Here is a 57,671-nt window from a genome sequence, read left to right as displayed (position 1 = left end):
TGGCCGCACAGGCCAGCACCACACGCAGACCGAAGGCCAGCCAGCCGGGCTCGGGGCGATAACTGCCCAGTTTCTTCAGTCCCCAGAACAGCCAGCCCGCGTTGACCAGCGCGCCCATGCCGATGGAAAGCGCCAGGCCCGCGACACCGATCCAGGGCACGAAGACAAGGTTGAACCCCTGTGTCAGCACCAGCACGGCGACGGCGATCTTGGCCGGCGTGCCGGTGTCCTGACGGGCAAAGAAACCGGGCGCCAACACCTTCACCGCAATCAGGCCCAGCAGGCCAACACCCCAACCCATGACCGACTGCGCCGTGTGGGCCACGTCGGTCGCCGTGAAGGCACCGCGGTGGTAGAGCACGGCCGTCAGCGGCTCGGCAAAGACCATGAGCGCCACGGCGCAGGGCAAGGCAAGTAGCATCACCATGCGCAGGCCCCAGTCGAGCAGGCGGCTGTAGCGCACGCTCTCGCCAGAAGCCTGCGCGGCGGACAGCTGCGGGGTCAGCACCGCGCTGAGCGCCACGCCGAGCAGGCCGATGGGAAATTCCATCAGGCGGTCGGCATAGTTCAGCCAGGAGGTTGCGCCCTCGCCGAGGCGGCTGGAGATCTGCGTGTTGATCATCAGCGACAGCTGGGACACGCCCACGCCCAACAGCGCCGGCCCCATGCCCATGATGACGCGACCGACGCCCGGGTTGGCACGTGCTTCCTGGAAACCTCGCCAGCTCAAACGCATGCGTGGCGTCACGCCAATGGCCCGCAACGCCGGCCACTGCGCCAGCAACTGCAGCACGCCGCCGAGCATGACGCCGAAGGCCATCGCATAGATGCCCGGATAGCCCGCGCGCTCCAGTGGCCCGGCCAAGGCCCAGCCGACGGCGACAACGCTGAGGTTGAGCAGCACCGGCGTCGCCGCCGGCACCACGAAGCGCCGCCAAGTGTTCAGGATGCCTGCCGACAAGGCCACCAGCGACATGCAGCCGATATAAGGGAACATGAAGCGCGTCATGGCGACGGACGCATCGAATGCCGGCCCGGGCAGCCCGCCGCCGAGCAGCCAGACCAACAGGGGCGCTGCGACGACACCGATCACGGAGGTCGCCATCAGCGCCCACAGCAGCACGGTCGCAACGGCATCGATGAGGCGCTTCGTTGCCACTTCGCCCTCGGTGGCCCGTGTCGCCGCCAGCAGCGGCACGAAGGCCTGCGAAAAAGCGCCCTCGGCAAACAGGCGTCGGAGCAGGTTCGGGATCCGGAACGCGACGAGAAACGCATCGGTCATCGCGGTGGCGCCGAAAAGGCCCGCCACCATGGTTTCGCGGACAAGGCCGGTGATGCGCGAGGTCAGGGTCAGCAGGGAAATGGTCGACGCAGCACGCAGCAGATTCATGGCGGCGGATTATCTGTGTCGCGAATGGCGCCTCTTGCGATACTCCGCCCTGACACTTGGCTTTAACCCTGATTTCGAGCTATACTCGTCGTCTTTGCACCAACTGGGTATAGATACAGCATGGCTACCAGCTCCAAAGCCAAGAAGAAGACGGTTCGCCTGGCATCGGGTCTCAAGCGCGTCCGCCAGGACGCCAAGCTCAACGCCGCGAATACTGCGCTTCGCTCCAAATACCGTACGGTCGTCAAGAACGTGCAAAAGGCTGTGACCGCGGGCGACAAGTCCAAGGCCGCCGACCTGTTCAAGGCTGCCCAAGCCGTCATCGACTCTGTCGCCGACAAGGGCATCTTCCACAAGAACAAGGCTGCTCGTCACAAGAGCCGCCTGTCCGCCAAGATCAAGGCGCTCGCCGCCTAAGAAACAATCCAGCTCTGGTGCAAGCAAAGAGGCCCGCGCAAGCGGGCCTCTTTGCATCTGCGGCCCGCACCTGCGGGCTGCTTGCATTTCAATGCCACTCGCCTGGCACGACGCCCTGGATGCTGCGGTCGCGCAGCCACTCGGCGACGGCGCGGGCCACCCACTGCGGATCATCCAGCGGCAGATCATGGCCGGCCTTGGTGTGCAGGCGCAGCGGCGCTCCCCACGCCCGGCTGATGGCTTGCGAGCAGCGCCAGTCGACGAGCCCATCGGCTTTACTGCACAACAGCAGCATGGGCGCTGCCGGGCGGGTGCGGCTGGCGCGATAGCGCATGCTGGCCAGCAACTGGCGGGCCGTGTTGCGAACGCCGAGCGGGTGCTGGCGCTGCAACTCCACCCAGCGGTCGATGATGGCCTGAGTCGGCGTCAACCGCGTCGTCAGGCTGAGCACCCTCTCCTCCCGCATGCGGGCGCTGAAGCGGCTCAGCGACAGCAACAGCAGGCCGAGATAGTTCATGGGCCGCGGCTTGCGAAATAACTCGCTGAAAGGCCGTAGGCTGGGATTGATCAGCACACCGGCCTCGACCTCGTTGGGGTAGCGACTCGCCCATTCGCTCAGCACCGCCCCCCCCAGCGACATGCCGACCAGCGACACCGGCCCGCTGACGCCGTGCCGTTGCAACTGTTCCCGGCAAGCATCAACGATGGCCGACACCTGGGTAGGGCTGACCTGGCGGCGCAGCGCGCCCGTGCCGGGCAGATCCAGCAGCAGCAAGCGGGAAGCCGGCTGGAGCGCACGCAATTCGCGCAGCAAGTGTTCGGGAAACACACCCCAGTGCCCGCTCGCACGCGACAGGCCGCGCAACAGCACCCAGACAGGCGTGGGCGTGCGCTCCGCCGGCGCGGCGGAAAGCGGGTCTGAAGCCGCAGTGGCGGCGCTGTCGTTGATCGGCATGTTTCCAAACATTGCCGGCGAGGATAACGGCGCCCCGCACAGGTGCACCCTGGGACTCTCGCTAGGAGAGACGAAATCAAGCGCCCTATTTGCCGCCTGGGCCTTCGGGCAGCAGGCAAGCGTCGGCAACTTGGAGGTTGTTGTCGCGCGCGAAGTTCATGACGAAGTCCCAGGCCATGGGCTCGAGGCGCTTGAGCTCCTCGTTGACGATGACGCACTTCACGCCGTTGATGACGGTGGGCACGCACAACGGTGAATAGCCGATGTAGGCACCGATGCCGCCACGTGCGCCGCCGGGGCGAAAGCAGGACATTGCCCCCGCCAGCCGCTCGGCCCAGTCGCTCGGTCGGAAGGTTTTGCCATCCAGGGTCACACCTTGGATGAAGACTTCGCGCGGCGGGGGAGCAACGGTCATGGACAGAGGGACTTCGCTGTACAGCGGGGCACCGCTGCCAAAGACCGCTATTGTGCCTCGACACCAAGCCGTCTGTTGCGGCGCAGCAATTGCCTCGGCATCAACCTTAGAATCAAAAGTCCCTTTTTTCTCGACTCATCAGGAGACCCGATGAACGCTGTCCCTCCCTCGTCCGAGCCCCATGTCATGCCGACCTATGGCCGCCTGCCCGTTGCGCTTTCGCACGGCCAGGGCTGCTGGGTCTGGGACACGGAAGGCCGACGACTGCTGGATGGACTGGGGGGTATCGCGGTCAACACGCTGGGCCACAACCACCCGCGCCTGGTGGCGGCACTGCAGGATCAGATCTCCAAGCTGATCCATACCAGCAACTACTACCGCGTGCCTTTGCAGGAGCAACTCGCCGCCAAGCTCTGCGAGCTTTCGGGCCTGGCCAATGTCTTCTTCTGCAATAGCGGACTCGAGGCCAACGAGGCGGCTTTGAAGATCGCCCGCAAGTTTGGCCATGACCGCGGCAACAGCTCGCCCGAGGTGCTGGTCTTCGAGGGCGCCTTCCATGGCCGCTCGATCGCCACGTTGTCTGCCACCGCCAATCCCAAGATCCAGGCCGGCTTCGGGCCACTGGTGCCGGGCTTCGTGCGCGTGCCGCTGAACGACATGCCCGCCCTTGAGGCCGCCCTGGCCGCTCACCCCAACATCACGGCCATCTTCCTGGAGACCATCCAGGGCGAAGGTGGCATCAATCCCGCCCGCATCGAGTTCCTGCAGGCCCTGCGTCGCATCTGCGACGAACGCGACCTGCTGCTGATGCTGGACGAAGTGCAATGCGGCGTGGGCCGCACCGGCAAGTGGTTCGCCCATCAGTGGGCGGGCATCAAGCCGGATGTCATGCCGCTGGCCAAGGGCCTGGGCTCGGGCGTGCCCATTGGCGCCGTCGTCTGCAGCCCGCGCGCCGCCGACGTGCTGAAGGCGGGCAACCACGGCACGACCTTTGGCGGCAACCCGTTGGCCATGCGCGCCGGCGTCGAGACGTTGAAGATCATGGAAGAGGACGGCCTGCTGGCAAATGCCGAGGCCGTTGGCGCCACGCTGCGCGGTGCGCTGCGCGATGGGCTGGCCGGCGCGGCAGGCTTCGTCGAGATCCGCGGCCAGGGCCTGATGCTGGGCATCGAGCTCGACCGGCCGGCCGGCGCGCTGCTGGGTCAAGCCTTGGATGCCGGCCTGCTGATCAGCGTCACGGCCGACCGCGTGGTGCGTCTGCTGCCGCCGCTGATCCTGACGCACGACGAAGCGCGCGAGATCGCGGCCCGCCTCGTGCCGCTGATCAAGGTGCTGCTTGCGCAGCCCAAGCCATGAAGCCGGGGGATGCACTGATGCGTCACTATCTGCAGTTCAAAGACCTGCGCGCCGAGGAATACGCCCACCTGTTCGACCGCGCCGGCATCATCAAGCGTCGCTTCAAGAACTACGAGAAATACCAGCCCCTGCAGGACCGCACGCTGGCCATGATCTTCGAGAAGGCCAGCACGCGCACGCGCGTCAGCTTCGAAGCGGGCATGTACCAGATGGGCGGCTCCGTCGTGCACCTGACGACGGGCGACAGCCAGCTCGGCCGGGCCGAGCCCGTGGAAGACTCGGCGCGCGTCATCAGCCGCATGGTCGACATCGTCATGATCCGCACCTACGAGCAGAGCAAGCTCGAGGCGTTTGCGGCGCACTCACGCGTGCCGGTCATCAACGGCCTGACCAACGAGTACCACCCCTGCCAGATCCTGGCCGACCTGTTCACCTTCATCGAGGCCCGCGGCATGGACCGGCGTGGCGCCATCGACATGGACTGCCTGAAGGGCCGCGTCGTGGCCTGGGTAGGCGATGGCAACAACATGGCCAACACCTGGCTGCAGGCGGCCGAGATCCTCGGCTTCAAGGTCCACGTCAGCACGCCCAGTGGCTATGGCGTCGACCCTGCTGTGGCCGGTATCAAGGACGCGAGCTGCTACCGCGTGTTCAACGACCCGCGCGAGGCTTGCGACGGCGCCGACCTGGTGACGACCGACGTCTGGACCAGCATGGGCTATGAGGCCGAGAACGAGGCACGCAAGGCAGCGTTCGCGGACTGGTGCGTGGACCGCGCCATGATGGCCCGCGCCAAGCCCGATGCGCTCTTCATGCACTGCCTGCCGGCGCATCGCGGCGAGGAGGTGGCTGCGGACGTCATCGACGGACCGCAGTCGGTCGTGTGGGATGAAGCGGAAAACAGAATGCACGTGCAGAAGGCACTCATGGAGTACCTTCTGCTCGGGCGGATTGGCTGACAGCCAAGACGTCACCGCCGGAAGGCGGTGCATTTTGTTTGGGCTTGGCTAACTTTGCGCAGCAAAGTTAAGCGCCGACTGGCGCGGCCAAGACCAGAATCGCATGCACGTGCAAAAGGCACTCATGGAGTACCTGCTCCTCGGCCGCATTGGCTGATCTGCCTTCTCAACAAGGAACCCGGCTTGCTCAGCCGGCTTTTTTGCTCGAGGAAGCTCAGCCGCGACGGCGACGGGCCAGCAGCAGGGCCGCACCGCCGAGCATCAGCGCGATGCTGCTGGGTTCCGGCACGGCCGAGATGTTGTCCAGGGCGGCAACGCCGTTCGCGCCGCTCAGGTCAAAGGACTGGGCGACGCCGCTGAATGCGAAGACCTTCTGGCTCCAGACCGAATAGTCGGTCGTGTTGGCCGCCACCGTGAATGTGCCCAGCAGCGTGCCGCTGCCGTTCAGGCCGGAATAGGCCTTGACCTCGAAGTCCGCCGTCGCCGAGGTGTAGAAGCTCAAGCCGCCCGCGAGCCCGCCAGACACATTCATGTAGGCGGCAGTGTTGACGATACCGTCCAGCTGCACGAACGCCACGCCCAGCGGCGACGGGGCACCCGAGAAGTAGGTGAAGTCGGCGTCGTTGGACAGCCCCAGCACATTGGTGAAGGTCACTCCGTCGGCTGCATAGGTGTTGGCCACCTCGTCGCCGTAAGTCCAGTTCTTTTCAAAGTCCACGGACAGCGGTGCGGCCGCGAAAGCCGGCGAGGCCAGGCCAAGGGCCAGGGCGAGAGTGGCGAGCTTCATTGAAAACTCCAGAGCTTGAAGGTTGGGGCGGCAAAAGGAAGAACGCCGCTGCGTTTGAATCGGGCCGGAGTGTGGTGGCCAAAGACGACAGGCGCGTGACGCCCCAGAGTCATGGGCTCCGTCACAGCGTCGTCACCAGCGCCTGCGATGGTTGCCGCCCATGTCAGCCTCCCCCCTACCCCGCCGCCACCTGCTGCTCGCTGCCAGCGCTGCCTACCTGGGCCTGGCCCGCCCGGCACGGGCCTGCGAGTTCTTCAGCAGCCATCTGCGCATCTGGCACCCCTGGACTCGCACCGCCCGCGTCGACGCCGACACGGCTGTGCTGTGCATGCGCTTCGATGAGGTGCAGCGCGCGGATCGCTTGATCGGCGTCGAAACCCCGGTGGCGGCTGGAGCACGCCTGGCCGGGCGCGCCGCACCCGCCAAGGCGCAGAGCTTGTCCCTGCCGATCCAGCCCGGCCAAACGCTGGAGCTGACGGAGAACGGCCTGCACATCGAGCTGCTCGATCTGCAACAGCCGCTGCAGATCGGCCGCAGCTATCCCTTGCGTCTCATCTTCGAGCTCGCCGAGCCCGTCAACGCCACGCTCACCGTCGACTTCGCCGGCCTGCGCTGAACGCGTCTCAGCGGCGTCGCGATGCCGTCACGCCAGGGTCACGGCCGCTTCCTAGCATCCGCCCCGTTCCACGCCTCCCCTATTCCCTTCCGGAGCCGCTTCCATGCCCCACTATTTCACCAAGAGCCAGATCGCCTTGGCCGCCGTGGCTGCCCTCAGCAGCATCGTCGTCATCGCGCCGACCGTCGCCACCGCCGCAGGCAAGACGCCGGGCAAATACGTCTCCGGTGACTTCCACAACCACACCACCTGCTCGGACGGCTCGATCTCGATGCAGAAGCTGGTGAAGAAGGTCACCGACAAGTCCGAGACGCCTTGGGGCCTGGACTGGTTCGTGCAGGCCGGCCACGGCGGCAATGGCAACCGCAATTGCACATTGGTCGAGGATGCTTCGCTGGCCACGCCGGCCTACCCCTATGTCGCCGGCAAGGGCCCGACGACGACCTGGGCCAACAGCATCGGCGCGGCCAACCTCAAGGGCAACGGCGGCGGCGTCGGCGGCACGGGCAACATGTGGCGCTGGCAGTCGCTGCAGGAGTACCAGTACCCCGTCATCGAGTACCTCGCGGCCCAGAAGAACCTGCCGCTGTTCCTCGGGCTGGAGTCCGTCGTCGCCGGCCATGAGCACAGCTCGATGTCGGTGATCACTGGCCAGATGCCGGCCTCCGTCGACGCCGTCACGCTGCCCACCGCCCCCGGCTATTCGCCGCTTGGCAACGCCAACGCACTGGCCCAGTGGTCCTACTGCTTCGACCGCAACGATACCGACACCAGCCGCGGCAACGTGACCGGCTCGACCACGGGCAACAACTGGAATTGCGCCAACCCGAACAGCGCCGACTCCACCTCGGCTGCCTTGGGCTGGAGCGCCACTGGCCAGAAGCTCATTCCGGCCACCGGCGCCGGCGTCGGTACGCGCGGCCACCTGAAAACCGTCGAAGCCATGAAGTGGATGGCGAACTTCCACGGCAATGCCAGCTACTACGTGCCCGCCCACCTGGAGCGCGCCGGCCCGTTCAACCCGAACGGCAACAACGGCTTCAACATCGAGCACCTGCGCAACTTCAACAACGCCGCGCCCAACGTCGCCTTCGGCTTTGAATCGCAGCCCGGCCATGGCGCTGCCGACAACCGCGGCGAGTACCAGGTCAAGCGCAACAACATCGGCGGCGTGCTGACCGACTCCGTCGGCGGCACGACCTACGGCGGCACTGGCGTTTATGCCGGCCAGGTCGGCGGCGTCTGGGACGCCCTGCTCGGCGAAGGCCGCAACTGGTGGTTCTTCGCCAGCTCCGACTGGCACAACCGCGGCCAGTTCGGCCCGGATGACCGCCGCTCGTCGCAAGACTTCTACCCTGGCGAATACCAGCGCACGCACGTGCTGGTCCGCAACGGTGCCGACAAGCTGCGCCCGCAGACCATCGTCGACGGCCTGCGCACCGGCAACGCCTGGGCGGCCTCTGGCCAGTTGATCGACCGCCTGGCGTTCGTGGCCTGCGCTTCATACCCAGGCATCGGCGCCCGCACCAACGCCTCGGTCGAGGCGATTGCCGTCGCCGCGGCGACCAACGCCACCGACATCGACAAGGCTGGCTGCGCCACCATGGGCGAGAAACTCGCGGTCCGCCCCGGTGCGGAGATCGTCGTGGCCGTCGTGCTGCGCGACCCGGACGGCGCGAATTTCGCTCCCTACTCGTTCCCGAACCCGTCGCTGCTGCAGGTCGGCATCAACCAGCCGATCAACAAGCCCGTGTTGGACCATGTCGATGTCATCCGCGGCCTCGTGACCGGCTACAAGACGCCCGGCTCGGCCGACTACGCCGGCGAATGGCCGCGCAACACCGACTGGCTGCGCGCCGATGGCAGCACCGCCGGCCTGTCGGCCGTGCCGGCCGCCGCCAAGAACACGTCGGCCGCCATCCTGAAGACCTTCAGCGGCAACGGCGGCTCGGCCTGGACGCAAGTGCCGTCGGGCGTGGACAACAGCGTCTTCCTGAAGATGAGCTTGCGCATCCCGGCGGTGCAAGCCTCGCAGTACGTGCGCCTGCGCGGCAGCAACATGCCGGCGGCCGTGCCCTTCGAGACGGACGCCAACGGCAACCCGCTGGCCGACGTCTTCACGAACGCCAACGACACGACGATGCTGCGCATCCCCTGCACGACGGTGGCCACCAACCTGCCGGCCGCCGGGGCGACCTGGACCCAGGCCAACGGCACCATCAACGGCTGCCCGGCTCACCTGGCCACGGCCACCGGCGCGGGCAACCCGATCGCTGGCCAGAAGGCCGTGTCCTACGACGTGGCGGCCTGGGCCGACCTCTGGTTCTACAGCAACCCGATCTACGTCGAGGTGGCCAACTCGGTGGCCGTCGCCGGCGTCAAGTAAAGCAGACGGGAGCCCCGCTCCCGACGACACCCGCCAGGGCGCCGCAGCGATGCGGCGCCCTTTCTTTCGTCGCGCGTGAGCGCCCCCAGCGGCCACGCTTGTCGTCAATTTGTCTTGCAGCGTCGATAGCATCCGCCGCCTGTGCCCCGCCTTCAGAGACCGATGTCCACTCAGCTTTCCTTGACCCCCACCGCCGAGGCGCCACCCCGTCCCTCCGGCCTGCCGAGCTGGACCCGCGAACCGCTGTTGCACTTCCTTCTGCTGGGCGCCGCATTGTTCGGCGTGGACCGCCTGCTCAACCGCGACACCGCGGGGTCCAACGAGATCGTCATCAGCGCCGAAGTCGACCGCGAGGCCCGCGAGCTGTTCAAGGCCAAGCGCGGCCATGAGCCCAACGCCGAAGAGACCGCCGCGCTGCGCCAGGTCTGGCTGGACAACGAGGTGCTCTACCGCGAAGGCCTGGCGCTGCAGCTCGACAAAGGCGACACCGCGATTCGTGAACGCGTCATCTTCAAGGCGCTCAGCGTGGTCGACGGCGGCACCCAGCTGCCGCCGGTGAAGGAGGCCGTGCTGCGCGACTGGTTCGAGAAGCACCGCGCGCGCTACGACGAGCCGGCGCGGTTCGACTTCCAAGAGGCCGTGCTGGGCGGTGAATCGAACGAAGCGGACGTGCGCGCTTTCGTCGACGTGCTGAACAACGGTGTGCCCGGCGACACCAAGGCCGGGTTGCGCGTCTTCAAGGGCCGGCCGCACAGCAACCTGCTGCAGAGCTACGGCGAGGACTTCGCGAAGGCACTGGAAGGCGCCACCGTGGGCCAGTGGCTGGCGCTCCAATCGCGTGAGGGCTGGCATGCCGTGCGGCTGGACGCAACCAGCGGCGCCAGGCCGGCCAGCTTCGAGGCGTTGCGCGGCGTGATGCTGCAGGACTGGACCGACGCGACGCTGGCCGCCCAACGCAGCGCCGCAGTGGCCGCCCTGGCCAGGAAGTACACCGTCAAGGTGGAGGCGCCCGCCCCATGAAGCGTGGGTGGAACTGGCTGTGCACCTTGCTGTGGCTCGCCGTTGCGGCCACCGCCCTGCCTGCCTCAGCGCATGAAATGAGCATGGCCGAGTTGCAGTTGCGCGAAACGCAGCGCGGTGAATTCGTCTGGCAGTGGTCGGCGGGCGAGAAGCGTCCTGTCGGTCAGGACCTGACGCCGGTATGGCCGCAAGGGTGCACGGCCCAGGTCAATGCGCTGCGCTGCGGCGACCAGGGCCTGGCCGGCACGATGTCGGTCAAGGGCGTCGGTGAACGCTACTCCGCGGCCGTCGTCAAGGTCGTCTGGATGAACGGTGACACCCGCGTCTACACGCTGACCAAGGCCCAGCCTACGGTGCAGCTCTATGGCGCCGCCAGCGACCCACGCGGCATGGGCGAGATCGCCAGCGCCTACACGCTGCTTGGCGTCGAGCACATCCTCGGCGGCATCGACCACCTGCTCTTCGTCATCGGCCTGCTGTTCCTCGTCGGCTTCCGTCGCCGCCTCGTCTGGACCATCACCGCCTTCACGGCCGCGCACAGCCTGACGCTGGCGAGCAGCGCCCTGGGACTGCTGACGCTGCGCTCGGCACCGGTGGAGGCCAGCATCGCGCTATCCATCGTGCTCGTTGCGGGCGAAGCCCTGCACAAGCGCCAAAGTGATAAGGAAACCCTCGCACGTCGCTGGCCGGCCCTCGTCGCCTTCCTGTTCGGCCTGGTTCACGGCCTGGGGTTTGCCGGCGCATTGAAGGAAATCGGCCTGCCCGACAACCATCTGCTCGTTGCGCTGCTGACCTTCAACGTCGGCGTCGAACTGGGGCAGTTGATGACGGTGGGGGCGTGCTGGTGCCTGTGGCGCTTCACCAGCCGCTGGCCGGCTGCGCAGCGGCTGCGCCCTGTGCTGCTCTACATGATCGGTGCCGTTGCGGCCTATTGGTCCTGGCTGCGGGTGGCGGCGGTGCTGGCATGACGGATGAGGTGATCGGCCTCTTCCCCGTGCCGCTGCAGCGCTCAGGCGGCGTGCTGCCGCCACCGCTGGTGAACGCGCTGGTCGACCACTTCAGCACCCAGGCCCTGCAAGCCAACAACAGCTCCGGCGCGCTGTCGCACACCCGCATGCTGCAGCCCTCGGACAGCCCCCTGCTCGTGCAGGCAGCCGCACTCATCACGCCCAAGATCGCGGAGTTCGGCCGCCACCTCTTCGGCGAGACCCTGGGCTGGGCTATCAAGGAGATGTGGGTCAACGTGCTCGACACCGGCGGCCGCCAGGCCATGCACAACCATGCCAACAGCTTTGCCTCCGGCGTGGTCTACCTGACCGAGACCGACGACTCGGCGCGCACCGTCTTCATAAAGTCGCCCGGCGGGCATGACTTCGCGATCAAAAACGACCATGCCGGCGTCGTGATCGGCCCGTATAACGCCGAGAAGTGGGTCAGCCCAGCGCCAGCGCCGGGCGACCTGATCCTCTTCCCCAGCTACCTGATGCACGCCGTGCCGCCGAATGCCGGCGGGCGCCGCATCAGCCTGGCCCTCAACGCGATCCCGACGCGGCTGGAAAGCTGGGGCTATACCTTGAGCTTCAACAGTTGAGGGCGCTCGCACTGCTGCTGATGGCCGCGTCCGGCTTTGCCGGGCTGGGCTACCAGATCGTCTGGACGCAGCAACTCGGCCTCGTGCTGGGTCACGAATCGGCCGCCGTGCTCGCGGTAGTGGCGGCCTTCTTCGGGGGGGTGTCGCTGGGCTCGTTGCTGCTGGGCCAACGCATCGACGCGAGCCCACGACCGCAGCGCTGGTATGCCGCCTGCGAGGCGCTGATCGGCTTCTGGGGCGCTGTGCTGATGGCCGCCATGCCCGCGGCCAGCGACGCGGCGCTCGCGCTGATCGGCCCCGACGCCGCGCCGCTGTGGCAGTGGGGCATTGCCTTTGCAGCGAGCTTCATGCTGCTGCTGCCGGCCACCGCCGCGATGGGCGCCACGCTGCCGGCCATGGCCCGCATCGGTACCGCTGGCGTTGCGCCGCTGTATGCCGCGAACACACTCGGCGCTGTCGCCGGCGTGTTGGCCACGGCCTTTTGGCTGATTCCGAATTGGGGTCTGACCCGCAGCGCGGGGCTTTGCGTCGCCCTCAACCTGGGCTGCGCATTGCTGGCCGGCGTTTCACTGCAATCCCGCCCCACACCGGCGCTTGGCGCGTCGACATCGAGCCGGCCCCTCGTCCTGCTGGCACTGACCGGCCTGCTCGGCATCGCCTACGAAGTGCTGGCCGTGCGCGTGCTCAGCCAGGTGGCCGAGGACACCGTCTACACCTTCGCGCTGCTGCTGGCCGTCTATCTCGCTGGCAGCGCGCTGGGCGCCGCGGCGCATGCACGCTGGCCAGCGCTGCGCGACACGCCGCGCTTGCTGCAAGCCCTGGCGCTGAGCATCCTGCTCGGCATGGCCGCGCTGTGGGGCGCCGAGGCGATCAAGTCATGGTTGCAGCCTGAGACGCTGGCCGCAGCATTGGCCACCGAGGCCCTGCTCGCCGTCGCCGTGTTCGCGCTGCCGACGCTGCTGATGGGCGCCCTGTTCTGCCAGCTCAGCGCCGACGCGTCCGCGGCCGGCATCGCGTTCAGCCGCGCACTCGGCGTCAACACGCTGGGCGCCACGCTGGCCGCGCCGCTGTTCGGCGTGTTCATCGCGCCGGCCCTCGGCCCCAAACACGCCTTGCTCCTCGTCGCAGCGGGCTATCTGCTGCTCCTGCCGGCCTGGCGCAGCTTCGGCTGGTCGCTACCTGCCGCAGCCACCGCAGCGCTCGCGGTTCTGGCACCGCCGCTGGCCTTCGTCGACCAGCCCGACGGCGGCCGCATCCTCAGCTATCGCGAAGGCGCTATGGCCGCCGTCAGCGTCGTCGAGGACGCCACGGGCGTGGCGCGGCTTCGCATCAACAACCGCCAGCAGGAAGGCAGCAGCGCGACGCTGCATGTCGATGGCCGCCAGGCGCTGCTGCCGCTGCTGCTGCATCCCGCGCCGCAGCGCGCCCTCTTCCTCGGCCTGGGCTCGGGCATCACGGCTGGCGTGGCCGCGCAGCTGCCTGGCGTGCAGGTGGAGGCCGTCGAGCTGCTGCCCGAAGTCATTGAAGCCTCCGCGCTGTTCCGCCCTGCGCTCGGCGAAGGCCCCAGCCCGCGCCTGCATGCCGCCGACGCGCGCCGCTTCGTGCGCACTACCGCGCAGCACTATGACGTCATCGTCTCCGACAACTTCCATCCCGCCCGCAGTGGCTCGGGCGCTCTCTACACGGTCGAGCATTTCCGCGCCGTGCGCGAGCGGCTGGCTCAGCGAGGCTTGTTCTGCCAATGGCTGCCGCTCCACCAGCTCGATCTGGACACGCTGCGCAGCATCACGGCGGCCTTCCTGCAGGCCTTTCCCGACGGCGCGGCCATACTCGCCAGCAACAGCCTGGACACGCCCACACTGGGCCTTGTCGGGCGAACCGGCGGTACCCGCTTTGCGCCGAGGGTGGCGCCGGCGCTGGCGGGTCGTTTCGGCCTTGGCGACAGCTTCGCCGTGCTCGGCAGCTTCATCGCCGATGCCCCCGCGCTGCTCCGCTTTGCCGGCAATGCGCCGCTGAATACCGACGACCATCCCTGGGTGGCCTACCGCGCACCCCGCGTCACCTATGCGCCCGACGCCGCACCGCGCGACCGCCTGCTGGCGCTGCTGGGCCAGGTGAGCGTCGACATGGGCGCCCTGCTCGCCCAACCAGATGCTGCAGGGGCCGCGCGCCTCTCGGCCTACACGCAGGCTCGCCGCGACTATCTGGACCTGGGCCGCCGCACCATACCCAGCGCAGACCCTGCCGTCATGCTGGCTCGCATCGGCCCGCCCCTGCTGGCCGTGCTGCGCCAAAGCCCCGACTTCCAGCCCGCTGCCGAGCCGCTGCGCCGGATCGCTCAAGCCCTGGCCCCGCGCGACGCGGCGGCAGCACAGCGCCTGCTCGCATCCCTGGCCGATATCCGCCCCGATCTCGCCGCCCCCTGACCCGGTGTTGGGCCGGCGTCAGCGCTTCGTGGCAAGCTGCGGCCCATGCGTTGGGCTTTCATCACAGATATTCATGCCAATAAACAGGCCCTGCAAGCCGTCCTGGCGGACGCCCGGGCCCAGGGCGCCACGCGCTATGCGCTGCTGGGCGACTTCGTCGGCTACGGCGCCGACCCGGCCTGGGTGGTCGAACAGGTCATGGCCCTGGTCACCGACGGCGCCATCGCCGTGCAGGGCAACCACGATGAAGCCGTGGTCCATGGCGGCACGCCGGGCATGCACCCCGATGCCCGCGCGGTCATCGACTGGACACGCGCCCAGCTGAACGAAGACCAGCTCCGCTTCCTGGCGCGGCTGCCGTTGCGGGCTCACGGCGAGCCCGGCCATTGCCTGTTCGTGCATGCCAATGCCTTCGATCCCAATGGCTGGGAATACGTGCAAGGCCGCGCCGAGGCCGTGAAGAGCCTGCACGCCAGCGCGGCGCGCATCCAGGTCTGCGGCCACATGCACGAGCCCATGCTCTTCCATCTCTCCGGCACCGGCAAGGCGGGCGACTTCCGGCCCGTGGCCGGCGTGCCCATGCCGCTGCCGGCGCATCGCCAGTGGCTGGTCATTCCCGGCTCCTGCGGGCAGCCGCGCGACGGCAATCCGGCGGCCTGCTATGCGCTGCTTGACCCCGGTAAATCCGATCTGGACGATGCCCGCATCACCTTCCAGCGCGTGGCCTACGACGTTGACGCGGCCGTCGCGGCCCTGCGCGCAACCGACCTGCCGCCGCTGATCGCCGAGCGCCTGGCCGGCCGCCTCACCCGCGGAGAGTGATGACCACCAACCCACCCTTGCCACCCGCCCCACCCGCGCCACTCGAACCGGGCCAGGTGCTGGACGGCTTCCGGCTGGAGGCTCGCCTGCACCAGGGCGGCATGGCCAACCTGTGGCGGGTCAGCCGCGTAGAGGGCGGTGACAGCAGCGCCGATGACGACATCGAACTGCTGATGAAGGTGCCGCGCATCAAGGGCGGCGAGGACCCGGCCACCATCGTCGGCTTCGAGGTCGAGCAGATGCTGATGCCCCAGCTCAGCGGCCCGCATGTGCCGCGCTTCGTCGCCCGCGGTGACTGGACGCGCCAGGCCTTCATCGTCATGGAGCGCATTCCGGGCGACACGTTGCGCCCGCGGCTGGACGATGCACCGCTGCCGCCCGAGGAAGTGGCCGACATCGGCGCCCGCGTCGCCACGGCCCTGGCCGCGCTGCACCGCCAGCATGTCGTGCACCTGGACATCAAGCCGAGCAACATCATGTTCCGGCCCGACGGCACGGCCGTGCTGGTCGACTTCGGCCTGAGCCGCCACGAGCTGCTGCCCGACCTGCTCGAAGAGGAGTTCACGCTGCCGATGGGCACGGGGCCCTATATGAGCCCCGAGCAGGTGCAGTTCGTGCGCAACGACCCTCGCAGCGACCTGTTCGCCCTGGGCGTCATGCTCTATCACCTGGCCACGGGCGAGCGCCCTTTCGGCCAGCCGGACTCGGTGCGCGGCCTGCGCCGGCGCCTCTTCGTCGAACCCGTCCCGCCGCGCGTCATCCGCCCCGAGCTGCCGCCCTGGCTGCAGGAAATCATCCTGCATTGCCTGGAGGTCAAGCCCGAGCGCCGCTACCAGAGCGCCGCCCAGCTCGCGCTGGACCTGCGCGAACCCGCCGGCGTGGCGTTGACCGCGCGCGCTGAGAAGCTGCAAGTCAGCGGCAGCATGAGCCGGCTCAGGCGCTGGTTCCTCGCGCTGGGCGCCGAACCCGCGCCCGCGGCGCCGGCCGGCCAGCAACTGGCGCGCAGCCCCATCGTCATGGCGGCGGTGGATGTGGACAACGCGACGCCCGAACTGCTGGCCCAGCTCTGCGAAACGGTGCGCCGCATCGTGCAGACCGAAGCCGGCGCGCGGCTGGCCTGCGTCAGCGTGATGCGCGTGAACCGCATCGGCATCGACGAGCTGACTGACCAGCACGGCCAGAGCCTGCACGTGAAGCAGCTTATCGCGCTCAAACACTGGGCGCGGCCCATCAGCAAGGCGCTGTCGCTGGCGGACGGGCGGCTGACCTTTCACGTGCTGGAAGCCCCCGACGCAGCCGGTGCCATCATCGACTTCGCCCACCGCAACGGCGTGGACCACATCGTCATGGGCGCGCGCGGCGCGTCGGCATTGAGGCGCTACCTGGGCAGCGTGTCGGGCCAGGTCGTGGCCGAGTCGGACTGCACGGTCACCGTCGTCCGCGAGCCGGCAGGCGGCTGAAACAGCGCGTTTCGCTGCCTCTTGAAACCTCGCAAGCCGCTCCTAATTCGGCGCTGATGCCCGCCCGTCCGGGCATCTCGACTTGAAAGGAGGCTTGCATGTACTCGTCACTCTGGACTTTTCCTTCCAGCTTCTTCTCCGACTTCGACCGCCTGCAGCGCGAGTTCGATGAGCACTTCAGCGGCCTGAGCGCGCCGTCCAGCATCCGCTCGGTGGCGCCCGGCGCCTTCCCCGCCATCAACGTGGGCAACACGCCGACCAGCGTGGAGGTCTATGCCTTCGCGCCGGGGCTGGATGCCTCGAAGCTTGACGTGACCGTCGACCGCGGCGTGCTGAGCATCTCCGGCGAACGCGCCGCCCCGGCGCGGGACGGCGGCGCCCGCAGCTACAGCCGCGAACGCTTCAGCGGCAACTTCCGCCGCGCCGTCAACCTGCCGGATGACGCCGACGCGTCGCAGGTCAAGGCCAGCTACCGCGACGGCGTGTTGCGCGTCAGCGTGGCCCGCCTGGCCGAAGCCCAGCCGCGGCGTATCGCCATCCAGTGAACCGAGCCAAGGAGACCCACATGAACACCAACGCTGTTCAAACCGACACCGGCCGTGACCGCTCACCCGCCCGCCAGGGCGCTGACAACGAACCGACGCGGGCGATGGTGCCGCGCGTGGACGTCAGCGAGGACGACACGGGCATCACGCTGCTAGCCGACCTGCCCGGCGTGACTCGCGATCAGCTCGAGCTGCGCGTGGAAGCCGACACGCTGCACATCGAAGGCGCCGTGGACGCGGCGACCCCGGGCGGCTTGGAGGCGGTCTATGCCGAGGTCCGCCTGCCGCGCTACCGCCGCTCCTTCACGCTCAGCCGCGAGCTTGACGCCTCGCACATCGAGGCCCAGCTCAAGGATGGCGTGCTGAAGCTGCGCATTCCCAAGCAGGCGCATGCGCAGCCGCGACGCATCGAGGTGTCGGCCGCCTGAGGCCGTTGCACCGCGGCGCTTCAATGACCTGTGAGGTCATCGACGCGCCGCGGGCCGGGCATCAGACTTCCTGGCATCAACACACCAGGAGCCCACGATGCCCGCCTTTGATGTCCTGCCCCTCGCCGTCGCGCTGCTGATCGGCATTCCCGCCTTTGGCTCCTGCCTGGGCATCGGCCTGGCCAGCATGAAACTGCTGGAAGGCATGGCGCGCCAGCCCGAGCTGGCACCCGAGCTGCAGACCAAGTACTTCCTGGCGGTGGGCGTGACCGACGGCGCCTTCATCATCGCCACCGGCATCGGCCTGTGGTTCGCGACGGCGAATCCCTTCGCCCACTGAGCCTCGGTTCAGCCGCCGAAATAAGGGTCGCCCGCGGGGCGCTTCTTGCGCGCCGGAGCAATCTGCGTGGTGATCGTCACCGCGCCCCCGCTGGCAGCGATCTTGACGTCCGTCGGCGCACCTTCGACGAGCTGGTCGGGGTGCCAGATGCGCACCCGCGCCGGGCCTTCCGGCAGGCCTTGCAGCACGGCCTTGCCGTCCTCGCCGCCGAGCTTGGCCCAGGGCGTGTCGGCCACGTAGATGTGGCCGCGCATGGAGCCGTGGATGTGGCAGCCCAGCAGATAGGCGCCGGGCTGGCTCAACACCTTGCTGTCAGCGGCCGGTGGCTTGGTGCCAACGCGGCCGGCGAGTCGGAACTGGGTGTTTTGGCCCGGGTCAACGTAGACGCCACCGGCCCCCATCAAGCCGAGGATGACGTGGTGGTCCCAGCTGTCCAGGTTGCTGAAGCTGACCTTGGCGCCCAGGCCAACGACGCTGACCGTGGGCACGAAGCGCAGCTTTTCCTGCACGATGGTCGCCTCCATCACCGTGGTCGGCCGCTGGCCCTGTACCGCACTGTCGACCAGCACGACGGCGTCGGCCAGTGGCTTGCCGTTGCGATCCATCACCGTGACGGTCAGATCCGCGGCCTGGGCTGCGGCGGCGGCCAGCAGCAGGAGGGTGCCAAGGAATGCGCGCATGGTGGGCTGGGATGAGCTGGGGTCGATCCAGTGTCTCACCGGTGCCTACACTGGCTGGATGAGTGACAACCCCTGTTTGAGCTGCGGCGCCTGCTGCGCGAGCTTTCGGGTCGACTTCGACCGCAGCGAACTGGAGAGCGAAGGCGGCCGCGTGCCCGACGGCCTGGCGGTGGAGCTGGCGGGGCGCCTGGTGCGCATGCGCGGCACCGACCATGCCCAGCCGCGCTGCGCAGCGCTCAGCGGCAAGGTGGGCGTGAAGGCCAGCTGCGGCATCCATGAATGGCGGCCTTCGCCCTGCCGCGAGTTCGGCGAGCGCGCGCCCATGGGGATTGGCGACGAGGCCTGCGCCCGGGCCCGGGCCCGGCACGGGCTCCTTCCGATCTGACCCGGTACGGGCCGCCGCAGATCTAGGATCCCGCCGGCCCTCGGATCGGTATGCGCTGCTGGCGCTGCTGCTCGCGGATCTCGTTCAGCCAGGCCAGCTTGGCACCATACATCTCGCGGTCCTTCACCGTCGCACTGTTCTCCAGCGCCTTGGCGATCTCGCCGCGCGCACCCGACACATCGCCCATGCCGTAGTTGGCCAGGCCCAGCCAGAAATGGAACTCCGGCACATAGGCAGCTCGCGCCAATTCCTTGCGGAACAGCTGGCGGGCGGCCGCGTATTCGCCCGCCCGCATGGCCGCCAGGCCCTCGTCGAAGAACTTGTAGGGCGCAATGGGCTGGATCTGGGCGAGCTGGTTGGAATAGACCAGAGCCTCCTCCCGGCGACCGGTGTCACTGAGCACCAAGACCAGGTTGGACATCGCCTGCGTGTTGAGCGGCTCGCGGTCCAGCACCAGGCGCAGCGTCGCCTCGGCACGGTCCAGCAGCCCCTTGCGGCGGTAAAGCACGGCCAGCGTGTTATAGGCCGACAACCAACGCGCATCGGTGCGGATGGCCTCGCGCGCCCACCAGTAGGCGTCGTCGACCTTGCCCACCGTCAGCGCCTCCGCGGCCCGGTTGTTCAGGAACATCGCCAGGATGGTGGACTCGTCGACGACCCGGCCGCGATGGCCGCGCACCTGGTCGGGCGGCAGGAAGTCGATGGTCAGCAACTCCGGGTCACCGAAGACGGCTGCGCGGCCGACGGCCAGCGGCCGGGCCAGGCTGATGTTGACGTGGCCGGCGACGAAGAAGATGTTGTTGGAGCGGGTCCAGCTCTCTTCCAGGAAGACGCTGTTGAAGCGCACCGGCAGGTTCAGGTGGCGCGCGAAGGCCGCCGTCATCAGCACCAGCGACATGCAGTTGCCACGCTTGGCCTCGAAGGCCTCGGCTGCCGTGCGGGTGGTCTCGGCGTCGTAGTCCAGCTGCAGCCGGCCCTTGGTGTAGAGGGCGTCGATGAGGCCATCGCGCAGACCTTTGTTGCGGATCTCGCTGGCCATCTCTTTCTCGGCGAAGCGCTTCATCGCCGGGCTCAGCGCCAGCGCCTCCTGCGCATCGACGTGGACGCTGGGCGGCTTGAACGCGGAATCGATGAAGACATCGGTGCGCGGCGGTGGCCTGGTTTCGATGGCGCAGCCGCTCAGCCCGGCCGCCGTGGCGATCAGGGCCAGGGCGGCGCTCAAGGTACGGATCTTGTTCATGGCAGTTCCCTGCTCTCGCTGCAGTCTCCTGGTTGAAGCTTAGTCCTGCGCTGCCCGCATGTCGTGAGTCATCCGCACGATTTCCTCTGCCGTCACATCTTTCGTTCCCCTCCAGACTCAAGACGCCATAGCTGAAATAAAACTACCAATCCATCCAATAAGACTGACTAGCTACATGGCAAATCACGCTTGAATACTGGGACCTCGTGAATTTCTCCTCGGGATTTCACCATCTTTCTTATGTAGTTTTACTTCACTAGCATCCGTGCACTTCAAAGGAGTGCACGACATGAAGGCATGGGCAGGCTGGGCGCGGCAAGCGCGACAGGCAATCACGGGATTGGCCATCGGCGCGCTGGCGCTGCTCGGAGGATGCGGTGGCGGCAGTGCCGAACCGCAGGCCGCCATGAGCAGCGTCAGCAGCGCAGCGGCCGATAGCAACGGCGTTGAACTGCTGGCCGGCGTGCCCGCCGCCCAACAGGCGCCGCGCGCCAGGATTGCTGCCGTGGCCACACCCGGCGCGCCGGCCACCTCACTGCGCGTGCACTACCGCCGCTCGAGCGACGACTACGCTGGCTGGCAGATCCACACCTGGAACGCGGCCCAGAGCCCGAACTGGAACGGCGGCTGGAATGCCGCCGGCAGCGATGACTTCGGCGTCTACTACGACGTGCCGTTGGCATCCGGCAGCGGCACGGTCGGCTTCCTGCTGCACAACGGCGACAACAAGGACAACGGCGGCGCCGACCAGAGCTACGCCCTGCAGTCCGGCGCCAACGAAATCTGGCGCCTGCAAGGCGACGGCACCAGCTACGCGAGCAACCCGCTGCTGCTGCCGGTGCCCGACATCAAGACCCTGCGCGTGCACTACAAGCGCTTCGACAGCGGCTACGCCGCCTGGGGCCTGCACCTGTGGAACGGTAGCGGCCTGAACGCGCCTGCGCTGCCAGCCGGCGTCAACATCGAGAACTGGGGTCAGCCCGTGCCTTTGAACGCCATGCCCGGCTACGCGGCAAGCGACGGCGAAGTCGTTTTCGACATCCCCGTGCTCAACCCCCAGGGCGACGTGAACCGCAAGGCCCTGGAATTCATCATCCACGGCATGCCGCCCAACGAGAATGACAAGGACGGCCGCAACGACAACATCCACGTCGAATATGCCGCGCTGAACATCCAGAACCAGGTCGGCCAGATCTGGCTGGTGGAACGCGACGCCACCGTCTACACCGCCCCGCCCGACCTGCGCTCGGTCTCCAGCACCGACGCCCGCGCCGTGTGGCTGAACAAGAGCCTGGTGAAGTGGCCGCGCATCGCCACCAGCAGCCCGGTGCGCCTGTACTACTCAGCCACCGGCCAGATCAGCGTCGGCCTTGACGAACCTGTGCAAGGCGCCGACGGCTACATCACCCTCGACACCTTCACCGGCAGCGTGCCGGCCGCCGATGCGCTGCGCTTCAAGTACGTGGCCAGCGGCACCGTCTTCAGCGTGCGCGCCGCCGACATCGCTCGCCTGCCCTCGCTGCATCAGCAGCAGCTCGTGCTCGTGCAGGAAGACGCCAACGGCAAGGTGCAGAACGCCACCACCGCGCAGATCGCCGGCGCGCTGGACGACCTCTACGCCGCAGCCAACGACGTGCCCGACCTGGGTGCCGTGGCCAGCAACGGCAGCACCAGCTTCAAGCTGTGGGCGCCGACCGCGCAGAACGTGTCGCTGGTGCTGACGACGTCCCTGGGCAACTCGGGCCTGACCCGCACGACGACCGAGCCGATGGCCCGCGACGCCGCCACCGGCGTGTGGAGCCTGACCAAGCAAGGCCACCTGCAGGGTGCCACCTACCGCTACCAGGTGCAGGTCTTCGTCAAGGGCACGGGCCTGGTGAAGAACCTCGTCACCGACCCCTACTCGCTCGGTCTGACCCTGGGCAGCCAGCAAAGCGTCGTCATGGACCTGCAGGCCCAGGCGACCAAGCCCAACGGCTGGGACCAGAGCGCGCCGCCCAACACGGTGAGCGCGCCATCGGACCTCAGCATCTACGAGCTGCATGTCCGCGACTTCTCGATCAACGACGCCACCGTGCCCGCTGCCAAGCGCGGCAAATACCTGGCCTTCACCGAAAGCCAGTCCAACGGCATGAAGCACCTGGCAGCGCTGGCTTCCGCCGGCCTGACCGACGTACACCTGCTGCCGGTGTTCGACATCGCCAGCGTCAACGAGAAGGGCTGCGTGACGCCCTCCCCCAGCGGCGCGCCCGACAGCGACTCGCAGCAGGCCACCGTGGCCGCCACGGCCGGCACCGACTGCTTCAACTGGGGCTACGACCCGCTGCAGTTCAGCACGCCCGAGGGCAGCTATGCCAGCAATGCCAACGACCCGGTCGCCCGCGTCGTCGAGTTCCGTCGCATGGTGCAGGCCCTGAACGCGGCCGGCCTGCGCGTGGGCATGGACGTGGTGTTCAACCACACCACCTCGTCGGGCCAGAACGCCAACTCCGTGCTCGACAAGGTCGTGCCCGGCTACTACTACCGTCTCAACGCGACCGGCGGCATCGAGCGCTCGACCTGCTGCGAGAACACCGCGGCCGAGAACCTGATGATGGCCAAGCTGATGATCGACTCGGCCGTCACCTGGACGCGCGACTACCACGTCAGCTCGCTGCGCTTCGACATCATGGGCCACCACCCCAGGGCGGTCATCGAGGCGCTGAAGGCGCGCGTCGAGGCCGCCGCCGGCCGCAAGGTGCAGATCGTCGGCGAAGGCTGGAACTTCGGCGAAGTCGCCAACGGCGCGCGCTTTGTGCAGGCCGAGATGCTGTCGCTGAACGGCTCGGGTATCGGCAGCTTCAACCCGCTGATGCGCGATGCCGTGCGCGGCGGCGGCTGCTGCGACAGCGGCAACGCCCTCGTCGCCAACCAGGGCTACGTCAACGGCTTCTTCTACGACAGCAACGCCAGCGCCAGCGGCCAGAGCCGCGGCGAGCTGATGTGGTTTGCCGACCGCCTGAAGGCCTCGCTGGCCGGCTCCATCCGCAGCTTCCAGATGCAGACGAGCTGGGACGCCAACCTGCGCCTGGACCAGATCGACGTCGGCGGCATCCCGGCCGGCTGGGTGCTGGAGCCCGGCGAGGTCGTCAACTACATGGAGAACCACGACAACCTGACCCTGTTCGACAACAACGTCTTCCGCCTGCCCACCAACACCAGCCACGAGGACCGCGCCCGCGTGCAGATCCTGGCCAGCGCCATCAATGCCTTCAGCCAGGGCGTGGCCTATTTCCACGCCGGCGTGGACACGCTGCGCAGCAAGTCGCTCGACAAGAACAGCTATGACAGCGGCGACTGGTTCAACCGCCTGGACTGGAGCTATGCGGACAACAACTTCGGCGTCGGCCTGCCGCCCGCGCGCGACAACCAGGACAACTGGAACCTCGAGCGCCCGCTGCTCACCACCGCGCTGATCAAGCCGACCTCGGCCGACATCACCTGGACCCGCGACGCCTTCCGCGACCTGCTGCGCATCCGCAAGAGCACCACGCTGCTGCGCCTGCGCACGGCCGACGACATCAAGGCGCGGCTGAGCTTCCTGAACACCGGCTCGGCCCAGGAGCCCACCGTGCTGGTCGGCCGCGTCGACGGCGCCGGCTACGCCGGAGCCAACTTCGACGAACTCGTCTACCTGATCAACGTCGACAAGACCGCCAAGCAGCTGATCCTGCCCACCCTGGCCGGCCACGCGCTGCAACTGCACCCCGTGCACACCGCTGCGACCGCCGCCGACCAGCGCGCCAGGCAGGCCAGCTTCGACAGTGCGAGCGGCAGCTTCAATGTGCCGGCCCGCACTGCCGTCGTCTTTGTCGTCCGCTCATCCAACTGAACGCCAAACCATGAAGAACAATTTCCACCACATGGCCGCAGCGGCCACCCTCGCGGTCGCGGGCCTGTTTGCCGGCGCCTCAGCCCAGGCTGCAGCGGTCACAGTCGATGTCAGCGGCGCGCAAAGCATCAACCTGCTGGGCGAGGCCGGCAATGTCGTCTGGCTGATCGACGTGGGCGCCAATGCGTTGCTCACCTCGCTCGATTGGGCCCTGGAACTGAACGCCTTGTCGCCCAGCGTGCTGGCCGAGATGCAGGTCAGCTTCGGCGACTCCAGCGGCCTGAACCTGCTGACCTTCACGCCGGGCGGCGCGGACTACTTCAGTGGCGATGGCAGCTACAGCGGCTCGATCGACTTGAGTAGCTATGGCGTCAGCGTAGGCGCCGACGGGCTGCTGCGGCTGGAGTTCAGCGAGGCTTTCAAAGACATCGCCAATGGCGTGGCTGAAGGCGAGTGGGCCAGCGGGAATCTTACGTTTGGTGTCAGCGTGGGGGCGGTGCCGGAGCCGGGCGGCGTGACGATGACGCTGCTTGGCCTTGGCTTGGTTGGGCTGAGCGCGAGGCGGGCGCAGCGCGGCTGAACCTGGCTGCGCCGAACCACGAAGGGCTTGGCGCTTGCCGAGGCCTTTCTGCTCTCAACGGTTCATGTGATCCGGCGTTCGCCGAGGCGGTGCCATTTGGGGCTCATGATGCCAGTCCAATCGTCGAACCCACCACCTCGGGAAAACCTGCAGCCCCGCCCACCGGGCCATTCGCTCGCCTTCATCCGCATCATCGAGGACGGACGGCGGCAGGCTTGCCGACGACGACTTCACGAGTGCAGAACCGCGAGGACCGAGGCACCGAAGGCGACGAGATTGAAGGCGGCAGATGCGGCGTGCGAGTATTCCCATTTGCGACGCAAAGCCTCCCAGTCTGGCGGTGCCTCCGTCCAGTTGCGCGTTGCGCGATTGACCGGATATGTGAACGTCCAGAACACGCCCTGAGTGGCCGCGATGCAGAGAAAGGCAGCCATGGACGCCGCCTCCGGCGCGAGACCTGCACCTTGCGCCTCACGCACAAGCAAGGCGGTGGTGACCAGCGCGAGAACGACGATCGGTGCCACTGATTGCCAGCCCCGATAGAGCTTCTGGGCGATCAGGTACTCCTCTCGCGAAAGGCGGATCTTGTTGGGAAGCTCCATGGCATGCGCCGCCGCCGGGACGAGAGAGAGACCACAGAAGAAGACCGCCCCAAACCGAATCGCATCGTGCAGCATGAGAGTGCCTCTTGGAAGTTGCACGAATGCCGCGGAGTGGCTACCCCTCCGCAAGCCGTTCAAACAACCTGGGATAGTGGACGATGGCGCCAGAGGCCGCCACCTGCAACGTGCCTGCGTATCCGACCGTCGGCGCCTCATACGCGTACTCAGTCCGGCTGATCCGATGGTAGGTTTGCGGGAGTTTCACAAAGCGCATTCCGGGAAACGACAGGCAGGCAGCGGGCGCCTGCGCCCGCTGGCCGACCTTCAGCGACAGTCGACGAACTGCGATGAGGTTGGTGGCCGGCGTGAAGCCAAGGTCCACGTCGGGGCAGCCCGCGATATTGCTTTGCCCCTCGCCACCCACCTTCCAGTGGGCGCCCGCGGCGGTGTTGATGCGCAAGTCAATGGCCCGGTTCCCGACATAGCCGACAACCCTTGCGCGCCGCGTCCGCCACTCGGCATCCGTCGCAACCTCATAGCCAAGGTGACACGGCCGCCCTTCGTCCCAGAACACGGCGGCGCCAGAAAGGCGCCACCCGTTGGACAGATGGAAGAGGCGACAGCTGTCGTGACCCGGATGGTCCAGCTTTCGCCAGAAGAAGGCAGCAGTCGGTTTCATGGCGCCTGTGGCTGCCATGTCAAATGGCACGCCAGTTCAATGCAGGACGCAGTTTGCGCCGGGCCGGCATTGGCTCGTCAAGCAGCCAGAGGTGACCGATCGCAACGGTTATCGCAGCGAATATCGGCGCTCAATCCAGCACGAAAACCGCCGCGCTGCGCGCCGGCACCTCGAACACACCGTGAACCGCCTTGGCCTCACGCGCGACGCGCTGATCGGCGGCGTGCGCACCGCGCTGCACCGGGTGCAGGCGCCAAGCAGCGCCGGCTTCCTCAGCCAAAGTCAGGCGTTGCGCCTCGGGCGACACATTGATCAACGTCAGCATCGCCTTGAAACGGGCGCCGGCCAAGCCGCGGCCATCGATGCGCGTGGCGACGAGCACCGGGTTCTGCCCCGCACCACTGCCGGGGAAGCTGACGCGCTTGCGGATCTCGGCCGCACTTGGCAGGCGCAGCAGCGGCGTGCTGGCGCGGATCTTCAGCAGGTCGCGAAAGACGTCGCGCGCCCAGGCGATTTCGGCGGACGTGGGAGTGATGGACGCATCCGCCAACCGCTCGCGCGCCAGTTCCCAGTCGCGGCCATCCTTGCCGAAGTTGTCCTGCTTGGGCGGCAAGCCGGTGCCGAAGTGGTTGCTCTGATAGCGCCAGTCCAGGCGGTTGAACCAGTCGCCCGAGTCATAGCTGTTGCGGTCCATGCTCTTGCTGCGCAAGATGTCCTGGCCAGCGTGGAAGTAGGCGATGCCCTGGCTGAAGGCCACCAGTGCGGCGCCCAGCATCTGCACGCGGGCACGATCCTCGCGAGAGGTGTCGCGTGGCAGCTTCAGCGTGTTGATGTCGAACAGCGTCTGGTTGTCGTGGTTCTCCACATAGTTGACGACCTCGCTGGGCTGCGACGCAAAGCCGGCCGGCTGGTCGCCATAGGGGATGGCATCCAGGCGCTTCTTCTCACCGCGCCACGTCGTCAGCTCGAAGCCGCGCAGCGAGCCGGCCAGGCCGACGCGGATCATGTCGGCGGCGGTCTGCAGCTCTTCGGGTTTCGCTGGGTTCGATGCGGCCAACGCGTTGGGCGCATACACGAGGCCATTGAGCCAGCCTTGGCGGCGCACGCTGTCATCACCGCCCTCACCTGCCGAGCCGCCGCGCGCCGCGTCGCGGCCGCGGTCGCTGAAGGTGCCGATGCCGCTGCCGTTCAGGCTCAGCTGCGAGGCCTGCACGAAGCGTGCGCCATGCGCCACCTCGCCGAAGTTCCAGCCCTCGCCCAGCAACTGCACCGGGCGGCCGGCTTCGGCATTGACCCGCTTTTGCAGCCTCTCCATCGCCTCGTGCGGCTGGTGGCCCATCAGGTCGAAGCGCATCGAATCGATCTTGTACTCACGCACCCACAGCGCCGCCGAATCGATCATCAGCTTGGCCATCATGCGGTGCTCGGTGGCCGTGTTGTCGCAGCAGGTCGAGCGTTCGATCTCGCCTTTGGCGTTGAGGCGGTGGTAGTAGCCGGGCACGAGGCGGTCCAGCACCGATTTCTGCGCCTGGCCGGCAGCCGACATGTGGTTGTAGACCATGTCCATGCCGACCCGCAGGCCGGCCTTGTGCAAGGCCATCACCATCTGGCGGAACTCGACGACACGTCTCATAGCGCCCCCAGGCGACGCCAAATGCGCGTCGCCGCCCCCCGAGGGGGTGGAGCCGCCTCGGGAGCGGCCCGTCGCCGGCTCGTGCGGATCGGTTGCGTAGCTGCCCTCGGGCACATTGAAATGCCAGGGGTCGTAGCCCCAGTTGAAGCAGTCATCGGCGGCCACGGCCATGACGGCGGCCTGCTGTGCTTCGCTGTCCGCGGCCGCTTCGGGAACAGTGGGCGTCTTGCAGCCACGCTCGGGCACGCTGGCGAGGTCGAAGACGGGCAGCAGGTGCACGTCGGTCAGGCCGGCCTTGGTCAGGGCCTGCAGATGCTTCATGCCGTCGGTGTGGCTCTCCGTGAAAGCCAGGTATTTGCCGCGCCATTCGGGCCGTACGGTCGTATCGCTGACCGAGAAGTCGCGCACATGCAGTTCGTAGATGACCTGGTCGGTCGCGGACTTGACGCGATTCGGCCGCGGCACAGCATCCCAACCCTTGGGCTTGAGCGATGGCGAGGTGAGATCGGCGATGACGCTGCGCTGCGAGTCGGCCGTCAGCGCGACCGAATAGGGGTCGGTGACGAGATTGCGCACGCGGCCGTGCGTGGGCGAGACGACGTCGACGAGGTAGCGATAGGACTGGCCGCTCAGGTCGCCGGGCAGTTCGGCGCGCCAGACGCCGGTGGCGGCGTCGAGGCGCATGGCATCGACGGCGATGGCGGGCGACTCGGGCCCGGCATGGCGGCACAGCAGCACGCGCTGGGCTGTCGGCGCCCAGACGGCAAAGCGCGTCTGCGCCTTGGCGGGGTGGGCGCCGAAGTCCGTCACGCGTTCGGCAGCGGCATAGAGGTCGTCCAGGGCCCCGGGCAATTGCAGGCCTGTCGTGCCGATGACCCGGCCGTCGGCAGCTTCGTGCACCAGCATCAACTGCTCGCGCAACAGGGCCGCGACATCCGCGCCGCCTGCGATGGCGAAGCGTGGCCCGTCACCGATGAAGCGAAACCGCGCCGGCAGCGTCATCTTGGCGGGCGTGAGGTCGACCACGCCGTCGGCGCCGGTGACCCTGTCGCCAGCCAACGCCTTCAATCCCGCCGCCCGGGCGTGATACAGGCGCACCCGCTCGCCGCCCTCCAGCTTCAGCCCCGGCCACTGCACGGTCCGCGCATCCAGCCAATAGGCCTCGGCCGCCGGCCGCGCAGCAGGCGACGGGGCCAGCACTTCGGCATTGCAGTCGTCCAGATCGCTGGCGCGCGCCGCCCCGGCAATCAGCGTCAGGCCGAGCACCATGCAGCACAGCAAAGGGCGAGATGGCATGAAGGTCTCCTTGTTGTTTTGAATGGTAGCAAAACTACATACATAGAAATCCCGCTAGCGAACCGCCCATGGTCGTCGCTATGCTCAGTGCAAGACGACCAAGTAGTTTGATTACACAAATAACCTGATGGACAAGTTTCTCGTCCGCACCGCCGCCCGCTGAACACCATGCACAAGCAACTGCTGCTCACCCTCGCACTGGCCGCAGCGGCCACGGCACAAGCCCAGATCGACATTCGGCCGGTACCGGCCCAGCCACGCGCCAGCACCCTGCCCGCGAACTGGCAGCACGGCGTCTTCATGGAAGTCTTCGTGCGCGGCTACCAGGACAGCAATGGCGACGGCATCGGCGACCTGCAGGGCCTGACAAAGCGCCTGGACTACCTGAAGAAGCTCGGCGTCAGCGGCCTGTGGCTGATGCCCATCACCGCCAGCTCCGACCACGACCACGGCTATGCGACGACCGACTACCGCGGCATCGAGCCGCAGTACGGCACGCTGGCCGACTTCGACGAGCTGATCCGCCAGGCGCACCAGCGCGGCATCGGCATCGTCATGGACTACGTCATCAACCACGCGTCCTGGCAGTTCCCGCCCTTCCAGCAGGCCGTGGCCGACCGCAACAGCCCGTGGCGCAGCTGGTTCGTCTGGAACCCCAACCCCGGCCCCGGTTGGGACATCTTGGGCAAATATCCCTGGTACGACGCCGCCGCCAAGCCCTGGGACTGGGCGGGCGAATGGAAGGACATGCCGCCCATCCAGCCCGGCTCGCTCGACATCTTCTTCGGCACCTTCGGGCCCCACATGCCCGACTTCAACCTGCGCAACCCGGCCGTCGTGCAGTACCACGAGGACTCGCTGCGCTTCTGGCTCAACCGCGGCCTGGACGGCTACCGGCTGGACGCGGTGCCCCATCTGATCGAGAACAACGCCAAGGACTGGAACGACCAACCCGAGAGCCGCGTGCTCACCAAGCAGTTCCAGGACCTCATCAAGAGCTACCCCGGCCGCTATGTCGTCTGCGAAGCCACGGCCGAGCCCATCGCCTACGGCAAGCCCGACCTGTGCGGCGGCGCCTTCGCCTTCAACCTGAACTACGACATGGTGCGGGCCGCCAAGGGCGACGCGGAGAGCCTGCAGCGCGTGGCGGCCTACTACCGGACCATGTCGCCGACGATGGCGACCTTTTTGCACAACCACGACATCTTCACCGGCCAGCGCGTGTGGGACCAGCTGCACGGCGACGAGGCGCGCTACCGCCTCGCGGCTGCCAGCTACCTGCTGCTGCCCGGCACGCCTTTCGTCTACTACGGCGAGGAGATCGGCCAGGCGGGCATTGACGGCAAGGATGCGAAAGACGATGCGCCGCTGCGCTCGCCGATGAGCTGGACACCCAGCAATCAAGGTGCCGGTGGCTTCACGACGAGCGCCCAGCCCTTCCGGCCGCTGTCGCTGAACCGCAGCGCGCACAACGCCGAGAGCCAGCAACGTGACGCGAGTTCGCTGTTCAACTTCTACCGCGAGCTGATCGCGCTGCGCCGGGCCTCGCCCGCGCTGACCTTGGGCCGTTACGAGGCCGACAAGGTCGAGGGCCAGGTATGGCGATTCGAGCGCGTGCATGGCCAGGACCGTGTCCTGGTCGCCATCAACTACGGCGACACATCCGCCACGTTGGACCTGCCGGCCCGCGCCCGCGCGCTCTATCCCAAAGGTGGTGCGCCCCGTACCGCCTTGCCGCCGCTGTCCGTTCGCGTCTACCGCCTGGAAGCGCCATGAAAGCCCTGATCACTCTAGCCATTGCCCTGCTGATGAGCCTGCCCACGATGGCCGCCGAGCCTGCCACCCGCGTCGAACCGCCGAACTGGTGGATCGGCATGCGCAACACCTCGCTGCAGCTGATGCTGCACGGCGCCGGCATTGCCGATGCCCAACCGATGCTGGCGCCCTACCCGGGCGTGACGCTCAAGGCCAGCCACCGCGCGACCAGCGCCAACTATCTCTTCATTGATCTCGACATCGCGCCTGGCACCCAACCCGGCGAACTTGCCCTGACTGTGGCCGGTCGCACCTTGCGCTATCCGCTGCTGGCCCGCGCACCCGGCTCAGCCGAACGCCAGGGCTTCGGGCCCAAGGATGCGATCTATCTCGTCGTGCCCGACCGCTTCTCCCAGGCGGCCAACCTCGGCCAAGCCGGCATGAAGGAAGGCCTCAACCGCGCGGACCACGGCGGCCGCCATGGCGGCGACCTGGCCGGCATGCGCCAGCACCTCGACTACATCGCCGGCCTGGGCTTCACGCAGGTCTGGCCGACGCCGCTGGTCGAGAACAACAGCGCCAAGTACAGCTATCACGGCTACGCGGCGACGGACTTCTACAAGATTGATCCGCGCTTCGGCACGAACGACGATTTCGGCAGCTTCGTGACCGAAGCTCGCGCCAAGGGCATCGGCGTCATCCAGGACATCGTGCTCAACCACATCGGCGGCGGTCACTGGTGGATGGCCGACCTGCCGGCGCCGGACTGGGTCAACGCATGGCCTCAGTACACGGAGACCCACCACGCGCGCATGACGCTGCAGGACCCCTATGCGTCACCGAGCGACCGCCTGCGCTTCAGCGACGGCTGGTTCGTGCCCGGCATGCCCGACCTCAACCAGCGCCGGCCCGAGCTGGCCACCTATCTGACGCAGATGACGCTCTGGTGGGTCGAGCGTTTCGGCCTGTCGGGCATCCGCACCGACACCTACTCCTACTCCGACCGCGACTTTCTGACCCGCTGGTCGGCTCGCGTCATGCAGGAGTACCCGCGCCTGAATATCGTCGGCGAGGAATGGAGCCCGCACCCGGCCGTCGTGTCCTACTGGCAGCGCGGCAAGAAGAACCACGACGGCTATGTGTCGTACACGCCGAGCATGATGGACTTCCCGTTGCAGACGAATCTGTTGGCGGCACTCACGGAAGCAGACGGCGCCCACACGGGCCTGACCAAGCTCTACGAGGGCCTGGCCCATGATTTCGTCTACGCGGACCCGGCCAACCTCGTGCTGTTCGACGGCAACCACGACACGCCGCGCATCCATTCGCTGCTCAAGCGTGATGTCGGCCTGACCAAGATCGCGCTGGCCTACCTCGCCACGACGCGCCGCATCCCGCAGCTGTTCTACGGCAGCGAGATCCTGCTGCAAAGCCCCGTCGAGCGTGACGACGGCCGCGTGCGCGCCGATATGCCCGGCGGCTGGCCCGGTGACCGGGTCAACGCCTTCACCGGCGCCGGCCTGTCGACCGAGCAGCGTGAGATGCAGGACTGGACGCGCCGCCTCTTCAACTGGCGCAAGGGCGCCACCACCACCCACGACGGCGCGCTGATGCAGTACGCGCCGCTGGAGGGCTGCTATGTCTTCTTCCGCTACGACGCCGGCCGCACGGTGATGGTGGTGTTGAACAAAAGCGCCAAGCCCATGGAACTGGCGCTGGCCCGCTTCAGCGAGCGCGTTGCCGTCGACGACCGCGCCCGCGACGTGCTCAGTGGCCGCGAGTTCCGGCTCGGCGCCAAGTTGACCGTGCCGGCCCGCAGCCCGCTGATCCTGGAAGTCTCGCGCTGAACAACAAAAAAGGGCTCATTGTGAGCCCTTGTTGCCGAGGCGAACGCCTATCAGCAGGGGCGACGGCGGCGTGCCAGCAAGCCGACAACACCCAGGCCGGCGAGCAGCAGGGCATAGGTTTCAGGTTCCGGCACGGGGTTTGCGGTGAACGCGAAACTCAGCTTGTTCTGCGGCTGCGCGCCGATGGCGGCGAAGCTGCCGCCGGACGCATTCAGCGTGATGGAAGCGCCCGTCACGGCGAAGCTGCTGAACGCGCCGACCGGCACGCTGGTGGAGCCGGAGAAATAGCCCAAGAACGGGTTGATGACCGTCTGCGTAAGGGGCGCAGAAGGCAACGCCATGGGCGCGCCGCCGTCCAGCGAGACCATGCCCGTCGCGGTGATCGACGTCGTCGCGCCGCCGTTCTGGGCGTAGACGATGTTGCCCAGGCTGGACATGACAGCACCGCTCAAGGCGTAGCCCGGGTTGACCGAGATGGTGAAGTCGGGAATGGCAAAAGTGGCCGACATCGCCGCGCCACCCACGCTCGTGACGTTGACCGACGGGTCCATCGACCATTCGAAGCCGACAGCGCCGCCGCCGGCCGTGAACCAGCTGCTGATCCAGCCGAAGCCCGTGGTGGTTTCGTCGTAGGTGACTGAGTAGGAGCCGGCGTTCAGCGTCGTGGTGGCGCTGGCCAGGCCGGAAACGAGCAGGGCCGCGGCGGCGGCAAGGGTCTTGATCTGCATGGTGGGCCTTCTTTGGAAGCGCCCCGGCGCAAAGGCGCACCGAGGAAACCGGCCGATGCTAGCGAAATGACCCGCAGCCCGCCCCGCTGATTGATCAACAACGTGCTACCGATGAAGCCAAACCGCCCCCCGGTTCGCGGGGGATGGCGGCCTGCAGCGTCAGGCGGGCAGCTTCAACAGCTCGAACGGGCCCCGGCCCGAAGCCGCGGTAATGAGGCCGAGCACACGGGCCGGCTCGCTGCCCAGCATGCCCCACTGGAAGCGCCAGCCCCAATTGCCACCCAGGATGCCCGGCACGTTCATGCGGTGGGCGCTGCCCAGCCCGAGCACGTCCTGCAGCGGGTAGACGGCCATGTTGGCCACCGAATTGGCGCAGGCGCGGATCATGGCCCAGTGCACGTCGTGGTCGCCGCAGGCGAGGTAGGAGCCCGCAAACGCGCGCTCGCGAGGCTTGGCTTGGTCCCACCAGCCGCGCACCGTGTCGTTGTCATGCGTGCCGGTGTAGGCCACCGACGTCCTGGGCCACATGTGCGGCAGGAACTCGTGGTCGCCCTCGGCACCAAAGGCGAATTGCAGGATCTTCATGCCGGGGAAGCCACAGCCATCGCGCAGCGCGTGCACGTCGTCGGTGATGAAGCCCAGGTCCTCGGCCACGATGGGCAGCGGACCCAGGGCTTGCTTGATGGCGTCGAAGAGAGCCATGCCGGGTCCGGTCAGCCACCGGCCCTGCTTGGCGTCGGGGCTGCTGGCGGGGATTTCGTAGTAGCCGGCAAACCCGCGGAAGTGGTCGATGCGGAAGACGTCGGCCTGGCTCAGCGCGCGCTGGATGCGGGCTGTCCACCAGGCGTAGTTCTCCTCGGCCATCCGGTCCCAGCGGTAGAGCGGGTTGCCCCAGCGCTGGCCCAGCGGCCCCAGGTCGTCGGGCGGCACGCCGGCCACCACGGTGGTCTGGAAGTCGTCGTCCAGTTCGTAGAGGTCGGGGCGCGACCAGCAGTCGGCGCTGTCGTGGGCCACGAAGATGGGCAGATCACCCATCAGGTGCACGCCACGCTCGTTGGCGTAGACCTTGAGCGACTGGATCTGCACGTCGAACTGCCACTGCACGAACTGCCAGAAGGCGATCTCGTCGGCGTATTCCTTGCGCGCCGCGGCCAACGCCGCGGACTGGCGCTTCTTCAAGCCTTCGCTCCATTCCCACCAGGGCTGACCCTTCAGCGGCGAGCGGATGGCCATGAAGAGGGCGTAGTCGTCCAGCCAGCTCTGCGCTTGCAGGCACCACTTGGCGAAGGCGATGCGGTCGGCGTCGGCCGCATTGGCGAAGAAGCCCTTGGCGGCGGCGCGCAGCTGCTGCTCGCGCCAGGGCGTGACCTCGCCGTAGTTGATCAGGCTGGCGTTGAAGGCCGGAACGCTCGGCTGGGCCAGCCAGCCCTTGGCGATCAGCGGCTCCAGCGCCACCATCCACTGGCTGCCGGCGAAGGCCGACACGCCCTGGTAGGGGCTGTCGCCGGGGCCGATGGGTGTCGTCGGCAGTAGCTGCCAGATGGACTGGCCGGCGGACTGCAGCCAGTCGACGAAGCGGTAGGCATCCGGGCCGAAGTCGCCCATGCCATGCGGGCCGGGCAGCGAGGTGATGTGCAGCAGCACACCGGAGGAGCGTTGGTTCAGATTCATTGATGTCTCAGCACGAGAAGGGAACGGGCCGGCACGTTGAGCGGCTGGCCGGGAAGGACGAGCGGCGCGGCCGATTCGCCGCTGCTGTCGAGCACGAGCTGCCAGGGGCCGTTGCAGAGCAGGAAGGGCAGCGGCGCCGGGTCGGGGTTGAAGACGATCATCAGCCGCGGGGCGCCGGCCTGGGCCTCGCGCAGCTGGGCACCGAAAGCGCGCTGGCCGGCGTCGTGCCAGTCGTGCGGAGCCATCTCATGACCGCTCGGCGCGTACCAGGCGATGCTGGCCTCGCCGGGGCCGCTGGCGAACCAGCGCGGGTGGCGCAGCAGCGGCTCTTGTGCGCGCAGCGCCAGCAGTTGGGCGACCAGTTCGGTCATGCGGCCGTCGGCCTCCAGCCAGTTCAACCAGGTGGTGGGGTTGTCCTGGCAGTAGGCGTTGTTGTTGCCGCCCTGGCTGTTGCCGATCTCGTCGCCAGCGCAAAGCATGGGCGTGCCCTGGGCCAGCAGCAAGGTTGCCAGCAGCGCGCGACGTACGCGCTCGCGGGTGGCATGGATCGCGGCGTCGTCCGTCGGGCCTTCGGCGCCGAAATTGGCGCAGAGCTCGCCGTCGCGGCCGTCGCGGTTGTCCTCGCCGTTGGCCTGGTTGTGCTTGGCGGAATAGCTCGTCAGGTCGGCCAGCGTGAAGCCGTCATGCACGGCAATGAAGTTGACCGAGGCCGTCGGCAGGCGCTGGCCGTGATGGAAGACGTCGCTGGATGCCATGAAGCGCCGCGCCAGCTCGCCGCGGCCCACGCCGGGGCCAGCACCCAGCCAATAGCCGCGCACCGCGTCGCGGAACTTGTCGTTCCACTCCAGGAAGCGCCCGGGGAAGCGGCCGACCTGGTAGCCGTCGTAGGCCGCGTCCCAGGGCTCGGCGATCAGGTGCACGCCGGCCAGCAGCGGGTCCTGGCGCAGCGCGGTGAAGAAGGCGGCGTTCGGGTCATAACCCCGGTTCGTGCGGCCCAGCACCGGCGCCAGATCAAAGCGGAAGCCGTCGACGCCCAACTCGGCGACCCAGTAGCGCAGCGAGTCCAGCACGAACTGCGTCACCCGCGGGTGGGCGCAGTTCAGCGTATTGCCGCAGCCGGTCAGGTTCTCGTTGCGGCTCCTGTCCTCCGCGACGAGCCGGTACCAGGTGGCGTTGTCCAGGCCACGGAAGGAGAGCGTCGGGCCGAACTCGTTGCCTTCGGGGGTGTGGTTGTAGACGACGTCCAGCACGATCTCGAGGCCGGCGTCGTGCAACGTGCTCACCATCTGGCGGAACTCGGCCGCCACCGCAGTCGGGTCGTTGCGATGCGCCGCCTGTGCCCAGCGCGGGTCGGGGCAGAAGAAGCCCAGCGTGTTGTAGCCCCAGTAGTTGTGCAGCCCGCGCTCGGCGAGGTGGGGTTCGTCGATGCAGTAGTGCACCGGCAGCAGCGACAGCGTCGTGACGCCCAGCCGCTTGAAGTGGGCGACGGCCGCCGGATGGGCCAGGCCGGCGTAAGTGCCGCGCAGTTCCTCGGGCACACCGTGCAGGAGCCTGGAGAACCCCTTGACGTGGACCTCGTAGAGCACGACGTCGGCAGGCGAGCGACGCGGGTGATGCGCTCGCGCATGCAGGACGGGCGCGGGCGCCACGCGGGCCTTCAGCGCCTGCGTCGCGTTGTCGCGCACATCCAGCGAGCGTGGGCCATCTGGATGGCCCAGTTCGTAGCCATGGTGCTCGGCCCGCCAACCGAAGTGGCCAACGATCTCGCGCGCCCAGGGGTCCAGCAGCAGCTTGTGCGGGTTGAAGCGGTGGCCCTGCTCGGGCACATAGGGGCCGTGGGCGCGCAGGCCGTAGACCAAACCCGGGCCGACGCCCGGCAGGAAGCCGTGGAACACGCCGTCATGCGGGCCGTCCAGCGCGTAGCGGCGCAGCTCGCGCTGGCCTTCGGCATCGAACACGCACAACTCGATGCGAGTCGCATGCTCGCTGGGGATGGCGAAATTGACGCCGCCGTCACGGGCGAGCGCCCCCAGCGGCTCGTGCCAGCCGGGTTGTAAGTCGGGCAGATGCGCCATCTAGAGAGACTGAGGAAATGCAACCACAGAGGCACCGAGGCGCAGAGATTTGCAGCCTCTGTGTTTCCTCAGTGCCTCTGTGCCTCTGTGGTTGCCTTTGGGTTCCATTTCAGATCGGAACGAAGAACAAGGTCGCCAGCGGCGGCAGGTTGATCGTGATGGACAGGCGCCGCCCATGCGCCGGCTGGGCCTGCACCGGCAGCCCGGCGGCCGCGACACCGTTGCCCATGTTGCTGCCGCCGTAGTAGGCCGAATCGGTGTTCAGCGCCTCGCGCCAGGCGGTCACGCCATCGGGCACGCCCAGCGAGTAGCCTTCGCGAGGGACCGGCGTCATGTTGACGACCACCACCACCATGCGACCCGTGCCGTCGCGGCGCACCCAGGCGTAGATGGAATGCTCGGCGTCATGGGCGCTGATCCATTCGAAACCGCCCGCCTCGCAGTCGAGCCGGTGCAGTGCGCTGTGCTCGCGGTAAAGCTTGTTCAGGTCGCGCACCAGGCGCTGCACGCCGGCGTGGCGGTCGTCCTCCAGCAGGCCCCAGGGCAGGCCCTCTGCATGGTTCCACTCCTGGCGCTGGGCAAACTCCTGGCCCATGAAGAGCAGCTTCTTGCCGGGGTGGCCCCACATGAAGCCGTAGTAGGCGCGCAGGTTGGCGAACTTTTGCCAGTCGTCGCCCGGCATCTTGGCCAGCATGCTGCCCTTGCCATGCACGACCTCGTCGTGCGAGATGGGCAGCATGAAGTTCTCGCTGAACGCGTAGATCAGGCCGAAGGTCATCTTGTCGTGATGCCAGCGGCGGTTGATCGGGTCCTCGGCCATGTAGCGCAAGGTGTCGTTCATCCAGCCCATGTTCCATTTGTAATGGAAGCCCAGTCCCCCGGCATAAGTCGGTGACGAAACACCAGGAAAACTTGTGCTTTCCTCGGCCACGGTGACGGCACCCGCGATCTCGCCAACATGCTCGTTCATCTCGCGCAGCATGGAGATGGCCTCGAGGTTCTCGCGGCCGCCGCGGATGTTGGGAATCCATTCGCCCGCGGGCCGCGAGTAGTCGCGGTAGAGCATGCTGGCCACCGCGTCCACGCGCAGGCCGTCCACGCCCCAGCGCTCGATCCAGTAGGTCGCGCTGCCGATCAGGAACTCGCGCACCTCGGTGCGGGCGAAGTTGTAGATCAGCGTGTTCCAGTCGCGGTGGAAGCCTTCCTTGGGGTCGGCGTACTCGTAGAGGCGCGTGCCATCGAACTCCGCCAGGCCATGAGCGTCGGCCGGGAAATGGGCCGGCACCCAGTCCAGCAGCAGGCCCAGGCCCTGCTCGTGGCAAGCCTTGACGAAGCGGGCGAAGCCCTCGGGCGGGCCGAAGCGCGCACTGGGGGCGTACATGCCCAGCGTCTGGTAGCCCCAGGAGCCGTCGAAGGGATGCTCGCTGATGGGCATGAGCTGCACATGGGTGAAGCCCATGTCGGCCACGTAGGCAGGCAGGTGCTCGGCGAGCTCGTCCCAGGTCGGGAAGTCACCGGCCACGCCGCGTCGCCAGGACGCGGCGTGAGCCTCGTAGACGCTGATGGGCGACTCACGCCGGTTGGCGCGCTCGCGCTGGCGCGGCAGCGGCGTCGGCTCGGGCAGGGCCGCGACGACGCTGGCCGTCTCCGGCCGCAGCTGGGCGCGGCGGGCATAGGGGTCGGCCTTGAGCGGCAGCAGCGCGCCGTTGCCGTTGACGATCTCGAACTTGTAGAGGTCGCCCTCGATGGCGTGCGGCACGAAGATTTCCCACACGCCGGCCAGGTGGCGCAGCCGCATCGGATGGCGACGGCCGTCCCAGTTGTTGAAGTTGCCGACGACGCTGACGCGCTTCGCGTTCGGCGCCCAGACCGCGAAGCGCACGCCGCTGACGTCGCCGTACTGCACGACATGTGCACCCAGGCTCAGCCAGGGCCGGAAGTTGCGGCCTTCGGCGAAGGCCTTGAGCTGATCGTCGCCCAGCTGGGGGTAGAAGTTGTAGGGGTCAGCGTAGACGCCCTCCCCACCTCCCGTCCAATGCACGGCCAGGCGGTAGTCGAAGCGATGCTTGCGTCGCGGCACCTGGGCCTCGAAGAAGCCGCCACGGCGCTCTTCCAGGTCGACGATGTGCTTCTTGCTGCCAGCGTCCAGCAGTGCCACCTGCGAGGCGCCGGGCAGCAGCACACGCGCCCAGAGCCGACCGTTGTCATCCGCATGCAGGCCCAGCCGGCCGAAAGGATCGGCATGGCGGCCCGCCAGCAGGGCATCAAGGTCGGCTTCGTTGATCATCGTCAGCTGTTGAGACTTTTCACGGACCAGACACGGTCCACATACTCGGCGATCGTGCGATCGGACGAGAACGGGCCCATGCCGGCGATATTGCGCAAGGCACGTTCCGCCCAGGCCGCGCGGTCGGCAAACAACGCATCGACCTTGGCCTGGGTGGCGACGTAATCGGCGAAATCGGCCATCAGCAGGTAGACGTCGCGGTGCAGCAGGCTGTCCACCAGTGGGCGGTAGCGCTCCGTGTCGCCGTTGCTGAAGACGCCTGCCGCGATGGCATCGATGACTCGCTTCAGCTGGCGATTCTCTTCGACATACAGGCGCGGGTCGTAGCCCAGCTGCTTGATCTTGGCCACGGCGTCGGCGCGCAGGCCGAAGACGAACATGTTCTCCACGCCCATGGCCTCGGCCATCTCGATGTTGGCGCCATCCCAGGTGCCGATGGTGACCGCGCCGTTCATGCCGAATTTCATGTTGCCGGTGCCCGAGGCCTCGGTGCCGGCCGTCGAAATCTGCTCGGACAGGTCGGCCGCCGGGATGATGCTTTCGGCCAGCGTGACGCTGTAGTTGGGCAGGAAGACGAGCTTGAGCTTGTCGCCCACGCGCGGGTCGCTGTTGATGACGCGGGCAACGTCATGCGCCAGGCGCACGATGCTCTTGGCCATCTGATAGGCCGAGGCGGCCTTGCCAGCGATGACGACGGTGCGCGGCACCCAGTTCGCATCGGGGTTGTCGCGGATGGCCTGGTAGCGGCTGATGACGTGCAGGAGGTTGAGCAGCTGGCGCTTGTACTCGTGGATGCGCTTGATCTGGATGTCGAACAGGCTGTCGACATTGACCGAGATGCCGAGCTCGCGGCGGATGACGGCGGCCAGGCGCTCCTTGTTGGCGCGCTTGACGGTCAGGAACTCCTCACCCAGCTCCTTGTTGGCGGCCAGCGGCGCCAGTTCACCCAGCTCGGCGAGGTTCTTGCGCCAGCCTTCGCCGATGCGGCTGTCCAGCAACGCGGACAGCAGCGGGTTCGCCTGCTCCAGCCAGCGCCGCGGCGTGACGCCGTTGGTGACGTTGTGGAAGCGCTCGGGCCAGATGCGGGCGTAGTCGGCAAAGATGGTCTGCACCATCAGTTCCGAATGCAGCGCGGCCACGCCGTTGACGCGGTGCGATGCGACCAGCGCCAGGGCCGCCATGCGCACGCGGCGCTCGCTGCCATGGCTGCCTTCGTCGATGAGCGACACGCGCGAGGCGAAGGCGTGGTCGCCCGGGAAGCGCGCCTGCACCTCCTCAAGGAAGCGGTGGTTGATCTCGTAGATGATCTCAAGATGACGCGGCAGCAGGTTCTCGAACATGCGCACAGGCCAGGTCTCCAGCGCCTCGGGCATCAGCGTGTGGTTGGTGTAGGCCACCGCCTGGCGCGTGATCTTCCAGGCCTCGTCCCAGCCCAGACCGTGCTCGTCCAGCAACAGGCGCATCAGCTCGGCAGGCGCCAACGCCGGATGCGTGTCGTTGAGATGGATGGCGTTGCTCTTGCCGAGGTTGTGCAAGGAGCCGAACTCGCGCAGATGGCGGGCGATCAGGTCCTGCAGCGAGGCGCTGACGAGGAAGGCTTCCTGCTTCAGGCGCAGCTCGCGGCCCTGCTCGGTGCTGTCGTCCGGGTAGAGCACCCAATTCAGCGCGTCGGCCAGCACCTGGTGGCGGGCAGCGCGGGCGTAGTCGCCCTCGCAGAAGGGCTTGAAGGCAATGGGCGCGGCCGTCGCCTGCCACTGGCGCAGCGTGGAGACGCGGTCGCCGTGATGGGCGGGCACGACGAAGTCGAAGGCCTGGGCCTCGATGCTGTCGGCCGGCATCCAGCGGCGCACACCGGAGGCGTCGGCCTCGACGCGGCCACCGAAGCCGACGTTGAAGCGCACATCGTGGCGGGGCAGTTCCCAGGCGGGCGAGTCCCGCGTCCAGTCGTCCGGCTGCTCCATCTGGCGGCCCTGGCTGATGACCTGGGCGAAGGTGCCATAGCGGTAGCGCAGGCCGTAGCCGAAGGACGGCAGTTCCAGCTCGGCGAAGGAGTCCAGGAAGCAGGCCGCCAGGCGCCCCAGGCCACCATTGCCCAGCGCCGCATCGGGCTCGCGCTCCAGCACGTCACCCAGGCTGGTGCCGTGTTCGGCCAGCTTGACCTCCAGCGGCTCGGTCAGCTTCAGGGCCGCGAGCGCGTTGGACAGCGCGCGCCCCATCAGGAATTCCATCGACAGGTAATGCACGCGGCGCACGGGCGCCTTGTCACCACGCCGGGCGTCTTCGGCCTGCGTCTTGGCCCAGCGGCGAGCGAGTGTCTCGCGGCAGGCGATGGCCGCGGCATGCAGGGCCGCCTGCGGCGTAGCGCCATGGCTGGATTGGGACAGTTCACGCTCGTAGGCGGACTCGAACGCGGCGCGCAAGGCCTTGTCTTCGGCAGAGAGGGCAGTCGGCTTCTTCATCGCAGTGGAGGCCTTGAGGGCGGGCTTGCGCTGAACGGGCAACGCGAAGCTCTTGGAGGTGGGGGTCATCAGTGCCGGCCCCCAGCGACGGGGGCAAGAATGCTACGCGACATGCAGCGTTGGCTGAAGTATCGGGCAGCTCTGGCTCGTTGTGTAGTTTGACTACATCGGGAAAACCCGGTGCGTTTTGCAAACGCTTGATCTGTAAGGGTTTCACGAAGATTCAAGCGGGTCTTTTCTGTTGTTCTCGCTGAATTCGGAATGTATATTGTCTACAAAGACGGGCTAAGACAAGAAATTTGAGCCCGATTCGATGAGACAAGCCGGGCGCTCGCGACTGGCGACTGAAAGGTTAGGAAGTGGCAGACGTTCGACTGACCGGCGTGGAAAAGGCCTATGGCGACATCCGCATCCTTCACGGCATCGACCTGGAGATCCGCGACGGCGAGTTCATGGTCTTCGTCGGTCCCTCGGGCTGCGGCAAGTCCACGCTGCTGCGCTCCATCGCCGGCCTGGAAGAGATCACCGGCGGCGAACTGACCATCGGTGGCCGCGTCGTCAACGACGTGCCGCCCAGCGAGCGCGGCATCGCCATGGTGTTCCAGTCGTATGCGCTCTACCCGCACATGAACCTGTACGACAACATGGCCTTCGGCTTGAAGCTGGCCAAGGTGCCCAAGGCCGAGATCGAGACGGCCGTGCGCGATGCCGCAAAGATTCTCCATATCGAGCATCTGCTGGATCGCAAGCCCAAGGACCTGTCCGGCGGCCAGCGTCAACGGGTCGCCATCGGTCGCGCCATCGTGCGCAAGCCCAATGTCTTCCTGTTCGACGAGCCGCTGTCCAACCTCGACGCCGCGCTGCGCGTGCGCATGCGCTACGAGTTCGCCAAGCTGCACGAGGACCTCAAGACCACGATGATCTACGTGACCCATGATCAGGTGGAGGCCATGACGCTGGCCGACCGCATCGTCGTGCTGTCGGCGGGCAAGGTCGAGCAGGTGGGCTCGCCGCTGGAGCTGTACGAGCATCCGCGCAACCTCTTCGTGGCGGGATTCATCGGCAGCCCCAAGATGAACTTCATCGAAGGCGAACTGGCCGCGATCGAGGCGGGTCTTGTCGATGTGAAGCTGGCCGGCAGCGGCGTCGTGCTGCACGCGCGGGTCGACGGCAGCGGCGCCAGGCTGGGCGACAAGGTGACGCTGGGCGTGCGCCCCGAGCACATCCGCCAGGGCGGTGCGGACAACCTGCTGCAAAGCACCGTCGCCTTCGTCGAGTCTCTCGGTGGCATCACCTTCGCCTACTGCCCATACCCCGGCCTCGAAGAGCCGCTGACCTGCCAGTTCGAAGGCCGCAACGGCTGCGACCGCCTGCGCAGCGGCCAGGCGCTGGACCTGTACCTGCCGGCCGAGGCGCTGTATGTGTTCGACGCCAACGGCCTGGCACTGCGCCGCCTGGCTGCACCGGAGCTGCAGGCATGAAGTGGTTGCCTCTGCTGGTCGCGCTCGCGGCGGCGCCGGCCCTGGCCGAATCTTCCAAGCTCCTCGTCTGGATCAATGGCGACAAGGCCTACAACGGCCTGCAGAAGGTGGGCGATGCCTTCGAGAAGGCCTCCGGCGTCAAGGTGGTCGTCGAGCATCCGGTCGATCCCACCGACAAATTCCAGCAGGCCGCCGGCGCCGGCAAGGGGCCGGACATCTTCTGCTGGCCGCATGACCGTATCGGCGAATGGGCCAAGGCCGGGCTGCTGACGCCGCTGCGCCCATCGGCCAGGCTGAAGGCCGAGTCCGAGGAGCAGGCCTGGAAGGCGCTCAGCTATCGCGGCCGCATCTGGGGTTACCCCATCGCCATCGAGACGACCGGCCTCATCTACAACAAGGCTCTGGTGCCGACGCCGCCCGCGACCTGGGACGAAGTGATCGCGCTGGACAGGAAGCTCGCCCAGCAAGGCAAGCACGCCGTGCTGTGGGACTACAACAAGAGCTTCTTCACCTGGCCCATGATTGCCGGCGCGGGTGGCGTCATCTTCGGCCGCGACGCCCAGGGTGACTTCGACCCCAGGCAGGTGGACGTCAACAACGCCGGCGCGCTGGCGGGCGCGCAGATGATCGAGCGCCTCATCCAGGGCGGCCACATGCCCCGCGGCGCGCGCTATGCCGAGATGGAATCGGCCTTCGCCCGCGGCGAGGTGGCCATGATGATCTCCGGCCCCTGGGCCTGGGACAACGCCAAGCGGGCCAAGATCGACATCGGCGTGGCGCCCATCCCGGCCGTCGTCGCCGGCAAGCCGAGCAAGAGCTTTGTCGGCGTGCTGGGCTGCATGATCTCAGCGCCCAGCAAGAACAAGGACATCGCCAAGGAGTTCATCGAGAACCACCTGATGCGTCCCGAGGCGCTGAAGGTGCTGGATGCCGACGTGCCCATCGGCGTGCCGGCCAACAAGGCCTTCTACGCCGAGCTGTCCGTCAACCCGCTGATCGCGGCCAGCATGACCAACGCCCGCAATGGCGCGCCGATCCCCAACATTCCCGAGGTCGGCCGCTTCTGGACCGCGATGGACGCGGCGCTGGAGGCCATCACCAACGGACTGCAATCCCCCAAGGACGCGCTCGACGGCGCTGCCGCACGGATGCTGCTGAACAAATGACTGCGCTCTCTTCCTCCCTCGGCCAGGGCGCCTACTCGACGCTGCCGCCCACCTTGGCCGCAAAGCTGGCCAAGTGGCTGCACTGGCCGCTCGCCGCCGCCGCCATCGTGGCCGCGCTGTATCTGGTTTTCGTCGTCTACACGACCGGCCAGGCCGCCTGGGCCGCGGGCCTGCTGCTGCTCTTCACGGCTGGCTTCTACGTCTATCTCAGCCGCGGTGGCTTCGCCTGGCGCTACCTCTTCCCCGGCATTGCCGGCATGCTGGTCTTCATCGCCTTCCCACTGGTCTACACCGCGCAGATCGGCTTCACCAACTACTCCAGCACCCACCTGCTCAGCGAGAGCCGCGTGCGCGAGTACCTGCTGGAGCAGCACGACGCCGTCGAGGACCAGGTGCTGGCCTACAGCCTGCATGCCAATGGCGCCGAATTCCGGCTCGCCTTGCGCGTCGAGGGCGAACCCGCACCTCGCTGGGTTTCTCCGCCGCTGGCCCTGCGCGCCGGCAAGGAACTGCGCGTGGACCTGGCCGCAGCAGACGCCTCGTCCACGCCGACTGGAACCGCCCTGCCCTTGCCCGAGCTGATCAAGCACCGCGAGGCGCTGGCCCGGCTGGTGCTCGTGCAGCCCGACAAGACCGAACTGCACTACCTCGGCCTGCGCGAGTACGGCCCCGTCAAGCCGCAATGGGCCCCGAACACCGACGGCAACCTGACACGCACCGCGGACGGCCTCGTGTTCAAGCCGAACCGCGACACTGGCTTCTTCGAAACCGCCTCGGGCGAAGTCCTGCAGCCGGGCTTCAAGGCCTTCATCGGTGCGGCCAACTACGCCCGCATGCTGTTCGACGCCGAGTTCCGCGGCCCCTTCCTGTCGATCTTCACGTGGACGGTGCTGTTCTCGGCGCTTACCGTCTTCTTCGCCACGGCCATCGGCATGCTGTTCGCGGTGATGCTGAACTGGGAGGGCATGAAGTACCGCACCACCTACCGCACGCTGCTCTTCCTGCCGTATGCGGTGCCGGGCTTCATCTCCATCCTGGTGTTCAAAGGCCTGTTCAACCAGAACTTCGGCGAAATCAACGCGATCCTGAACGCGCTGTTCGGCGTCAAGCCCGCCTGGTTTGCCGACCCGCTGCTGGCCAAGACCATGCTCGTCATCGTCAATGTCTGGCTGGGCTACCCCTACGTGATGATCCTGTGCTCGGGCCTGCTGAAGGCCATCCCCGCCGACCTGTACGAGGCCTCGGCCCTGGCCGGCGCCAGCCCCGCCACCAACTTCTTCAAGATCACGGCGCCGCTGATCATCAAGCCGCTGGCGCCGCTGCTGGTCAGCGCCTTCGCCTTCAATTTCAACAACTTCGTGCTGATCGCCCTGCTGACCGACGGCCGGCCGGACTTCCTGTCCACCAAGCTGCCCGCGGGCCAGACCGACATCCTCGTCAGCTACACCTACCGCATCGCCTTCCGCGACTCGGGCTCCGACTTCGGCCTGGCCGCGGCGATCTCGACGCTGATCTTCTTCCTCGTGGCGGCGCTGTCGCTGATCAACTTGCGGCTGTCCGCAAAGGCACAGAAATGAAGAAATGCAACCACAGAGGCACGGAGGCACAGAGAAAAGCCTCCATGTGGATTTCCTCTGTGTCTCTGTGCCTCCGTGGTTAAGTATTTGGAGTTCTGAATTGGCCATCGTTCTCGGCAAACAAGCCCGCTGGCGCACCTTCGCCGCACACGCGGTGATGTGGGTCTTCATCGCCATCACGCTGTTCCCGCTGCTGGCCGTCGTGTCCATCTCGCTGCGCCCCGGCAACTTCGCCACCGGCAGCCTGATCCCGACCGAGATCAGCCTGGAACATTGGAAGCTGGCGCTCGGCATCCCCTACCAGGCGGCGGACGGCAGCCTGGTGCAGCCGCCCTTCCCGGTGCTGACCTGGCTGTGGAACTCCATCAAGATCGCCACGGCTTCCGCCTTCCTCATCGTCGCCATCTCGACGACCGCGGCCTACGCCTTTGCGCGACTGAAGTTCAGCTTCAGCAAGCCGGTGCTCAACGGCATGCTGCTCTTGCAGATGTTCCCGCCGGTGCTGGCGCTGGTGGCCATCTACGCCATCTTCGAGACCATCGGCACCTATATGCCGGCGCTGGGCATCGAGACCCACGCCGGCCTGGTGCTGGCCTACCTGGGCGGCATCGCCACCCATGTGTGGACGATCAAGGGCTACTTCGAGACCATCCCCGTCGAGATCGAGGAGAACGCCAAGGTCGACGGCGCCACGCATTGGCAGGCCTTCTCGCGCGTGCTGCTGCCCATGGCCGTGCCCATCCTGATGGTGGTCTTCGTGCTGGCCTTCATCGGCACCATCATCGAGTACCCGGTCGCCTCCATCCTGCTGCGCGAGGAGGGCAACCTCACGCTCGCCGTCGGCTCCAAATATTTCCTGCACGACCAACGTTTCCTGTGGGGCGACTTCGCGGCGGCGGCCGTGCTGTCGGGCCTGCCGATCACGCTGGTCTTCCTGCTCGCCCAGCGCTGGATCGTTTCCGGCCTGACTGCGGGCGGCGTCAAGGGCTGATCCCAATGTTGAGAACACTTGCGCTGTGTGCGGCGCTGCTTTTGCTTGCCCCCGCGGCCTTTGCAGCCGATTGCAAACCCGCGCCCCTCGGCGACGCCACCCTTTACCTGCGCGGCGGCCTGAACAACTGGGCCGCCCAGGACGAGCAGGCCTTCGAGTACCGCTGCGATGCCTACTACCTCAACCTCAACGCCAAGGGCAAGCAGGAGTTCAAGCTGGCCGACGAGGACTGGACCCCGGCCCTCACCTTTGCGGCCGACGCCAACGGGCAGCCCAGCCGCGGTGCGACCGGCAACCTCAAGCGCGACTTCAGCGGCGAACACACGCTGCGTTTCAGCCTTGCTGCCGACGGCAGCGCCACGCTCACGGTCGGCCCCCGAACCTTCAAGCCCACGCCGCCCCACCCCATCACCGACCGCGCCGTGCTGACCGCCGGTTTCGATTCGCGCAGCGCCCAGGCCAAGACCCCTTTCGGCGCCCAGCCCAAGGGCAGCGAGATCACCTTCCGTGTCGGCAACAACGCGCCGGGGCTGAAGCACGCCACCCTCGTCATTGAGCGCCGCCGCATGACCGGCAACCAGGAGCAACTGGCCTACGAGCCGCTGGCGCGCATCGCCATGACGCCGGAGCCCCGCGGCCTGGGCATCGGCTTTCACGCCAGCCACCGCTTCGACGAGATCGGCATCTATGGCTACTGGTTCGAGCTCGAGACCTACGACGGCGCCCGCTACGCGCTGCAGAACAACAAGGACACGGTCTACTGGACACGCGAGAAAGGCTCGATGGGGCCGTCCACCGTCGAGCGCCTGCCAAGCAACACGAACCGCATCCGCCGCTACCGCCAGACGGTCTACGCGCCCGACTTCAAGGTGCCTGACTGGGCCCGGGACGTCGTCTACTACTACGTCTTCCCCGAGCGCTTTCGCAACGGCGACAAGGCCAACGATCCACGCCCCGGCGGCGGCCGGCCGCAGGACCGCTACCAGGACCGCGACGTCGAGCGCCACGCAACCTGGAACGAGAAGCCCTTCAAGCCGAACACCGGGGACGGCTCCGACAAGCTCTACAACAACGACTTCTTCGGCGGCGACCTCGCCGGCATCATCGAAAAGCTCGACTACATCAAGAGCCTGGGCGCCAACGCGATCTACCTGACGCCGGTGTTCCGCGCGCCCAGCAACCACAAGTACGACGCCGCCGACTACAAGCAGATCGACCCGGCCTTCGGCACGAACGACGACTTCATGCGCCTGTGCGCCGAAGCGGCGAAGCGCGGTATCCGCGTCATCCCCGACACCTCGCTCAACCACGTCGGCGCGGACTCGCCCTACTTCAACCGCTACGGCAACTTCCCGGCAGGTGGCGCCTTCGACGGCGGCAAGCCCAATCCGGCCTCGCCCTACTACGGCTGGTTCAAGTTCAAGCCCGATGAGACCGACCCCAGCAAGCAATACCAAGGCTGGGTGGGTGTCAGCGACCTGCCGGGGATCGACAAGAGCAACCCGTCCTTCAGGTCCTATGCCTACCGCGACAAGGACTCGGTCACCAACCTCTGGCTGGACCGCGGCGCGGCCGGCTGGCGCATGGACGTGGCGCCCTGGGTGCCGGACGACTTCTGGCGCGAATGGCGCCAGGCCGTGAAGGCGAAGAAGCCCGACGCGCTGACCGTGGCGGAGACCTGGTTCGATTCGAGCAAGTACTTGCTCGGCGACATGTTCGACTCGACGATGAACTACATCTTCCGCAACGCCGTGCTGGACTACGCTGCCGGCAAGAGCGGCAAGCTCATGGCCGCCAACCTAGAACTGATGCGCGAGGCCTACCCACCGCAGGCTTTTTCGGCGCTGATGAACCTGCTGTCCACGCACGACCAACCGCGCGCCCTGCATCATTTCGGCGAAGACAAGGACCTCCCACTCGCCAAGCAGCGCCTGCGCCTGGCCGTCTTCTTCCAGATGACCTACCCCGGCTCGCCCACCATCTACTACGGCGACGAAGTGGGCCTGGGCGGCGGCGACGACCCCTACAACCGCGCGCCCTATCCCTGGGCCGACGAAGGCGGCCAGCCCGACGAGGCCCTGCTGGCCGACTTCAAGCGGCTGACGAAGCTGCGCCACGACCTGCCGGTGCTGCGTCATGGCCTCTTGAGCGCGCCGCTGCACGTCGATGAGCACGTCGTCGTGCTGGCCCGCCAGGACGGCAAGACCTGGGCCCTCACCGCCACCAACAACAGCGCGACGGCCAGGACCGTCAAGTTCTTCGTGCCGATGCAGGCCGGCACGCTGCGCGACGCCCTCGACGGCGAAAGCGTCACCATCAACAACCACGAGATCCAGCTGACCGTGCCGCCGCTGTTCGGCCGTGTCCTCATCCATCAATGATCTTCAACAACCTGGGCAATACCGGCCTCAAGGTGTCGACGCTGGGTTTCGGCGCCATGCACATCAACGACGAGCGCACGACCGAGGCCGAGGCCGGCACCCTGCTCAACCACGTGCTGGATGAAGGCCTCAACCTCATCGACACCGCCCGCGGCTATGGCCTCAGCGAAGAGCGCATAGGCCGCCACATCGCCCACCGTCGCGCGGAGTTCGTGCTGTCCACCAAGGTCGGTTACGGCGTCGAAGGCGTGCCTGACTGGACGTATGACTGCATCGTGCAAGGCGTCGAGCGCGCGCTCAAGCTGATGAAGACCGAGGTGCTGGACATCGTCCACCTGCACTCCTGCCCGCTGCCGGTGCTGCAGCGGGGCGACGTCATCCGCGCGCTGAACGACTGCCGCGCCGCCGGCAAGCTGCGCGTGGCAGCCTACTCGGGCGACAACGCGGAGATCGACTTCGCCATCGACAGCGGCGCCTTCGGCAGCCTGCAGACCTCCATCAGCGTCTGCGACCAGGCCCACCTGAAGACGCGGGCGGCGCGTGCCGACCACGCCGGCATCGGTGTCATTGCCAAGCGCCCGCTGGCCGGCGCCGTGTGGCGCCATGCCGAGCGTCCGGGCGACTTCGCCGAGGGCCAGTACTGGGACCGTTTCAAGGCCATGGACCTGCAGACACAGGCGGATTGGGCTGACGTGGCCCTGCGCTTCGCCGCCTTCCACACCGGCGCGGCCAGCGCCATCGTCGGCACCGCCAAGCCGGCCAATCTGCGCCGCAACCTCGACGCCATCGCTCGCGGCCCGCTGCCGGTCGAACTCGTTGTCAGCATCCGCGCCGCTTTCGACCGCCACGGTGACACATGGCCGGGGCTGATCTGACGCTGGACGAACGGCGCCAGCGGGCCAACCTGGCCTTCATCGCCAGCGGCGCCGAGTTCAACTTCGGTGACGCAACCGCCCTGCCGCTGCCGGTCGCGCAATTGAAAGCGCTCGACGCCGGCAGCCCCGGCGTCGAAGCCCTCCACGATGGCGGCCTCACCGCCGAGGTGCTGTGCCTGAACCACGCCGACCGGCGCTGGGCCGTCAAACGCGCCCGCGCCGAATGCCGGGTGCGCAACCCCGATGGCCAGACATCCTTCCTGAACGAGCTGCAGCGCCACGCAGAACTGGCGCCACTTGGCCTGCCCGGCGTCATTGCACCGATCTACGGCTCGCTGCGAGACGGCCTCGTCGTGTCGCCCTGGATTTCAGGCCGCCATCCTGGCGTGCTCGACGAGCGCCAGGCTCGCGCGCTGCTCGAAACGGGCTGCGCGCTGATCGAGCATGGCTTCTTCGATTGGGACTACAGCGCCGGCAATCTGCTGGACGACAGCGAGCGCGTCTGGCTCTACGACTTCGGCTATTGCTACCGCTTCGACCCACTGACGCAGTTCAACAGCGCCGGCGATGGCCACAACCACCCCCAATACCACCTCGCCGAACGCATCGAAAGCCGCCACCTGTTCGGCGCCCTGCTCGATGCGGGCAGCGATGGCGACGCCCTGACCCATTTTCTGGGCTTCAAGCGGCTGGCCGCCCAGGCCTATGAGGGCTTGGCCGATCGCCTGGCCTGCCGCGGCGCCACCGGGCGCGTCATCGGCCACTACCGCGGGTTGGCCGTTCGCTGGCGCCACGAGCTGGTCCACGCGCCGGGCCGGCTCTACCTGGCCGACGCCTGGCGAGCCCATCGCAGCGACCTCGAGGACGACCTGCACGGCCGCTCCTGCACGCCGCGCACCCTCAGGCGTGCCCAGTGGCTGCAGCAGGCGCTGCGCGAGCACGGCGCCACCCTGCGCAGCTGCGGCGCATTGGCGCAGCAAGATGCAGCCCTGGACGACGCGGCCCTGCTGCACCAACTGCGCGAACAACAACTCGAGGCCGAGCGCCACCAGCTCTAGGGTCAACCCGGTCACCTTGGCAGGCCATGACTTCGCCGGCTGCCGCATGATGCGGGCCGATGGAATCGATCCCGACGTTGCTGCGACGCCGCCCGCTGCTGGCCCTGCCCCTGCTGCTGGGCGGCCGGCCGCTGGCCGCCCAGCCCGGCGAGCCGGTGCGCCTGCCGCGCCACATCAGCATGCCCGACCCGCAGCTGGCCTATGTGCGCCGCATCGTCGAGCTGGCGCTGAACCGAGCGGGCAGCCGGCTGCCCATCCAACCGGTCGACCTGGACATGGCCCAGGGCCGCACACTGGTCGAGCTGGCCACCGGCCACGCGCCCATCGACCTGATGTGGACGATGACCGACAGCCAGCGTGAGTCCGGCGGACTGCTGCCGGTGCGCATCCCCATCGACCGCGGCCTGCTTGGGTGGCGGCTGCTGCTGGTGCGCCGCAGCGAGCTGGCGCAGTGGAAGCGCGTGCGCACGCTGAAGGACCTGGGCCAGCGCATGGCGGGGCAAGGGCATGACTGGCCCGACACCGCCATCCTGCGCGCCAACGGCCTGCAGGTGGGCACCAGCAGCGGCTATGACGCGCTCTTTCGCATGCTGGCCGCGGGCCGCATCGACTACTTTCCGCGCTCCATCCTCGAAATTGACGCGGAGATGGCCGGCGGCCGCCATCCCGAACTGGCCATCGCCCCCAACCTGATGCTGCATTACCCCGCGGCGGCCTACCTCTTCGTCAGCCCGAGTCGCCCCGACCTGGCGGCCGAGCTGAAGGCCGGGCTCGAGATGGCCGTCGCTGAAGGCAGCTTTCAACGCCTGCACCGCGAGTTCTATGGCGCCGTGCTGAAGGCCCATCCGATTTCGCCCGACCGCGTGCTCAAACTGAGCAACCCGCTGCTACCGCCCGAGACGCCGATCCAGCGGCGCGAGCTGTGGCTGCAACCGGGGGAAACCTAGCTCATGCGAAGGACGCGCGCTGCCTCTTCCAGGCGCGCATCCTCGATCTCGCGCAACACGCCCGACAGGTCCACCTCGCCGCGCTTGTGCTCGTAGCGGCCGGTCAGCGGCATGCCGGGCACCAGCAAACCGGCAGCGTAGAGCGACCAGATCTCGGGGCCGTACTGCGTGGCCAGCAAGGCCGGCGCATGCTGGCCGAAGAAGTTGCGCAGGTTGTTCACGTCACGGATCAACATGCGCGGCGCATGGTTGTTGCCGGCAGCATCCACGGCCTGCGGCAGGTCGATGATGACCGGGCCATCGGCGGCCAGCAGCACGTTGAATTCCGACAGGTCGCCATGGATGACCCCTGCGCAGAGCATGCGCACCACCTCGCCGATCAGCGTGTCGTGGTGCCGGCGCGCCTCGGCCTCGCTGAAGCTCAGGTCATTGAGCCGCGGTGCGGCGTCGCCATGCTCGTCGGCCACCAGTTCCATCAGCAGCACACCATCATGGAAGTTGTCTGGCCGCGGCACCCGCACGCCGGCCGCAGCCAGGCGGTAGAGCGCATCGACCTCGGCGCTCTGCCACGCCGCCTCCTGCTGCTGGCGGCCGAAGGTCGTGCGCTTGGCCATCGCACGCGCCTGCCGGCTGTTGCGAACCTTGCGGTTCTCCGTGTAGTCGACGGCCTGGCGGAAGCCCCGCTTGTTGGCCTCCTTGTAGACCTTGGCGGCACAGGTGTCGTCACCGCAGCGCACGACATAGACATCGGCTTCCTTGCCGCTCTTGAGCTGGCGCACCACGGTGTCAATCAGGCCTTCTTCAATCAGTGCTTGCAGGCGGGCGGGTGGTTTCATGGGCGCATTGTCGATGCGGCCGGGATTGCCCCTATCTGGCCAGGCGCTTCGACAGCGGCGGCAGGCGGCTCGGCCCGCCTACCAGGCGCTGGTCATGCCGGTAGCCATCGTTCGCCTGGACCTGCCAGTCGCGCCCGAACTCGATCGCGAGTGCGCGCGCCACCTCATCAAAGCGCCAGCCGTCCTCGGAATTGCTGTCCAGGTGGTGCACGCCGGGCAGCGGCCGTTCGATCAGCGCCAGCAGCGCGGCGGCCGTGTCGGTCATGAAGGAGCAGGCCGGCGTCCATGCACGGCTTGCGGCCACATGGCCATCGCGCTTTTGCCATTCGTCCAGCGTCATCAGCATGTTGTTGCCTGGCCGGGTTGCATCGATCTGCCAGCCGATGCGGGCGATGACGGGTCGCTCGTTGGCCAGCAATACGGCGTCTTCGCACTCGGCCTTGTAGCGGCCGTAATTGTCCTTGGCGTTGCGTGCATCGGCCACGTCGTGCGGACCGTCGGGCTCGTGGTCGAAGACCATGACCGTGCTTGTGAACAGGAAGTTCGGACAGCGCGACGCCAGCCAGCCCGCGAAGCGCGCCGAAGCCATGCCCAGGTGTGCGATCGCATCCACCGACTGCGCGGACAGCCAGGCAGCCGCAAGCTTCTCATCGTCGGGGTTCACCGCGGCGCGGTCCCAACCGATGACGTCATGCCCTGCTGCGCGCGCTGCCTCGGCCAGGCGTGGCGCCAACGTGCCGTTCAGGCCAGTGATGAGGATTCTCATGACAACTGCCACCCCCACGGGCGCAGCTTGTGGCCCTGCCAGAGCTGTTCCGTCCTCGACAGGTTGACCGCCACGCGCACCAGGTCCTGGTCCAGGCGGCGCTCGAAGGCAACGATGTCGGGCGGGCTGTCCAGCAGCTTCACCGGCGCGCCGTACTGGCCGGCGGCCAGCGCCGGATGCTGGTGCTTGAGCGCGGCGAGGCTGGCGTAGAAGTCGCTCAGCTCATAACGCTTCCAGTCAATGGCGTCCTTCTCGAAGAACTCCAGCTTCTTGGTGAGCCGCGACTCCTGGCCGTTGTAGATCAGCGGCATGCCGGGCAGCGTGAAAGTCAGCACTGCCAGCGCCGGGTAGGCGTCGCCGTAGAGATCGGCGTCGGTGCCGTGCCAGGAGTTGAAGTCATGATTGCTCGTGAAGCGCATGCGGTAAGCATGCGCCGGGTAGCCGGCCGGTTGCTTGGCCAGCCACTCACGAAGCAAGGGCGCGCCTGCCTCGCCCTTGCCAATCTTCTTGAAGACCTGGTCGGCCAGGTCCCAGGAATAGGTCATGTCGAAGGCACCGCTGGTGTGCAGGTCGATGGCATCGGATTCGGCCAGCATGAACATCGGCTTGACGGCGTCCAGTTCCTTGCGCGCACGCACCCAGAAGTCGGTGGGCACCAGGCTGGCCACGTCGCAGCGGAAGCCGTCCAGGCCGGTTTCCCGCACCCAGAACTTCATCGCGTCGATCATCGCGCTGCGTAGTGCAGCGCTCTTGTAGTTCAGCGCGACGACATCGTCCCAGTGCTCCTCACTGGGCTGGCCTTCGTTGAAAGTGACGGCGTGGATCTCACCCTTGCCATTGAGCTTGTACCAATCCCTGTGCGCCGTGGCCCAGGGGTGATCCCAGGCCGTGTGGTTGGCCACCCAGTCCAGGATGACCTTGAAGCCGAGCTTGTGCGCCGCAGCGACCAGCGCCTTGGCATCGGCCAGCGTGCCGAACTCGGGGTTCACGGCCGTGTAGTCGCTGATCGAGTAATAGCTGCCCAGCGTGCCCTTGCGGTTGAGCTTGCCGATCGGCTGCACGGGCATCAGCCACAGGATGTCCACGCCCAGCCTTTTGAGCCGCTGCAGGTCGGACTGCACGGCCTTGAACGTGCCCTCGGGCGAGAACTGGCGGACGTTGATCTGGTAGATGACGGCCTGGCGGGTCCAGGGCGGGTGGGGCACGTCTTGAGGAGCACTCATGGCAGGCAACATGGCGGGCAACAGGGCAGAGGAGGAGGCGGCGGTCAGCACGGTGCGGCGGGTGGGCATACAGTCCTTCTGAAATCAGGCAGCACGGCAGTTTTTCGCGATGAATTCCTCGTGCGACGGCATCACCTCGACGCAGTTGGCGATGACATCGCGAACGCTCTTCAGATAGGCGTCGGTCTCGGCCTCGTCGATCAGATCGGCCAGCGGGTGATAGCCCTGGGCCTTGAGGTTCTGGCCATGCATGACCTGCAGCCAGCCCACCTCGGCGAACAGCTCGGCCCCTTCACGCACGATGCGGCCGTTGCGCCGGTAGAGCTCGATCTTGGCAGCCAACGTGTCGGGGACGGACATCTCGCGGCAGTAGCGCCAGAACGCCGAGTCGTCGCGCTGGTTGACGTGGTAGTGCAGGATGAGGAAGTCGCGGATGCGCTCGTACTCGAAACGAGACAAGCGGTTGTACTCGTCGATGTCGGCCTGGTCGAAGCCGGCTGACGGGAAGAAGTCGATCAAGCGTGCGAGGGCCGTCTGAACGAGATGGATGCTGGTGGACTCGAGCGGCTCCATGAAGCCGCTGGCCAGACCCATGGAAACGACGTTGCGGTTCCAGGCCTGGCGGCGCATGCCGGTGGTGAACTTGAGCGTGCGCGGTTGCGCCAGGGGCTTGCCGTCGAGATTGGCCAGCAGGATGCGCTCGGCTTCGGCCTCCTCCATGAAGCGGCTGCAGAACACATGGCCGTTGCCGATGCGGTGCTGCAGCGGGATGCGCCACTGCCAACCGGCGGCATGCGCGGTGGCACGCGTGTAAGGCAACAACTGAGTCGAGCTTTCGCAGGGCACGGCGATGGCACGGTCGCAGGGCAGCCACTGCGACCAGTCCTCGTAGCCCGTGTGCAGCACTTGCTCGATGAGCAGCCCACGAAAACCTGAGCAGTCGATGAAGAGATCTCCCGCCACGGCGCGGCCATCGGCCAGCAGCACGGACTCGACACGCCCGCTCAGGCCGCTGAGCCGCGCGTCGACAATGCGGCCCTCGATGCGGGTGACGCCGCGCGCTTCGGCGTACTTGCGCAGATAGCGCGCGTACAGCGAGGCGTCAAAGTGAAAAGCGTAGGCGATCTCGGCCAATGGCGAGTTGCCTGCGTCGGCCACCGGGCGCAGGAAGCGGCCCTGAGCCGCGGCGGCGCGGGTGATGGAGTAGTCGGCCAGGTCGCCGGCCTGGCCCGCCATGTGCAGCTTGCGCCAGTAGTGCTCGAACGGCACCGTGCCCAGGGCCTGGCCGATGCGGCCGAAGCCGTGCATGTAGCGCTCGCCCACCTTGCCCCAGTTGACGAACTCGATGGCGAGCTTGAAGGTCGCCTGCGTCTCGCGCATGAATTCGTTCTCGTCGATCTCCAGCACCTGGTTGAAGCGCTGGATCATCGGGATGGTCGCCTCGCCGACGCCCACCGTGCCGATCTCCTCGGACTCGACGACGGTGATGTTGATCTTGTTCTTCAGCAGCTTGGCCAACGCCGCTGCGGCCATCCAGCCCGCCGTACCACCTCCAACGATGACGACGTTGCTGATGAGTCGTTGTGATTCCTGCATGAATCCCTCAGATCGAAAAAGCCCCTGCCCGGACGATACCGAACAGGGGCTTCAGAAAAGCCTTGCCGACGATCAGAACTTGTAGTTCACGCCCATCAGGTAGGTCTTGCCGTACTTGCGGTTCGTGGACGGGTCCAGTCGCGACTGCTTGTACTCCGTGTACGGCTCGTTGTTGACGTTGTTCGCCTGCAGCAGCAGTGTCAGGCCCTTGAGCCAGCCGTCCTGGAAGTTGTAGGAGACCTGGGCATCGGTCACGCGCTCGGCCTTGATGTAGATCAGCTGGCTGTCGCCGTACTGGTCGCTGATCGAGCCGACAAAGTCGGTGCGATAACGCTGGCCGACGCGGGCTTCGAAGCCCCACTTCTCGAAGTACAGCGCCCAGCCGCGCGTTTCCTTGGACAAGCCCGGCATCGAGATCGACGGCGTCGTCAGGCCGCTGTTGAAGCCGGAGCTCGGCAGCGTCAGCGAGCTGTGGGTGCGCGCGTAATTGGCCTGCAAGCCGAAGCCATCCAACCAGCTGGTCACGATGTTCAGGGGCAGCGAGGCAGCCAGTTCCATGCCGCTGATGTTGCCGCCATCGCCGTTCACGGGCGCCGTGCGCAGGCCGACCGGTGAGAGCGGCGTCGGCGTGTTGGCGGTGATGTAGGGCGAGAAGTCGTAAGCCTGAGGCACGCGCAGGATGTAGGTGCTGAGCTTCTTGTAGAAGCCCGCCACGCTCACATAGGCCTGCTTGCCCCAGTACTTTTCGTACGACAGGTCCAGCGCCGTGGCACGGAAGGGCTTTAGCTCCGGGTTGCCGCCATTGCCGCTGATCACGTGGCTGGTGCCATTGACGTTGAAGTCCAGGCTGGCGCGCATGTCGTCCAGCGTCGGGCGAGCGAGCTGACGAGCCAGGGCGAAGCGCAGCGTGTGCCCGTTGCCCAGGTCGCCGACAAGATTCATGCTCGGCAAGATGTCGTAGTACTTCTTGCCCAGCGTGTTGGTACCCAGCGCGCAGACATCACCGGGGCAAGCCGCCGTGCGGTCGGCGCTGAACGCGGTCGAGCTCTGATCGGTGTGCACCAGTTGTGCGC

At 67.3% G+C, this 57,671-nt stretch carries 46 protein-coding genes (2 of these 46 only partly in view); 27 read left to right on the top strand and 19 right to left on the bottom strand.

Annotated elements, in window-relative coordinates; translation table 11 throughout:
• Positions 1-1,390, bottom strand: the 5' portion of a protein-coding gene (gene murJ / locus ASC95_RS19235; RefSeq protein ID WP_057299310.1) for a murein biosynthesis integral membrane protein MurJ. It extends 173 nt beyond the left edge of the window; 1,390 of the gene's 1,563 nt are visible here — the first part of the coding sequence; it begins with the start codon at positions 1,388-1,390; the stop codon falls past the left edge of the window.
• A 120-nt stretch (positions 1,391-1,510) separates the two neighbouring features.
• Between murJ and rpsT the strand changes: the two genes are divergently transcribed.
• Positions 1,511-1,807, top strand: a complete 297-nt coding sequence (rpsT, locus tag ASC95_RS19230; protein ID WP_056201882.1) for a 30S ribosomal protein S20 — start codon at positions 1,511-1,513, stop codon at positions 1,805-1,807.
• A gap of 88 nt (positions 1,808-1,895) precedes the next feature.
• Here the strand turns inward: rpsT and ASC95_RS19225 are convergent, their stop codons facing one another.
• Both ASC95_RS19225 and ASC95_RS19220 read right to left on the bottom strand, forming a co-directional pair.
• Complete coding sequence (locus ASC95_RS19225; protein ID WP_057299309.1) at positions 1,896-2,762, bottom strand: alpha/beta fold hydrolase; 867 nt, start codon at positions 2,760-2,762, stop codon at positions 1,896-1,898.
• A gap of 85 nt (positions 2,763-2,847) precedes the next feature.
• Positions 2,848-3,177 carry a DUF3579 domain-containing protein gene (locus ASC95_RS19220; protein ID WP_057299308.1) on the bottom strand — a complete coding sequence of 110 codons (330 nt, stop codon included), beginning with the start codon at positions 3,175-3,177 and terminating at the stop codon, positions 2,848-2,850.
• Positions 3,178-3,327: 150 nt separating this feature from the next.
• On the opposite strand from ASC95_RS19220, the gene ASC95_RS19215 reads away from it, so the two are divergent.
• Positions 3,328-4,533 carry an aspartate aminotransferase family protein gene (locus ASC95_RS19215; RefSeq protein WP_057299307.1) on the top strand — a complete coding sequence of 402 codons (1,206 nt, stop codon included), beginning with the start codon at positions 3,328-3,330 and terminating at the stop codon, positions 4,531-4,533.
• A 17-nt stretch (positions 4,534-4,550) separates the two neighbouring features.
• Positions 4,551-5,492 carry an ornithine carbamoyltransferase gene (gene argF, locus ASC95_RS19210; protein ID WP_200960178.1) on the top strand — a complete coding sequence of 314 codons (942 nt, stop codon included), beginning with the start codon at positions 4,551-4,553 and terminating at the stop codon, positions 5,490-5,492.
• Between the two features lie 214 nt (positions 5,493-5,706).
• On the opposite strand, the gene ASC95_RS32005 is transcribed toward argF, so the two are convergent.
• On the bottom strand, positions 5,707-6,279 hold the full coding sequence (locus tag ASC95_RS32005; protein ID WP_057299305.1) for a PEP-CTERM sorting domain-containing protein: 573 nt from the start codon (positions 6,277-6,279) through the stop codon (positions 5,707-5,709).
• Between the two features lie 160 nt (positions 6,280-6,439).
• Between ASC95_RS32005 and ASC95_RS19200 the strand changes: the two genes are divergently transcribed.
• From ASC95_RS19200 to atpE, 11 genes are all read left to right on the top strand, one after another.
• Entirely contained in the window at positions 6,440-6,895 is a 456-nt protein-coding gene (locus ASC95_RS19200) for a copper chaperone PCu(A)C (protein ID WP_057299304.1), read from the top strand.
• 103 nt (positions 6,896-6,998) lie between these two features.
• A complete protein-coding gene (locus ASC95_RS19195) occupies positions 6,999-9,281 on the top strand; it encodes a hypothetical protein (protein WP_057299303.1) in 2,283 nt (760 codons plus the stop codon).
• 180 nt (positions 9,282-9,461) lie between these two features.
• Entirely contained in the window at positions 9,462-10,301 is an 840-nt protein-coding gene (locus tag ASC95_RS19190) for a peptidyl-prolyl cis-trans isomerase (RefSeq protein ID WP_235537976.1), read from the top strand.
• On the top strand, positions 10,298-11,269 hold the full coding sequence (locus ASC95_RS19185; protein WP_057299301.1) for a HupE/UreJ family protein: 972 nt from the start codon (positions 10,298-10,300) through the stop codon (positions 11,267-11,269). Before ASC95_RS19190 ends, ASC95_RS19185 begins: the two co-directional genes overlap by 4 nt.
• Positions 11,266-11,892 carry a TIGR02466 family protein gene (locus tag ASC95_RS19180; RefSeq protein ID WP_057299509.1) on the top strand — a complete coding sequence of 209 codons (627 nt, stop codon included), beginning with the start codon at positions 11,266-11,268 and terminating at the stop codon, positions 11,890-11,892. The genes ASC95_RS19185 and ASC95_RS19180 overlap by 4 nt, the downstream gene beginning before the upstream one ends.
• Entirely contained in the window at positions 11,889-14,318 is a 2,430-nt protein-coding gene (locus ASC95_RS19175) for a fused MFS/spermidine synthase (RefSeq protein WP_235537975.1), read from the top strand. Before ASC95_RS19180 ends, ASC95_RS19175 begins: the two co-directional genes overlap by 4 nt.
• A gap of 45 nt (positions 14,319-14,363) precedes the next feature.
• Positions 14,364-15,140 carry a metallophosphoesterase gene (locus tag ASC95_RS19170; RefSeq protein WP_057299300.1) on the top strand — a complete coding sequence of 259 codons (777 nt, stop codon included), beginning with the start codon at positions 14,364-14,366 and terminating at the stop codon, positions 15,138-15,140.
• Complete coding sequence (locus ASC95_RS19165; protein ID WP_057299299.1) at positions 15,140-16,600, top strand: bifunctional serine/threonine-protein kinase/universal stress protein; 1,461 nt, start codon at positions 15,140-15,142, stop codon at positions 16,598-16,600. The genes ASC95_RS19170 and ASC95_RS19165 overlap by 1 nt, the downstream gene beginning before the upstream one ends.
• Positions 16,601-16,698: 98 nt before the next feature.
• Entirely contained in the window at positions 16,699-17,145 is a 447-nt protein-coding gene (locus ASC95_RS19160) for an Hsp20/alpha crystallin family protein (protein ID WP_057299298.1), read from the top strand.
• Positions 17,146-17,165: 20 nt separating this feature from the next.
• The gene (locus tag ASC95_RS19155) at positions 17,166-17,573 is read left to right on the top strand and encodes an Hsp20/alpha crystallin family protein (RefSeq protein ID WP_057299297.1); all 408 of its coding nucleotides are present in this window, start codon (positions 17,166-17,168) and stop codon (positions 17,571-17,573) included.
• 97 nt (positions 17,574-17,670) lie between these two features.
• Positions 17,671-17,913 (top strand): F0F1 ATP synthase subunit C, encoded by a 243-nt coding sequence (atpE, locus tag ASC95_RS19150; RefSeq protein ID WP_057299296.1) that lies wholly within the window; start codon positions 17,671-17,673, stop codon positions 17,911-17,913.
• A gap of 8 nt (positions 17,914-17,921) precedes the next feature.
• Here atpE and ASC95_RS19145 read toward each other — a convergent pair whose 3' ends face one another.
• Entirely contained in the window at positions 17,922-18,593 is a 672-nt protein-coding gene (locus tag ASC95_RS19145; RefSeq protein WP_057299295.1) for a hypothetical protein, read from the bottom strand.
• A 58-nt stretch (positions 18,594-18,651) separates the two neighbouring features.
• On the opposite strand from ASC95_RS19145, the gene ASC95_RS19140 reads away from it, so the two are divergent.
• Complete coding sequence (locus ASC95_RS19140; RefSeq protein ID WP_057299507.1) at positions 18,652-18,978, top strand: YkgJ family cysteine cluster protein; 327 nt, start codon at positions 18,652-18,654, stop codon at positions 18,976-18,978.
• A gap of 22 nt (positions 18,979-19,000) precedes the next feature.
• Here the strand turns inward: ASC95_RS19140 and ASC95_RS19135 are convergent, their stop codons facing one another.
• Positions 19,001-20,218 (bottom strand): tetratricopeptide repeat protein, encoded by a 1,218-nt coding sequence (locus tag ASC95_RS19135; protein ID WP_057299294.1) that lies wholly within the window; start codon positions 20,216-20,218, stop codon positions 19,001-19,003.
• 289 nt (positions 20,219-20,507) lie between these two features.
• On the opposite strand from ASC95_RS19135, the gene ASC95_RS19130 reads away from it, so the two are divergent.
• Together ASC95_RS19130 and ASC95_RS19125 are read left to right on the top strand one after the other, a co-directional pair.
• On the top strand, positions 20,508-24,089 hold the full coding sequence (locus ASC95_RS19130; protein ID WP_082567925.1) for an alpha-1,6-glucosidase domain-containing protein: 3,582 nt from the start codon (positions 20,508-20,510) through the stop codon (positions 24,087-24,089).
• Between the two features lie 10 nt (positions 24,090-24,099).
• Positions 24,100-24,669 carry a PEP-CTERM sorting domain-containing protein gene (locus tag ASC95_RS19125; protein WP_057299292.1) on the top strand — a complete coding sequence of 190 codons (570 nt, stop codon included), beginning with the start codon at positions 24,100-24,102 and terminating at the stop codon, positions 24,667-24,669.
• A 230-nt stretch (positions 24,670-24,899) separates the two neighbouring features.
• Here the strand turns inward: ASC95_RS19125 and ASC95_RS19120 are convergent, their stop codons facing one another.
• The 3 genes from ASC95_RS19120 to ASC95_RS19110 all read right to left on the bottom strand — a co-directional run bounded on the left by ASC95_RS19120 (position 24,900) and on the right by ASC95_RS19110 (position 28,879).
• Complete coding sequence (locus tag ASC95_RS19120) at positions 24,900-25,346, bottom strand: DUF1772 domain-containing protein (RefSeq protein ID WP_057299291.1); 447 nt, start codon at positions 25,344-25,346, stop codon at positions 24,900-24,902.
• Between the two features lie 40 nt (positions 25,347-25,386).
• Positions 25,387-25,950: a putative glycolipid-binding domain-containing protein gene (locus ASC95_RS19115; RefSeq protein WP_162250809.1), complete on the bottom strand. Its 564-nt coding sequence runs from the start codon at positions 25,948-25,950 to the stop codon at positions 25,387-25,389.
• A 130-nt stretch (positions 25,951-26,080) separates the two neighbouring features.
• Entirely contained in the window at positions 26,081-28,879 is a 2,799-nt protein-coding gene (locus ASC95_RS19110; protein WP_157256401.1) for an alpha-1,6-glucosidase domain-containing protein, read from the bottom strand.
• Between the two features lie 168 nt (positions 28,880-29,047).
• Between ASC95_RS19110 and ASC95_RS19105 the strand changes: the two genes are divergently transcribed.
• Complete coding sequence (locus ASC95_RS19105; protein ID WP_057299288.1) at positions 29,048-30,655, top strand: alpha-amylase family glycosyl hydrolase; 1,608 nt, start codon at positions 29,048-29,050, stop codon at positions 30,653-30,655.
• Entirely contained in the window at positions 30,652-32,481 is a 1,830-nt protein-coding gene (locus ASC95_RS19100) for a glycoside hydrolase family 13 protein (RefSeq protein ID WP_057299287.1), read from the top strand. Before ASC95_RS19105 ends, ASC95_RS19100 begins: the two co-directional genes overlap by 4 nt.
• A 50-nt stretch (positions 32,482-32,531) precedes the next feature.
• Here ASC95_RS19100 and ASC95_RS19095 read toward each other — a convergent pair whose 3' ends face one another.
• The 5 genes from ASC95_RS19095 to ASC95_RS19075 all read right to left on the bottom strand — a co-directional run bounded on the left by ASC95_RS19095 (position 32,532) and on the right by ASC95_RS19075 (position 41,770).
• A complete protein-coding gene (locus ASC95_RS19095; RefSeq protein WP_057299286.1) occupies positions 32,532-33,209 on the bottom strand; it encodes a PEP-CTERM sorting domain-containing protein in 678 nt (225 codons plus the stop codon).
• 159 nt (positions 33,210-33,368) lie between these two features.
• Positions 33,369-34,880, bottom strand: coding sequence for a 4-alpha-glucanotransferase (gene malQ, locus ASC95_RS19090; RefSeq protein ID WP_057299285.1), 1,512 nt, complete (start codon positions 34,878-34,880; stop codon positions 33,369-33,371).
• The gene (glgX, locus tag ASC95_RS19085; RefSeq protein ID WP_057299284.1) at positions 34,877-36,955 is read right to left on the bottom strand and encodes a glycogen debranching protein GlgX; all 2,079 of its coding nucleotides are present in this window, start codon (positions 36,953-36,955) and stop codon (positions 34,877-34,879) included. Before glgX ends, malQ begins: the two co-directional genes overlap by 4 nt.
• 109 nt (positions 36,956-37,064) lie before the next feature.
• Entirely contained in the window at positions 37,065-39,242 is a 2,178-nt protein-coding gene (gene glgB / locus ASC95_RS19080; RefSeq protein ID WP_057299283.1) for a 1,4-alpha-glucan branching protein GlgB, read from the bottom strand.
• A 2-nt stretch (positions 39,243-39,244) separates the two neighbouring features.
• Positions 39,245-41,770: a glycogen/starch/alpha-glucan phosphorylase gene (locus tag ASC95_RS19075; protein WP_235537974.1), complete on the bottom strand. Its 2,526-nt coding sequence runs from the start codon at positions 41,768-41,770 to the stop codon at positions 39,245-39,247.
• A 290-nt stretch (positions 41,771-42,060) separates the two neighbouring features.
• Between ASC95_RS19075 and ASC95_RS19070 the strand changes: the two genes are divergently transcribed.
• The 8 genes from ASC95_RS19070 (at position 42,061) to ASC95_RS19035 (ending at position 52,177) form a co-directional block, all read left to right on the top strand.
• Positions 42,061-43,182: an ABC transporter ATP-binding protein gene (locus ASC95_RS19070; RefSeq protein WP_057299282.1), complete on the top strand. Its 1,122-nt coding sequence runs from the start codon at positions 42,061-42,063 to the stop codon at positions 43,180-43,182.
• On the top strand, positions 43,179-44,348 hold the full coding sequence (gene malE / locus ASC95_RS19065) for a maltose/maltodextrin ABC transporter substrate-binding protein MalE (protein WP_057299281.1): 1,170 nt from the start codon (positions 43,179-43,181) through the stop codon (positions 44,346-44,348). The genes ASC95_RS19070 and malE overlap by 4 nt, the downstream gene beginning before the upstream one ends.
• Positions 44,345-45,925 carry a maltose ABC transporter permease MalF gene (gene malF, locus ASC95_RS19060; protein ID WP_057299280.1) on the top strand — a complete coding sequence of 527 codons (1,581 nt, stop codon included), beginning with the start codon at positions 44,345-44,347 and terminating at the stop codon, positions 45,923-45,925. Before malE ends, malF begins: the two co-directional genes overlap by 4 nt.
• Positions 45,926-46,025: 100 nt before the next feature.
• Complete coding sequence (malG, locus tag ASC95_RS19055) at positions 46,026-46,916, top strand: maltose ABC transporter permease MalG (protein ID WP_057299279.1); 891 nt, start codon at positions 46,026-46,028, stop codon at positions 46,914-46,916.
• Between the two features lie 5 nt (positions 46,917-46,921).
• Positions 46,922-49,297: a glycoside hydrolase family 13 protein gene (locus ASC95_RS19050; protein WP_082567924.1), complete on the top strand. Its 2,376-nt coding sequence runs from the start codon at positions 46,922-46,924 to the stop codon at positions 49,295-49,297.
• Positions 49,294-50,172: an aldo/keto reductase gene (locus ASC95_RS19045; protein ID WP_057299277.1), complete on the top strand. Its 879-nt coding sequence runs from the start codon at positions 49,294-49,296 to the stop codon at positions 50,170-50,172. The genes ASC95_RS19050 and ASC95_RS19045 overlap by 4 nt, the downstream gene beginning before the upstream one ends.
• Positions 50,154-51,230, top strand: coding sequence for a hypothetical protein (locus ASC95_RS19040; protein ID WP_057299276.1), 1,077 nt, complete (start codon positions 50,154-50,156; stop codon positions 51,228-51,230). The genes ASC95_RS19045 and ASC95_RS19040 overlap by 19 nt, the downstream gene beginning before the upstream one ends.
• A gap of 59 nt (positions 51,231-51,289) precedes the next feature.
• Entirely contained in the window at positions 51,290-52,177 is an 888-nt protein-coding gene (locus ASC95_RS19035) for a hypothetical protein (protein WP_057299275.1), read from the top strand.
• Here the strand turns inward: ASC95_RS19035 and ASC95_RS19030 are convergent.
• The 5 genes from ASC95_RS19030 to ASC95_RS19010 form a co-directional block, all read right to left on the bottom strand.
• Entirely contained in the window at positions 52,174-53,013 is an 840-nt protein-coding gene (locus ASC95_RS19030; RefSeq protein ID WP_057299274.1) for a PA4780 family RIO1-like protein kinase, read from the bottom strand. The genes ASC95_RS19035 and ASC95_RS19030 overlap by 4 nt on opposite strands.
• Before the next feature lie 31 nt (positions 53,014-53,044).
• Positions 53,045-53,779 (bottom strand): sugar nucleotide-binding protein, encoded by a 735-nt coding sequence (locus tag ASC95_RS19025; RefSeq protein ID WP_057299273.1) that lies wholly within the window; start codon positions 53,777-53,779, stop codon positions 53,045-53,047.
• On the bottom strand, positions 53,776-55,002 hold the full coding sequence (locus ASC95_RS19020; RefSeq protein WP_235537973.1) for an alpha-amylase family glycosyl hydrolase: 1,227 nt from the start codon (positions 55,000-55,002) through the stop codon (positions 53,776-53,778). Before ASC95_RS19020 ends, ASC95_RS19025 begins: the two co-directional genes overlap by 4 nt.
• Before the next feature lie 84 nt (positions 55,003-55,086).
• On the bottom strand, positions 55,087-56,598 hold the full coding sequence (locus tag ASC95_RS19015) for a tryptophan halogenase family protein (protein ID WP_057299271.1): 1,512 nt from the start codon (positions 56,596-56,598) through the stop codon (positions 55,087-55,089).
• A 72-nt stretch (positions 56,599-56,670) separates the two neighbouring features.
• On the bottom strand, positions 56,671-57,671 hold the final stretch of the coding sequence (locus ASC95_RS19010; RefSeq protein ID WP_057299270.1) for a TonB-dependent receptor. The gene runs 1,795 nt beyond the window's last position; the window shows 1,001 of its 2,796 coding nt (coding positions 1,796-2,796); the start codon falls outside the window, past its right edge — the gene reads right to left on this strand; the stop codon is at positions 56,671-56,673.

This window comes from Pelomonas sp. Root1217 (genome assembly GCF_001425705.1).
In the GTDB taxonomy this organism is placed as follows: Bacteria; Pseudomonadota; Gammaproteobacteria; order Burkholderiales; family Burkholderiaceae_C; genus Pelomonas.
Note: the sequence above shows the minus strand (reverse complement) of the source record. Positions and strands in the feature narration are given on the sequence as shown.

Coding starts and splice junctions, on each gene's coding strand:
- ASC95_RS19170 (WP_057299300.1), top strand. CDS start 14,364: ATGCGTTGGGCTTTCATCACAGATATTCATGCCAATAAACAGGCCCTG.
- atpE (WP_057299296.1), top strand. CDS start 17,671: ATGCCCGCCTTTGATGTCCTGCCCCTCGCCGTCGCGCTGCTGATCGGC.
- ASC95_RS19040 (WP_057299276.1), top strand. CDS start 50,154: ATGGCCGGGGCTGATCTGACGCTGGACGAACGGCGCCAGCGGGCCAAC.
- malF (WP_057299280.1), top strand. CDS start 44,345: ATGACTGCGCTCTCTTCCTCCCTCGGCCAGGGCGCCTACTCGACGCTG.
- ASC95_RS19135 (WP_057299294.1), bottom strand. CDS start 20,218: ATGAACAAGATCCGTACCTTGAGCGCCGCCCTGGCCCTGATCGCCACG.
- ASC95_RS19035 (WP_057299275.1), top strand. CDS start 51,290: ATGGAATCGATCCCGACGTTGCTGCGACGCCGCCCGCTGCTGGCCCTG.
- ASC95_RS19225 (WP_057299309.1), bottom strand. CDS start 2,762: ATGCCGATCAACGACAGCGCCGCCACTGCGGCTTCAGACCCGCTTTCC.
- ASC95_RS19215 (WP_057299307.1), top strand. CDS start 3,328: ATGAACGCTGTCCCTCCCTCGTCCGAGCCCCATGTCATGCCGACCTAT.
- ASC95_RS19095 (WP_057299286.1), bottom strand. CDS start 33,209: ATGCAGATCAAGACCCTTGCCGCCGCCGCGGCCCTGCTCGTTTCCGGC.
- ASC95_RS19160 (WP_057299298.1), top strand. CDS start 16,699: ATGTACTCGTCACTCTGGACTTTTCCTTCCAGCTTCTTCTCCGACTTC.
- ASC95_RS19125 (WP_057299292.1), top strand. CDS start 24,100: ATGAAGAACAATTTCCACCACATGGCCGCAGCGGCCACCCTCGCGGTC.
- ASC95_RS19015 (WP_057299271.1), bottom strand. CDS start 56,598: ATGCAGGAATCACAACGACTCATCAGCAACGTCGTCATCGTTGGAGGT.
- ASC95_RS19110 (WP_157256401.1), bottom strand. CDS start 28,879: ATGCCATCTCGCCCTTTGCTGTGCTGCATGGTGCTCGGCCTGACGCTG.
- ASC95_RS19180 (WP_057299509.1), top strand. CDS start 11,266: ATGACGGATGAGGTGATCGGCCTCTTCCCCGTGCCGCTGCAGCGCTCA.
- ASC95_RS19155 (WP_057299297.1), top strand. CDS start 17,166: ATGAACACCAACGCTGTTCAAACCGACACCGGCCGTGACCGCTCACCC.
- ASC95_RS32005 (WP_057299305.1), bottom strand. CDS start 6,279: ATGAAGCTCGCCACTCTCGCCCTGGCCCTTGGCCTGGCCTCGCCGGCT.
- ASC95_RS19165 (WP_057299299.1), top strand. CDS start 15,140: ATGACCACCAACCCACCCTTGCCACCCGCCCCACCCGCGCCACTCGAA.
- ASC95_RS19195 (WP_057299303.1), top strand. CDS start 6,999: ATGCCCCACTATTTCACCAAGAGCCAGATCGCCTTGGCCGCCGTGGCT.
- ASC95_RS19050 (WP_082567924.1), top strand. CDS start 46,922: ATGTTGAGAACACTTGCGCTGTGTGCGGCGCTGCTTTTGCTTGCCCCC.
- glgB (WP_057299283.1), bottom strand. CDS start 39,242: ATGATCAACGAAGCCGACCTTGATGCCCTGCTGGCGGGCCGCCATGCC.
- ASC95_RS19025 (WP_057299273.1), bottom strand. CDS start 53,779: ATGAGAATCCTCATCACTGGCCTGAACGGCACGTTGGCGCCACGCCTG.
- ASC95_RS19105 (WP_057299288.1), top strand. CDS start 29,048: ATGCACAAGCAACTGCTGCTCACCCTCGCACTGGCCGCAGCGGCCACG.
- ASC95_RS19220 (WP_057299308.1), bottom strand. CDS start 3,177: ATGACCGTTGCTCCCCCGCCGCGCGAAGTCTTCATCCAAGGTGTGACC.
- ASC95_RS19120 (WP_057299291.1), bottom strand. CDS start 25,346: ATGCTGCACGATGCGATTCGGTTTGGGGCGGTCTTCTTCTGTGGTCTC.
- argF (WP_200960178.1), top strand. CDS start 4,551: ATGCGTCACTATCTGCAGTTCAAAGACCTGCGCGCCGAGGAATACGCC.
- ASC95_RS19140 (WP_057299507.1), top strand. CDS start 18,652: ATGAGTGACAACCCCTGTTTGAGCTGCGGCGCCTGCTGCGCGAGCTTT.
- ASC95_RS19030 (WP_057299274.1), bottom strand. CDS start 53,013: ATGAAACCACCCGCCCGCCTGCAAGCACTGATTGAAGAAGGCCTGATT.
- glgX (WP_057299284.1), bottom strand. CDS start 36,955: ATGGCGCATCTGCCCGACTTACAACCCGGCTGGCACGAGCCGCTGGGG.
- ASC95_RS19115 (WP_162250809.1), bottom strand. CDS start 25,950: ATGAAACCGACTGCTGCCTTCTTCTGGCGAAAGCTGGACCATCCGGGT.
- ASC95_RS19145 (WP_057299295.1), bottom strand. CDS start 18,593: ATGCGCGCATTCCTTGGCACCCTCCTGCTGCTGGCCGCCGCCGCAGCC.
- ASC95_RS19020 (WP_235537973.1), bottom strand. CDS start 55,002: ATGAGTGCTCCTCAAGACGTGCCCCACCCGCCCTGGACCCGCCAGGCC.
- ASC95_RS19075 (WP_235537974.1), bottom strand. CDS start 41,770: ATGACCCCCACCTCCAAGAGCTTCGCGTTGCCCGTTCAGCGCAAGCCC.
- malE (WP_057299281.1), top strand. CDS start 43,179: ATGAAGTGGTTGCCTCTGCTGGTCGCGCTCGCGGCGGCGCCGGCCCTG.
- ASC95_RS19185 (WP_057299301.1), top strand. CDS start 10,298: ATGAAGCGTGGGTGGAACTGGCTGTGCACCTTGCTGTGGCTCGCCGTT.
- ASC95_RS19130 (WP_082567925.1), top strand. CDS start 20,508: ATGAAGGCATGGGCAGGCTGGGCGCGGCAAGCGCGACAGGCAATCACG.
- malQ (WP_057299285.1), bottom strand. CDS start 34,880: ATGAATCTGAACCAACGCTCCTCCGGTGTGCTGCTGCACATCACCTCG.
- ASC95_RS19045 (WP_057299277.1), top strand. CDS start 49,294: ATGATCTTCAACAACCTGGGCAATACCGGCCTCAAGGTGTCGACGCTG.
- rpsT (WP_056201882.1), top strand. CDS start 1,511: ATGGCTACCAGCTCCAAAGCCAAGAAGAAGACGGTTCGCCTGGCATCG.
- ASC95_RS19100 (WP_057299287.1), top strand. CDS start 30,652: ATGAAAGCCCTGATCACTCTAGCCATTGCCCTGCTGATGAGCCTGCCC.
- ASC95_RS19200 (WP_057299304.1), top strand. CDS start 6,440: ATGTCAGCCTCCCCCCTACCCCGCCGCCACCTGCTGCTCGCTGCCAGC.